The following is a 57071-nucleotide window of genomic DNA, read 5'->3' as shown; positions in this document are numbered from 1 at the left end:
ACCGCAAGGGCGGCGTGCACGACATCGCCTTCACCAACGGCATCGGCCCGCGCCTGCACCACGTCGCCTTCTGGGTGCCGACGCCGCTCAACATCATCGACCTGCTCGACCTGATGGCGACGACGGGCTATCTGCCGAACATCGAACGCGGCCCTGGCCGGCACGGCATCTCCAACGCCTTCTTTCTCTATGTCAGAGACCCGGACAACCACCGCATCGAGATCTACTGTTCGGACTACCAGACGGTCGATCCGGACCTTGAGCCGATCAAATGGGACCTCAAGGACCCGCAGCGCCAGACGCTGTGGGGCGCGCCGGCGCCGAAAAGCTGGTTCGAGGAGGGTAGTGTATTTGCCGGAGCTGCGGTGCGCCAGCCGGATTTGGCGGCTTCGCCGATCATTGCGCCTTAGTGGATTTTGGAGATGTCTGCGTTCCTTGGCGCCCCCCTCTGTCCTGCCGGACCCGGCCCTTCGCTGCCGCTTCGGGCGTTCGTCGTCCGGAAAGCCAAGCAATTGGCTTCCCGTCCGCTACGCGGATCACTCCTCACCCCCCTCAAGGGGGGAGATTGGCTGGCCTCGCGGCCCGGGCCCTTCTCGCAACGCTGGAAATTGGCGAAGGCAGAGACGATATCCAATCTCCCCCCAAGAGGGGGAGATGTCCGGCAGGACAGAGGGGGGCGCCGTAGAGCTCCAACCTTGCCCGCAATCAACATCACCAAAGCCGGAGCCGCAGCATGAACCCCGCACGGCTCGCCACCTTCACCGTCGGCGGCAAGGCGCGCTATGGCGCGATCACGAGCAAGGGCGTCATCGACCTGTCGGCGCGCCACAGACAGTGGCCGACGCTGCGCGAAGTGATCGAGGCCGGCGCCTTGCGGCGGCTGGCGGAAGAGGCCGAGGCCTTCGCCCCGGACTTCCCACTCGACGCCATCGCCTACGAAATCCCGATCCCGTCGCCGGAAAAGATCATCTGCGTTGGCGTCAACTATCCGGACCGCAACGAGGAGTACAAGGACGGCCAGGCTGCGCCCTCCAACCCGTCGCTGTTCATCCGCTTTCCCCGTTCATTCGTCGGCCATGGCGCGCCGCTGGTGCGGCCGCCGGAATCACCCCAGCTCGACTATGAGGGCGAAATCGTCATCGTCATCGGCAAGGCAGGCCGGCGCATCGCGGAGGCCGACGCGCTCGGCCATATTGCGGCGCTGTCGCTGTGCAACGAGGGCACCATCCGCGACTGGGTGCGCCATGCCAAGTTCAACGTCACGCAAGGCAAGAATTTCGACCGCACGGGTTCGATCGGCCCCTGGCTGGTGCCGTTCACCGACGAGGCGCAGATTGCCGACATTGCGCTGACCACCCGCGTCAATGGCGAGCTGCGCCAGCAGGATCGCATCAGCCGGATGATCTTCCCGTTCCGCAAGATCATCAATTACATCTCGACCTTCACGACGCTGGTGCCGGGCGATATCATCGTCACCGGCACGCCGACGGGTGCCGGCGCCCGCTTCGATCCGCCGATCTGGCTGAAGCCCGGCGATGTGATCGAGGTGGAGGCCGATGGCATCGGCGTGCTCAGAAACGGTGTCGTCGACGAGGCAGCGCAATGACCCCGGAGCAAGTGGAAGACGCCGCGGCACGGCTGTTCGAGGCCGAGCGGTCGCGCCGCCAGATCCGTCTGCTCAGCCTCGATTTTCCCGATGCGACGATGGAGGACGCCTACCGCGTGCAAGCGGCGCTGGTGACGCGCAAGATCGATGCCGGGCTGAAGCCGAAGGGCTGGAAGATCGGGCTGACATCGAAGGCAATGCAGTACGCGCTTGCCATCGACACGCCGGATTCGGGCGTGCTGTTCGACGACATGTTCTTCCATGACGGCGCGACGGTGCCGGCCGGCCGCTTCATCCAGCCGCGCGTCGAGGCCGAGATCGCCTTCGTCATGAAGGCGCCGCTGAAAGGCCCCGGCGTGACCATCTCCGACGTGCTCCACGCAACCGACTACATCACGCCGGCGCTGGAAGTCCTTGATACGCGCATCGAGCGCGTCAATGCCGAGACGAAGAAGGCACGCACCTTCTTCGACACGATTTCCGACAATGCCGCCAATGCCGGCATTGTCATCGGCGGCCGGCCGCAACGTCCTGATGAGGCCGACATGCGCTGGATCGGCGCCATCGTCTCGCGCAACGCCGAGGTCGAGGAAACCGGGCTCGGCGCCGGCGTGCTCAACCATCCGGCGATGGGCATCGCCTGGCTGGCGGATCGGCTCGCCCGCTACGGCATGTCGATCGCGGCAGGTGAGGTGGTGCTGTCAGGATCGTTCGTGCGCCCGGTCGAGGCGCGTCCCGGCGACACCATCGTCGCCGATTTCGGCAGTTCGGGCACGGTCAGCATCCATTTCGCGAAGGGCTGATGACCCGCCAGTTCTTGTCGATCGGCCTATTCCCCACGCAGATAGGCAATCACCACATCGGCCGCGATGGCCGACATGCGCATGCCGACATCCCTGGTGATGTCGCCTTCGACGCGGCTCTGCACCCAGCCAAGAAAGGCGAAGGCGCGCAAGGCCGAAAACAGCGGCAGCGCGGCGATGTCGCGCGCCGTCAGCTCCCGCTCCTGCCGATAGCCGTCGAGCAGAGCGGCCTCGATCAGCGGATAGATCGCCTCCTCGCGGTTCTGGTACAGCGCGACGGCAAGGTCGTACATGTGCCAGCCATGGCCGCAATCGTCGAAGTCGATGATGCGGATCGCGCCGTCATGGACGAGCACATTCTCGCGCACCAGGTCGGCGTGGATGATGCCGAAATTGCGGGCGCTGCGTTCATGCTCCGACAGCGCCTCCACGGCCTTTTCCCGCGCCTGGAAAACCAGCTCGCGACGAGGGCCGTCGAGGAAGGGCGAGGTCTCGAAACGGCCCCAAATCGGGTTCGCACCGAAGAAGCCGTCGAAATCCCAGGCATGGCGGGCAAAGCCGGCGGGCGGCGTCCAGGCAGACGTGACATTGTGCATGTGGGCGATGGTTCGCCCCATCGCGGTAAAGACCTGTCTTGCCTGCTCGGGCGTAAAATCCAGCGGCACGCCTCGCGCGCCGACGGCGCGGCCTTCCAGCCAGCTCAAGCAATCGACTTGACGGGGTTGCACTGAGGCGTTGGCGCTGACAAGCACGAACAGATCGCCGGCCGGCGTGGCGACCGGCGAGGGTGTGGCGATGCCGGCCGATTGCAGAAAGCCCATCCATTGCAGTTCCGAGCGCAGGGCGGCGTCCGTGTGATAGCCAAGCCGATGAATGCGCATGGCGGCCGGCTGGCCTGTTGGCAAGATGACGCGAAACACCGCGTTCTCGCGGAATTTCAGCAGCTCCGGCTCACCCTCATCAATGCCCCAATGGGTGAGCGCGCGCCTGGCAAGCGCCGTGACATCGGCTGCCGTCTCGGGCTCGGACTGCGCGGAAACAGCGCTCACGCCTTCACTCCGCCGACTTCACCAAGCACTTCGTCAAGCAGCCCGATCAGGACGTCGGCATTGTCGCGTGAAAACGGCATTGGCGGGCGGATCTTCAGCACATTGCCGTGGATACCAGTCTTGCCCATCAGCACTCCGCGATGGCGCATGCGGTTGGCGGCCTGCTCGGCAATGTCGGGCGCCGGCTCGCGCGTCTCGCGGTCGTGAACCAGTTCGGCGCCGAAGAACAGGCCGGCGCCCCTGACCTCGCCGATGCATTCATGGCGCTCGGCCAGCGGGCGCAGCAGACCGAGCGCATAGGCGCCGACATCGCGTGCGTTGGCGACGAGATCGTCCTGCTCGATGACGTCGAGGACGGCATTGGCCACCGCGCAGGAAACCGGATTGCCGCCAAAGGTGTTGAAGTAACGGAAAGCGTTGCGGAAGGTCGCCAATGTGTCCTTGGTGGTGACCACGGCGGCGACCGGATGGCCGTTGCCCATCGGCTTGCCCATGGTGACGATGTCGGGAACGAAGCCGGCGCGCTGGTGGCCCCAGAAATGGCTGCCGGTTCGGCCGAAACCGGGCTGCACCTCGTCGGCGATGACCAGTCCTCCGGCGTCGCGCACCGCGCGCATGGCACCGTCGAAGAAGCCGCTGGGTAGCGTCGGAAAGCCTTCATTGGCGAGCAGCGGGCAGAGGATGATGCCGGACAGGCCGATGCCGTTCTCTTCCAGCGACGCGATGGCTTCGCGCACCGCGTCGCCAAAGGCTTTGCTGTTGGCCATCGCATCCGGCTGGCGATAGCTGTCGGGCGCCGGCACCAGCCTGACGTTGCGGGCGCGGCCTCCGACCGGCGGCATGCGGGTGCTGAGCTGCGAAACCGCCGTGGTGTTGCCATGGTAGGTGGCGTCGGTGGCGATGATGCCCATGCGGCCGGTCGCGGCCTGCGCCATGCGCAGCGCGATGTCGTTGGCCTCGCTGCCGGTGCAGGTCAGGATGGCGGTCGACAGGCTGGCATCGAAGGTCGCGGTCAGCCGCTCGACATAGTCGAGGATGGCGGTGTGCAGGTAGCGCGTGTGTGTGTTGAGCAGGCTTGCCTGCCGGCAAAGGGCCTCGACCACATGCGGGTGGCAGTGGCCGACATGCGCGACATTGTTGTAGGCGTCCAGATATTTGCGGCCGTCGGCTTCGTAGAGCCAGACGCCTTCACCGCGCACCAGGTGCACGGGCTCATCATAGAACAATTGCGATTTCCCCCCGAGCAGGCGGGAACGCCGGCTAACCAGAGCTTCCTGCGATTGAGCCATTTGCATCTCGAAACTCCGTTCCATCCACTAAACCGTCAGACCTTCGACAGGCCGGCATCCAGCGCCTCACCGATCTTCGTCACGTCGGCGGCGGTGATGATGAGCGGCGGCGACAGGATGATGGCGTTGCCCGACACGCGCAGCATGACGCCGGCCTCATAGGCGGCCTCCGAAACCACGGCCATGGTCTTCTTGTCGGCCGGCTTTTTCGTCGTGCGGTCCGAGACCAACTCCAGCGCCGCCATCAAGCCCTTGTACCTGACATCGCCGACGATCGCATGCCTGGCCTTCAGCTCCTCCAGCGCGGCCGCGAGTTCGACGCCCCGTGCCGCCGCGTTCTCGTTCAGGCGAAGCCGTTTGGTCTCGGCAAGCGCCGCCAGACCCGCGGCGCAGCCGACCGGGTGGCCGGAATAGGTATAGCCGTGGCCGATCGCACCAAAACTGGTCTTGTCGGCCTCGAAGACATCGGCGACTTTTCCGCCGATCAAGGTCGCGCCGAGCGGGAAATAACCTGACGTGATCGCCTTGGCGATGGTCATGAAGTCCGGCTTCACGCCGGACAGACGCGAACCCGACCATGCGCCGGTGCGGCCGAAGCCCGTCACCACCTCGTCGGCGATCAGCAGGATCTCGTGGCGGTCGCAGATTTCGCGCACCAGCGGCATGAAGCTCTCATGCGGAACGATGACGCCGCCGGCGCCGAGAACCGGCTCCATGATGAAAGCGGCGATGGTGTCGCCGCCCTGGAAGGCGATCTCGTCCTCCAGCGCCTTGGCGCAGAGCCTCGCCAACCGCGCGGGATCGGTCTCGTCGAATGGATTGCGGAAGGTCCAGGGTGCGGGAATGTGGAAGACGCCGGGCAGCAGCGGCTCGTAGTTGCGACGGAAATTGGCGTTGCCGTTAACCGACGCGCCGCCGAAATGCGTGCCGTGGTAGCCTTTCTTCAGCGCCAGGAACTTGGTGCGGTCGGCCTGGCCGCGGATCTTCCAATATTGCCTGGCCAGTCGCAGTGCCGTTTCGACCGAATCCGAGCCGCCCGAGGTGAAGAAGGTCCGCACCATGCCTTCAGGCTCGAACCATTCGCAGAGTTCGTAGGCGAGTTCGATCGACGGTCCAGTCGAGGTGCCGCGAAAACCGGAATAATAGGGCAGCGCGCCAAGCTGGTCGGCGATCGCCTTCTTGATCGGGGCGCAGCTGTAGCCGAGATTGACGTTCCACAGGCCGCCGACGGCATCGAGCACCGTGTTGCCGGCGATGTCGGTGACCATCACGCCCTCGCCCTTCATGATCACCTTTGGCGGGTTGGCCCGCATCTCGGCCGGATGCGCCATTGGGTGCCAGATCGGCTTGGCGTTGGTCTCGGTGAGGAAATTGATGTCGCGCATGAAAGGGCTCCGCAAAAATCTCAGGCAGCTGAAACGAGGTCGAAATGGCCGAGTGCTTCGGCATAGGATTGGGCCGGGTGAGCAACGTCGAAATGAACCGTGCGCATGCCGGCAGCACAGCCGCCATCGACATTGCGCTGCTGGTCGTCGACGAAGACGCAAGCACCGGCCGGCAGGCCGAGCGCTTCGGTGACCAAGGCATAGGCGCGCGGATCGGGCTTGAGGATGCCGGTGTAGGTGGCGTCGGTGATCACATCGAAGAAGCCGAGCAACGGCAGCCGCTGGCGGAAGTCGGCGCCGTAGAACAGGTCGAGTTCATTGGACAGTATGGCCAGTCGAAAGCCGGCCGCATGCACCGTGCGAATGGCGCTGTCGGCTTCGGGCCGCACCACCTTTTCCGGCTCCGCGCCACGCGCGCGCCGGACGAAGGTTTCCATCGCCTGCCAGTCCTCGCCGATGAGCTGACCGACCTCACTGGTGCGGGAGCGCCAGTAGTCGCGCTCGCTGATCTCGTCTGCTTGCATCGCGCGCCACAGCGGATCGCTGTCAGGATCGAACGGCCCGCGCCATTGCAGCGTTCCAGGCGCAAGGCCGAGCGCCTGTTCGGTCAAAGCATGCGTTTCGAACAGGGTCCGGGTGACGACGCCGCCGAAATCGAGGACAAGCGCCTGGGCGGGAACAGCACTCACGCTGCCACTCCCTTGGCCGGCTTGCCGCGCGGGACGATGCCTTCCTCGACCCAGCGGTCGAAGATCTCGAGCGCCTTGCCGACGAAGTCGTCGCTGTTGATGTGAGCGTCGATCTCGTGGAACTCGACCCCGGCGGGAATAGCCCTGCGCATTTCGTCAGTGAAGGCCGCGAGAGCCTCGGGGTCATAGAGCGGCTCGCCCTGCACGTCCCATTCCTGGATGCCTCCGGTTGGCAGGATGAAGGCGGAGCGGCCTTTCGCGGCACCGAGCTTGGCGGCGATGGTCTTGGCGACCTGGCGGCGATCGTCGGCATCGACGGTGACCGAAGCGATCAGCCTGTTGTGGGCATGAAACGGCCGCGTCGAGAATTTAGCCGGCAAATCCTGCCAGGTCGGCAGATCGACCATGTCGACCGCCCCGGGTGCGGCGATCTGCGGAATGCCGCGAGCGCCGGCATTCTCCAGCCGGTCGGCGCCGGAACTGACGACGGATCCCGCGAGATGATTGGTGATTTCCTGCAGGCTGAAGTCGAAGACCGCGCAGAAATGATCTTGGCCGGCGATCGATTCGAAGGCGCGGCCGCCCATTCCGGTGGTGTGGAAGACCGCAACGTCATAGCCGCGCCGTTCCAGGGCCGGCTTCAGCGTCTTCATGTAGCGCAGGCAGCTGCTGCCGAGCGAGGTCATGCCGATGGTCGGCCCCGGTGCCTGCGCCGACGCGCGAGACGCCAGTACGATTTTAGCCGCGCCGACGACCGCACCGCAGGCCTGCGACAGGACCAGCCTGCAGATGTTGTTGAGGCCGTACAGTCCGCCCGCCCAGAGGATCATCATCAGGTCGGGGGCGACGCGCTCGGGCGGGATGAGATGCGAATAGGCGATGGTCGAGACGACGAATTTCGGCACGCCGAGCGGCAGGCAAAGCGCCACGTCGAGCGCCAGATCGGTTCCCATGGAGCCGCCTATGGCAATGAACGCGTCGATCTCGCCACTTTGATGGAGCTTGCGCACCAGCTGCACGGCGCCGCCGGCCATCAGCGTCATGGCGGTGTTCTCATCACCGCTCGAAACGATCTCGGCGATCGTCACATCTACAGCCCGGGCCACGGCGTGCTTGTCGTGGTCCGGGCTGTAGGGCGGGTCGCCCAGCACGCTGACATCCATCATCACGGCGCTGCCGCCCGACGCCTCGATGCACTGTTTCATGAACAGCAGCTCTTCGGCCTTTGTGTCGCCGGTGCCGATGACCAGGATGCGGGGCGCTGTCTCCGAGGGCATCAGGCCTGCCTCCTCAAGATTTGCAGGTTTTCGCCGTTGAGGCGCATGGAAATCTCCCGTGCCGCCTCCCTCACGGCAAGTCCCCGTTCGGCGATCGCGGCTGCCGTCGTTCTGGCCTTTGGCGCCGCCACCGCGATGGTGCCGAGCGCAAAGCCATCCGCCCCGCGGATTGCCGCCGCGACGCTGATCACACCTTCCTCATAGCCCTGGTCGCAGATCGAATAGCCGCGCTCGCGCGCCTCGCTCATGGATCTTGAGATTGCGGCCGGCTCGATCAGCGTATGGGCCGTGAAAGCGTCGAGCGAACCCGTCAGGCATGCCTTGACGGTCTCGTCGCGGGCGAAGGCCAGATAGGCGATGCCTGACGCGGTCGAATGCAGGGGCAGCAACTGACCGATGTCGATGTTGACCCGGTTCGCCCATGCCGGATGCTCGACATGGACGGTGACCAGGCTGTCGACGCCGAATTCCGACAAATGCACGGTCTCGGCCGTCGATGCTGCCAGGTCCCGCACCAGCGGAACAGCCGTCTGCAGGAAGGGAAAGCGCGCTTCGCGGATGCGCGCCAGCCGCGACAGGCCGGCGCCGAGGCGATAGTGCCGCGTGCCGATATCCTGCTCGACAAAACCATGGCCGGCCAGCGCAACCAGCAGCCGCCTTGTCGTCGCCTTGTCGAAGCCCGAGCGGCGCGCCAGATCGGACAGGCCGAGCTCGGGCTCGTCGACGCTGAACAGCTCCAGAAGCGAGATCGCTTTTCCGACCGTACTCAAATTTGCCTCCCGGTTCGGGACAATCATTTAACGTGTGAATTAACTTGACAGGCATCGGCATTGTTTGCAAGTCTATATTCAAAATAACGGTTCGAATAATGAACCGACCACCAGAGTGCATGGGACAGGCCATTCGGCCGGCGAGCCTGAGGGTTTGCAAACAGGAGGGATCAATGACGGCAGTTGCAGAACAGGCGCCGGCCAACAGGCTGCGCAAGAACAGTCTTGGCGTCGGCGCCATCACCTTCATGGTGATTTCGGCGGCCGCCCCGCTCACGGCCGTCGCCGGCGGCACGCCGCTCGGCATGCTGATGGGCAATGGCGCCGGCTTTGCCGGCACCTATCTGATCGTGACGGTGCTGCTGCTTTTGTTCGCGGTTGGCTATGTCGCCATGTCACGCCATGTCGGCAATGCCGGCGCCTTCTATGCCTATGCCGCGCGCGGCCTCGGCAGCATGGCCGGCGGCGCCACGGCGCTGATCGCCATCCTGTCCTACAATGCCATGCAGATCGGGGTCATGGGCCTGCTCGGTGCCGCGACATCAGGCCTGTTCGCCGGCTGGGGCATCAATTTGCCCTGGTGGGTGTGGAGCTTCATCGCCATCGCGCTGGTCGCCGTGCTCGGCTATCGGCAGGTCGACCTCTCCGCCAAGATCCTGACGGTGCTGGTGCTGTGCGAATATCTTGTGGTGCTGGTCCTCGACATCGCCATCCTCAAGACCGGCGGCGACAGCGGCCTGTCGGCGGCGCCATTCAGCTGGAGCCAGATCGTCAGCGGCTCGCCGGCCATCGCAATCCTGTTCTGCTTTGCCGCCTTCATCGGTTTCGAGGCGACGACGATCTATGCCGAGGAAGCCCGCGATCCAAAGGTCACCATTCCGCGCGCCACCTATTTTTCGGTCGTGCTGATCGGTGTCTTCTACATGCTCACGGCATGGCTGATGGCGGTCGGCGCCGGTGTCGACAAGCTGCTGCCGACGCTGCAAGGGCTGCAGGATCCGACGACCTTCCTGTTCGGCCTGTCGGATCGTTACGCCGGCACGATGCTGTCGCAGGCGATGAGCATCCTGTTCGTGTCGAGCCTGTTTGCCGGCGTGCTGGCGTTCCACAATGCGGTTGCGCGCTATATCTATGTCTCGGGCCGCGAAAAACTGTTGCCGCAGACGGTCGGCGTGACGCATGCGGTGCACCAGAGCCCGCATGTCGCTTCCATCATCCAGAGCGTGCTCGCCGCGGTCGTCGTCGGCCTCTTCGCCGTGCTCGGCCTCGATCCGGTGCTGGCGCTGTTTTCGTGGCTGACCAATGTCGCGACGCTCGGCGTCATCGTCATGATGGCGGTGGCCTCGCTTGCCGTGGTGATGTTCTTCCGCGCCAATCCATCGACGCAGGAGAACGCGATGAAGACCACCATCCTGCCCGGGCTGACCTTCATCGCCTTCGTCATCATCATCTACCTGATCGTCATCAATTTCGGCAGCCTGTCCGGGGCCGGCGGTTTTCTCGGTGTGTTCCTGCCGGGGCTGGTGCTGATCGCCGCGATCGTCGGCCTGCTGCTGGCCAGCGCGCTGAAGAGCCGCGATCCCATAGCCTTCGAAACCCTCGGCCAGCCGTTGAAAGATTGAGAAAAGCAAAGGGGCGGCGTGCCACGCCGCCCCTTACACCAAGGGGAGTGGCGGATTTGAGCTTTGCCGAAAATATCACCGTCGAGGCATTGGAAGCCGATCCCTACCCGATCTATGCAGAGCTCAGGCGCAGCGCGCCTGTCGCTTTCGTGCCGGCGGTCAATCTGTGGTTCGTCACCCGCTGGAAGGATGTCGAGAGCGTCGCCAAGTCGCCCGACATCTTCTCCGCCGTCGTCGGCTCGTCGCCGGTCGAGCGCTCCTTCGGCAAGCCCACCATCCTGACCACCGATGGCGAGACGCACAAGCAACTGCGCCAAGGCGTCGACCCGAAATACCGGCCGCGCACAGTCGCCGCCTATGCCAGCGACCTCGTGCGGTCGATCGCCGAACCTTTTCTCGATCGGATCGCCAACCAGGGTTCCGCCGAGCTGATGGCCGACTATTTCGAGCCGGTGTCGACGCTCAGCCTGGCGCGCTCGCTCGGCCTTGCCGACATCGACATGCCGACGCTGCGCCGCTGGTTCTATGGCCTTGCCCAGGGCGCCATCAATTTCGAGAACGACCCGAAGCGGCAGGAGATCGCCGACGCGATCAGCGCCGAGGTCGGCGACGCCATCCTGCCGACGCTGGAAAGGCTTGTCCACGCACCGGATGATTCCGCGCTGTCGCATATGCTGCATGACGGCATGCCGGAGGGCACGACGCGGCCAATCGACTTCCTGATGCCGAGCATCAAGGTCATCCTGCTTGGCGGCATGCAGGAGCCCGGACATGGCGCCGGCTCGATCGTCGCCGGCCTGCTGGCCCACCCCGAACAATTGCGGCAGGTGCTCGCCGATCCCGAGACCTTTGTGCCGAAGGCTGTCGATGAAGGTTTGCGCTGGGTGGCGCCGATCGGCACGCAGACGCGGCAGACGACGCGGGCGGTCGAGCTTGGCGGCGTGACGATCCCCGCCGGCGCCGCGGTAGCCGCCCTCGTCTCTTCGGCAAGCCGCGACGAGAGCCGCTTTGCCGATCCCGACCGCTTCGACATCAACCGCGACGAAGGCAACCATGCCGCTTTCGGCTTCGGCCATCATTTCTGCTCGGGCCGGTTCTTCGCACGCGAGCAGATGTGCCTTGCGGTAAGGCTGTTGCTCCAACGCTTCCCCGATCTCAGCCTTGTGCAGGGCAGGGAACCGGTGTTTCGCGGCTGGGAATTCCGCGCGCCCACCACATTGCATGTGTCCCTTGGAGTCCGTCATCCATGATCAGTCAGGTTGCCATCGACACGCTGCGCAAGACGGAGATCGGCGCGCGGGGCCTGTTCATCGATGGCGCACAGACCGAGGCTACAAGCGGCGAAACCCTGCCGGTGACGTCGCCGGTTGATGGCCGCCCGTTTGCCAGTATCGCCGATGGCAATGCCGCCGACATCGACCGCGCGGTCAAGTCGGCGCGCAAGGCGTTCGAGAAGGGCTCGTGGTCGCGATCAGCGCCGGCCTTTCGCAAGAAGGTGCTGACGAAATTCGCCGAGCTGGTCGAAAAGCATGCCGACGAGCTCGCCGTGCTCGGCGTGCGCGACAATGGCACCGAGATCGGCATGGCCTACAAGGCCGAACCGCTCTCGGCGGCAGGCACCATCCGCTACTACGCCGAGGCCATCGACAAGGTCTATGGCGAGATCGCGCCGACGGCCGACAATGTTCTGGGACTGATCCACAAGGAGCCGCTCGGCGTCGTCGGCGTCATCGTGCCGTGGAATTTTCCGCTGATGATCGGCGCCTGGAAGATTGCGCCGGCGCTTGCCGCCGGCAATTGCGTGGTGGTCAAGCCCCCGGAAATCGCTTCGCTCACGCTGCTGCGGCTGGCCGAACTGGCAAGCGAGGCCGGACTTCCCGCCGGTGTGCTCAATGTCGTCACCGGCCGTGGTTCGGTTACCGGCGAGGCGCTCGGCCTGCATATGGATGTCGACGCCATCGCCTTCACCGGTTCCGGCCCGGTCGGCCGGCGGCTGCTCGAATATTCCGCTCGCTCCAACCTGAAACGCGTCTTCCTCGAACTCGGCGGCAAGTCGCCCAACATCGTCTTTGCCGATGCTCCCGACCTAAAACAGGCGGCGGGCGTCTCGGCCAACGGCATTTTTCGCAATTCCGGCCAGGTCTGCGTCGCCGGCTCGCGCCTGCTCGTCCAGGCGTCGGTCTATGACCGTTTCATGGACGAGCTTCTCTTGGCAACGACCCGGCTGAAAGTCGGCGACCCGCTCGATCTCTCCAGCGACATCGGCGCGGTGTCGAGCGCCGAACAGCTGGACAAGAACCTCGGTTTCGTCGCCAGGGCCACGGAAGAAGGTGCCCGTCTCGTCACCGGCGGCGAACGGATCCTGACCGAGACCGGCGGCAGCTACATGGCGCCGACGATCTTCGAGAACGTCACGCAAGACATGCAGCTTGCGCGTGAGGAGGTGTTCGGGCCCGTACTCGGCGTCATGCGCTTCGAAACCGAGGAGGAGGCGGTCCGGCTTGCCAATTCGACCGTCTACGGGCTTGCCTCCGCGGTGTGGACCGCCAACCTCTCCACCGCGCATCGCATGGTGCGCGCCATCAATGCCGGCGTCGTCCACGTCAACACCTATGGCGGCGCCGACATCACCGTGCCGCTCGGCGGCGTCAAGCAGTCGGGCTTCGGCCGCGACAAGTCGCTGCACGCGCTGGAGAAATATCTGGAACTCAAGACCGCGTGGATCGCGCTTTGAGACCAACCGTGGCGCTGGCCTGCCTCCGAATCTGACCTTCCCACGGAGATGCCCAGGATCGCCTTAGATCCGGCGGCGGTCGGCCGAGCGCCGTCTTGTTCTCTCTTCGTTGGAATTTTTGAGAGAATATTCCTGGCTTTGGCGAGAACGGCGAAACGCGTTCTTTGATTAAATCAATAGAATTCCTGACGATGTGATCAAGGCTAGGCAGTCCGCTTGGCCGCATGACTTCACAACTGCAGAGATCAATCATGTCCGACTTCAAAAACACTTTGCCATCTTCCTCAGGGTCAACCATCAACCGGCGCAGCGGCCTGGCTCTGCTGTTCGCATCGGCCGTCGCGGTCGGCAGCCTGATGGCACCGCATGCATCGTTCGCCGAGGACAAGAAGGCGATCAAGGTCGGCATCATCAGCGGCGAGGACGAGGATGTCTGGCGCGTCGTCGTTGCCCAGGCGGCCGAAAAGGGCCTCGCCATCGAGACCGTGGTGTTCAACGACTACACCCAGCCCAACGAGGCGCTGGAGCGCGGCGAAATCGACGCCAACGCCTTCCAGCACCAGCCCTATCTCGACAACCAGATCAAGACTCAAGGCTATCACATCGTGCGTGTCGGCTATACCGGCGTCTGGCCGATCGGCCTCTATTCGAAGAAGTACAAAGCAGTCGCCGACCTGCCCGAGGGCGCGGTCGTCGGCGTGCCGAACGACCCATCCAACGAAGGCCGGGCGCTGCGCGTGCTGCAGAACGAGGGCGTGATCAAGCTGAAAGACGGCACCGGCATTCTGGCCACCACCGCCGACATCGCCGAGAATGCGAAGAAGGTGGTGATCAAGGAACTCGACGCCGGCATCGTCGGCCGCTCGGTCGAGGATCTCGACGCGGCCGTGGTCAACACCGACTGGGCGCTGAAAAGCGGCCTGACGCCGGAAAACCGCATCGCGCAGGAGCCCATCGCCGACAATCCCTACCGCAATTTCATCGCGGTGAAGGCCGGCAACGAGAACGAGGCCTGGGTGAAGACGCTGGTCGCCTCCTATCAGAACGAGGCGGTGAAGGCCGAGTTCGACAAGGTCTACAAGGGCACCGGCCTCAGCGCCTATTGACCCGATCGTCGACCGGAAACCCGGTTCGAGAGCAATAGCGGTCCGCGCTCAGGCGCGGGCCGCGATTGCGTTTTCGGAGAACAGGAACATTCATGAACCAGCATATCACGGCATCCGGAGAAACCGCCGATCCGACGCATGCCCGGCCCGACGCGTCTCAGGACGTCGTGCGCCTCGTCGACCTGAAGCGCCGCTTCGGTGTGACAGCGGCGCTCGACGGCATCTCGCTGACCGTGCGCAAGGGCGAGATCCTCGGTATCATCGGTCGCAGCGGCGCCGGCAAATCGACGTTGATCCGCTGCCTGAACGGGTTGGAACGGCCTGACTCCGGCGAGGTGTTCATCGAGGGCCGCGAGATCAGCCGGCTAGGCGAGCGCGACCTGCAGCCGTTGCGGCGACGCATCGGCATGATCTTCCAGCATTTCAACCTGCTGTCGGCCAAGACCGTCGAGGACAATGTGGCGCTACCGCTCAAGATCGAGGGGCGCCCGAAAGCCGAGAGGCTGAAGCGCGCCGCCGAACTGCTCGATCTCGTCGGCCTGTCGGAGAAAGCAAAAGCCTATCCGGCGTCGCTGTCGGGTGGCCAGAAGCAGCGCGTCGGCATCGCCAGGGCGCTGGCAGCACGGCCGGCGCTGCTTTTGTCGGATGAAGCCACTTCGGCGCTCGATCCGGAGACGACGCGCTCGATCCTTGCGCTGCTCAGGGATATCAACCGGCAGCTCGGCCTGACCATCCTGCTGATCACCCATGAGATGGAGGTGATCCGCTCGATCGCCGACCGCGTGACGGTGATCGATGCCGGGCGCATCGTCGAGCAAGGCCCGGTCTGGTCGGTATTCGCCGACCCGCGCTCGGACATCACCAGGAGCCTGCTCGGCGCCATCCGGCCGCAGCTGCCAGCCGAACTGGCGGCCCGGCTGCTGCCGGCGGCCGGCGCGGAGACGATCCTGCGCGTGGATGTGGCCGGCGAAGCGGCAAGCGGGCCATTGCTGTCCGACCTTGCCACGGCTGTTCCAGGCACCTTCCGCCTCGTCCATGGCGGCATCGACCATATCCAGCAGCAGCCGGTCGGCACGCTGTTCCTTTCGGTTCCCGGCAGCGATGCAAATCATCTCGCTGACATCATCACATTCCTGAAGGCCCGCCAGGCGCGGGTGGAGGTGCTTGGCCATGTCGCCGATCCTGTTTGAACTTCTGCTGCGTTCGATCTGGGAGACGGTGCTGATGACGGCCGCCTCCGGCCTCATCTCGCTGGTCTTCGGCCTGCCGCTCGGCCTGGCCTTGATCGCCACCGAACGCGGCGGGATTGCCGAAAGCCTGTGGGTGAACCGGTCGCTTGGCGCCGTCATCAACGGCTTCCGTTCGGTGCCCTTCATCATTCTTCTGGTCGCGCTCATCCCGGTGACGCGGCTGATCGTCGGCACCTCGATCGGCACATGGGCGGCCATCGTGCCGCTGTCGATCGCCGCCACGCCCTACTATGCGCGCATCGCCGAAGTGTCGCTGCGCGAAGTCGATCGCGGGCTGATCGAGGCGGCGCGCGCCATGGGCGGCAACCGCTGGACGATCATCCGCGAGGTGCTGGTGCCGGAAGCCCTGCCCGGCATTGTCGCCGGCTTCACGGTGACCCTGGTGACGCTGATCGGTGCCTCGGCCATGGCCGGCGCCATCGGTGCCGGCGGCCTCGGCGACCTCGCCATCCGCTACGGCTATCAACGATTTGAGACGTCCATCATGATCGCCGTGGTCATCGTGCTGATCATCCTGGTCTGCGGCATCCAGTGGGCGGGGGACCGGCTGGTGGCGAGGCTGGATCGGCGGGGGTGAAAGACTGGCTGGTGGCACGGCCGCGTACGGGATAGGCGGAGGCATCCCCGCCACCAAACCGTCTGACACCCGGCTTCACCCGCCAAAGCTGCCAAGCCGCGTCGGCTGCGTGTAGTTGCGGTCGACATAGAGCAGGGCCGAACCGCCGCTGCCGTGCCGGACATCGATGACGCGGCCGATCATGACATTGTGCGTGCCGACGATATGCACAGTCTCGATCTCGCAATCGAAATTGACGATCGCATCCGACAGCGCCGGCGTACCGGAGGTCAGCGTCTGCCAGCGTGCGGCGGAGTAGCGCGCTTCCATGTCCCTGGTCGCGCCGGCGAACTTTCCCGCCAGATGCATTTGGTCATGCGTCAGCACGTTGACGCAGAAGCGCTGGTTGGACAGGAACATGGCGGCCTGCGTCGAGCGCCCGTTCATGCACACCAGCAGCGTCGGCGGCTCGTCGGAGACGCTGCACATGGCGGTGGCGGTGAAGCCGCCGCGCCCTGCCGGGCCATCGGTGGTGACGATGTTGACCGGCGCGCAGACCCTCGCCATGGCGTCGCGGAAATCGGTTTTCGAAATCTGCGTGGCCATCTGGTTTCACTCGGCCGTTGAGACAAGCGGATTGAACCAGGTATCGCCCGTCCAGCCATTCTCGTCATAGTCGGCCATGCAGGTGTCGACGAGCTCTTCCATCGCCTTCAGCCGCCCGCCGCGTTCAGCTCCTTTCAGCACCTGCAGCCGCACCTCTTCCGGCGCGCCGGCATAGTTGAGCTCGTAGAGCGCGTGACGGCCGCCGAACTCGGTGCCGGTCGCGTCCCACAAAAGCTTCATGATCTTGATGCGCTCGATGTGGCCCATGTCGTTGGAGCCGCGCACATATTGCGCCAGATACTTGTCGATCTCGGGGTTGTTGAAGTCGCGCACCGACGACGGCAGGTAGATCAGCCCGGACGCGATCACCCGGCGCACGGTGTCGATGACGCGCGGATAGGCTTCCGACATGAAGGTGCGGTAGGCGAGCGCGGCTTCCAGATTGGGCAGCACCGCACCATTCGCCCACGGGATCGGGTTGTAGGCCATGGCGTTGGAAAAGCTCCAGAACATGTGCCGCAGTGCAATGACCTCGCCCAGTGCCGCCTGGTTGCCGCGGAAAGCATCGCCGCCCGTGGCGCGCAGCGCCTTGGCCAGCAGGCCGGCGAGGAAATCGAGCTTGACGGCGAAACGCGTGCAGCCCTGGAAGCAGTAGCCATGCATGAAGCCGGACGCCGGGTGGAAGGACAGGATCTTCTGCGCATCGCGCAGCACCAGCACGTCCTCCCAGGGGATGAAGACATTGTCGAGCACCAGGATCGCGTCGTTCTCGTCGAAGCGTGACGACAGCGGATAGTCGAACGGCGCCGCCACCGTGTTGGCCGTCTGCTCGTAGGAGACGCGGCAGAACATCTTTATCCCCGGCGCATTCATCGGCACGATGAACATCACCGACAGCGACGGATCCTCGGTGACCGTCGCCGATCCCTGCGCCAGGAAGTTATAGTGCGTCAGCGCCGAGGACGTCGCCACCACCTTGGCGCCGGAGACGTAGATGCCGGCATCCGTCTCCTTGGTGATGTGGACGAAGACGTCCTTCACCTGTTCGGCCGGCTTGTGGCGGTCAATCGGCGGGTTGACGATGGCATGGTTCATGAACAGCACGGCTTCCTGGGCACGCCTGTGCCAGGACAGGGCATTGTCCCTGAACGGCCCGTACCAGTCTGCGTTGGCGCCGAGCGTATTCATCAGCGCCGCCTTGTAGTCGGGCGTGCGCCCCATCCAGCCATAGGACATGCGTGACCACTCGGCGATCGCCGTCTGCTGGGCGGCGAGTTCGCCAGAGGATTTGGCGACGCGGAAATATTTGTGGGTGTAGCCGCCCGAGCCGGTGTCGGTCGGCGAAGTCAGCGTGTCCCGTCGCAGGGGATCATGCAGCGCATCGTAGAGGCGCGCCAGCGACCGCGCCGAATTGCGCATCGACGGGTGCGTGGTGACATCGGCAATGCGTTCGCCATTGATATAGACCTCGCGGCCGTCGCGCAGGCTCTCCAGATACTCGGCCCCGGTGAACGGCCGTGCCTTGTCGACGCGGAAGTCTTCTGATCGCATGATGGTCCTCCTCTTGAGTCGCAACACTAGCGCCTTGGGCATGCATTGGTTATGGACGGAACGGCAAAACCGATTGGACTTTTTCAGGCGCCATGAGCCAGAATTCCATCCCCGACTTCTTCGTCTATGGCGAGCCTGTGCGGCCGCTCGATGTCGGTTTCCTGCATGTCGAGACGGTGCTTGCGCGCAGCAATATCCATCTTGGTCAGGTTGCGGCGCACAAGCATCCGCAGATGGGCCAGATCACCTACTGGACCAGCGGCTCCGGCACCTACCGTATCGAAGACCGGTCCTGGGACTTTTCGGCGCCTGCCGTCAGCTTCGTGCCGAGCGCTGTCGTGCATGGCTTCTCGATCGGACCCGGCACCGATGCCATCGTCGTCTCGGTCGCCGACGGCGCGCTCGCGGCCATCGCCGCTCACAGCCTGCTGCCGCTGGACAGGCCGGTCTTTGCCGACGGTCTGCCACGACACGCAGCGTGGGCGAGACTGGCGGCGGTGCTGGAGATGATCGCCGCCGAATATGCCGAGGCGCAAGCCGGCAATGACAGGGTCCTGCCGGCGCTGATCGCCGTCGCACTCTCCCAAATTGCGCGCCTCAGCCCCGGCGTGACCGCCTCCGCCGCCTCTTCCGATGCTTCGCTGGCGCGGGGCCTGCGTCGGCTCGCCGACACGCATTTCCGCGACAACTGGCCGGTCGATCGCTACGTCGAGGCGCTGGCCACCACGCCGCATCTTCTCGACAAGGCTGCCCATGCGGTTCTGGGCGCCGGCGTCAAGCGGGTCGTCAGCGAAAGGCGGCTGCTGGAGGCCAAGCGCCTGCTGCTGTTCACCGTACGCACGGTGGAGGACATCGCCTACGAGATCGGCTTCGACGACCCGGCGTATTTTTCACGGTTCTTTCGCGCGCGAGTCGGCGAAGCGCCCGCCGCCTGGCGCCGGAAGCACTTGCAGGGCCATTGATCCTGCGTGAAATGCAGACCCCGTGACGCGCAATCCTCGATGTTGCAGCCACAGCCACTTTTTCGTGAAGCTGAACGGGTTGATCCCTTCGCCTGCCTGCCTAGGTAGAAAGGAGCGGCGGGTGCCACGCAAATCTGACATCGGACCAATCTGACGGTCGGCATGATATTTTCCTGCATTCAAAAGCTTGCCCTTCCTATTCTCTTCGTTGGCATCCAGTCTTCCTGCGTCGTTCCCGACGATACGTCGCGCGTGGCCAAGGTTGACCCCACCGCGGCGGCGGCTCGCAAGGAGATGGTCGGCCTCAGCGAAGCCGACGTCCGCATGTGCGCGGGGTTTCCGACCGCCACCGCGGACGCCGGCCGATCGGGCCAGATCTGGTCCTATAAGCGCGTCGTTCAGCGCGGCAATCTCAGCATCGTCGTCCCAACCATGGCATTGGGCGCGATCCCGGCGGTCGGTGGCTCCGTCAATGTCGCTCCCGGCGGTTATTGCGATACGCAAATTCGCATGGTCGACGGTCGCGTCGCCGAAGTTGCCTACGCCGGCGACAACAATATGCCGAACAGGCGCGACGCGCTTTGTGTCAGCACGGTGGACGCCTGCGTGACCTATGCGCGTCAACACGGTCAGAGGCCAGTGGCAGCGAAACGGCGATGACGGTCACGCAAATATCGTTGAGGGCTTGACTGACCCGCCGGACAGAATACGCTAGCGCAAAATACCGGCTCTGATCGCCGGGCGGCAAGAATGCCTCGTATGCCTCGCCCTCCCGGCGCTGGCTGCGAGGCATTGTCATTTTGGGGATCTGTTTGAAACGGCGTATCGAGATCGGCATCCTATATTCCCGCTCGGGGAGCTATCAGCTCGTCTCCGATGCGTGCCGCATCGGCGCCATGCGCGCCATCGCCGACATCAACGCCGATCGCAGCTCAGGTATCGAACTGGTGCCGGTCGAGCGCGATCCGCAAAGCAATGCCGACCGCTACGCAACGCTGTGCGAGGATATTTTCAGGACCAGCAGCGCGCGCCATGTCGTCGGGTGCGTCACCTCGTGGAGCCGCAAGGAAACCATTCCGGTGCTCGAGAAGGCGGGCGGCATGCTGTGGTACGCCTGCCCCTATGAGGGCTTCGAGGCCAACGAGCACGTCGTCTACATGCACGCCTGCCCCAACCAGCATCTGGTGCCGTTGATGGCGCATGTCGTGCCGCGTTTCGGCGCCAACGGTTTCCTGCTTGGCTCGAACTATATCTGGGGCTGGGAGATGAACCGCGTCGCCCGCGACCTGATCGCCGATGCCGGCGGCAAGGTTCTGGGCGAACGCTATCTGCGCATCGGCGAGACCGACGTGTCGCGTCTGATCGCGGAAATCCGCGCCACGCGGCCGAACTTCATCCTCAACAACCTGATCGGCACCTCGTCCTACGCCTTCCTCGCGGCCTATCGCGACCTAGGTCACGAGGATGCCGCCTTCAGTCCCGAGACTTGTCCCGTCATCTCCTGCAACCTCACCGAAGGTGAGCTGCCGGCGATCGGTGAATCCGGCAAGGGACATCTATCGGTCGGGCCGTACTTCGCGCCGCGGCCGGCCGCCTTCGCCTCGTCTTTCGAGGCCTCCGCCTATGCCTCCGTGCAGGTGATGGCCGACGTGCTCTCCAGCAATCCCGAAGCCGGTCCGGCGGAATTTTCCAGAGCCTTCGCAGAACGCCGCTTCTCCACCCGGCTCGGGCCGATCGCCATCGACGCGCACTCGCAGCACGCCACATTGCCGGTGATCATCGGGCGGATCGCGGACGGCTTCTTCGAGGTCGTCAGCCGCGAAGACGAAGTCGCGCCGGATCCCTATCTGTCGCGCTACGACCCGGCAAAAACATTCGGCCGCCCACGCCTGAGGGTGGTGTCGTGACGAGAGCCCCACGCATCCCCAATCTCGGCGGCGCCAAGGCGTTTATCCTGCATCGCCCGCATCCGACGGTGCAGGCGATCACCAGGCAATTGTCGGCCATCGGCCTGATCACGCTGGACTGCTGGCCGGAACTGCCGCCCGAGGCGCTGGCGGCCGATTTCGTGTTCTTCGACGCCGATCTCGGTTTCGACGAGCAGTTCCCCTGGAAGCCGGGCGAGGCGCCGATGCCGCTGGTGGCGCTGATCGGCTCCGAGGCGCCGGGCCGCATCGAATGGGCGCTGTCGCACAAGGCCGATGCCCAGCTCCTGAAGCCGGTCGGCAATGCCGGCGTCTACAGCGCGCTGCTGATCGCGCGCCAGAGTTTCGAGGCGCGAAAACACCTGGCCAGTGAGATTGCCTCGCTTCGCCAGCGCGTCGCCGAGCGCCAGACCATCGTGCGCGCGGTCACCGCACTGGCGAAAGGCACCGATGACGGCCGCGCCTATGCGCAGCTTCGCTCGCTGGCTATGAGCTGGCAGATCAGCGTCGAGGATGCCGCGCGGCGGATCGTGGCAATGACAAGTGAAGAAGCAACAGGGGAAGAAGGCGGCGATGACCAGTCCCATCGCGCCTGATCTCACCGCGCCAGGGCGCATGCCGGTCAAACCACGCGCCGGCGTCTGGCGCCGGCTGGTCAGGCGCCGTCTCGCACTGCTTGGGCTGATGATCGTCGCCATTGTCGTTGCCGGCGCCGTGCTGGCGCCATGGCTGACTGGCTATGATCCCAACGAGCAGATGTTCGACGGCCTGACCATCGAGGGCTCGCCCTTGCCGCCGGATGCAAAATTCTGGCTGGGCACCGACCTGCTCGGCCGTGACCTGTTGACCCGCATCCTCTACGGCGCCCGCACCTCGCTGATCATCGGCATCGTCGCCAATGGCGTGGCGCTGTTCATCGGCACGCTGGTCGGTGTTGTCGCCGGCTATTTCCGTGGCTGGATCGGCAGCGCGCTGATGCGCTTCACGGATTTGATGATGGCGTTTCCGGCACTGCTGCTCGCCATTTGCCTGGCGGCGGTGTTCGAGCCCAGCCTGTGGATCGTCGCCATGGTCATCGCGCTGGTCAACTGGGTGCAGACCGCCCGCGTCATCTACACCGAAACCTCTTCGCTGGCCGAGCGCGAATTCATCGACGCCGAACGCACCATAGGGGCGAGTGCACCGCGCATCCTGTTTCGCCATATCCTGCCGCATCTGCTGCCGACCATCATCGTCTGGGGCACGCTCGGCATCTCGACCACGGTGCTGCTCGAGGCGACACTCTCCTTCCTCGGCATCGGCGTGCAGCCGCCGACGGCGTCGTGGGGCAACATCATCTTCGAGAACCAGACCTATTTCCAGGCCGCACCCTGGCTGGTGTTCTTCCCCGGTGCCGCGATCCTGGCGCTGGCGCTGGCCTTCAACCTGATCGGCGACGCACTGCGCGACATCCTCGATCCGACGCAGAGGGGCCGGGCATGATCGCCTATCTCGGCCGCCGCCTGATCCAGTCGCTGCTGATCCTGCTCGGCGTCTCGCTGATCACTTTCGCGCTGCTCTATCTCCTGCCCGCCGATCCGGTGCGCCAGATCGCCGGTCGCAGCGCCACGCCGCAGACGGTCGAGAACATCCGCCAGCAGCTCGGCCTCGACCAGCCCTTCATCGTCCAGTACTGGCGCTATCTCACGAAGCTCATCAGCGGCGATCTCGGCCGCTCCTACATCCAGCGCTCCGAAGTCACCGAGCTGATCGTCTCACGGCTGCCGGCCAGCTTGTTGCTGATGGTCGGCGCCATCCTGTGCGAGCTGCTGCTCGGCCTGAGCATGGGCCTGATCGCTGCCGTCAAGCGCGGTACCGCCACCGACCAGACGCTGATGGTCGCCTCCTTCGTCGGCGTTTCGGCGCCGCAATTCGTCGTCGGCCTGCTGCTGCTCTACGTCTTTGCCGTGCGGCTCAGCTGGTTCCCGATCGGCGGCTATGGCACCTGGCGTCATCTCGTGCTGCCGTCGCTGACCATGGGCATACTCGGCGCCGGCTGGTACGCCCGCATGATGCGCTCGTCGATGATCGATGTTCTGCGCCAGGATTATGTCCGCACCGCCCGCGCCAAGGGCCTGGCGCGGCGAGCCATCCTGTTCCGCCATGCACTGCCCAACGCCATCCTGCCGGTCATCGCCATGATCGGCATCGACATCGGCATCTTCATGGGTGGCATTGTCGTCGTCGAAAGCGTGTTCGGCTGGCCTGGCATTGGCCAGCTGGCGTGGCAGGCCATCCAGCGCGTGGACATCCCGATCATCATGGGCGTCACCCTGATCTCGGCCTTCGCCATCGTGCTCGGTAATCTGCTGGCCGACGTCATCGCGCCCTTCATCGACCCCCGCATCAAGCTCAGATGAAAATGAAAACCAGATAGAGAAAGGGAACATAAAAATGAAAAAGTTTCTCGCATCCACGGTAGCGGTATCGGCGCTGGCGCTGATGCTCGGCATGACAAGTGTTCGCGCCGAAGACGCCGTCGACCCGAACGCCAAGCAGGGCGGCGCCATCACCATCACCTACAAGGACGATGTCGCCACGCTCGATCCGGCGATCGGTTATGACTGGCAGAACTGGTCGATGATCAAGAGCCTGTTCGACGGGCTGATGGACTACGAGCCGGGCACCACCAATTTGAAACCCGACCTCGCCGAAAGCTACGAGATCTCGCCCGACGGCAAGACCTTCACCTTCAAGCTGCGCCATGGCGTGAAATTTCACAATGGCCGCGAAATGACCGCCGACGACGTGAAATATTCGCTCGACCGCGTCACCAATCCAAAGACCCAGAGCCCCGGCGCCGGCTTTTTCGGCTCGATCAAGGGCTATGACGATGTCGCCGCCGGCAAGGCCGAGAGCCTCTCCGGCGTCACCGTCGTCGACCCCTACACGGTCAAGTTCGAACTGACCCGCCCCGACGCAACCTTCCTGCATGTCATGGCCATCAACTTCTCGCATGTCGTGCCGAAGGAAGAGGTCGAGAAATACGGCGCCGATTTCGGCAAGCATCCGGTCGGCACCGGCGCCTTCAAGCTCGCCGAGTGGACACTCGGCCAGCGCATCGTCTTCGAGCGCAATGCGGACTATTGGCACAAGGGCCTGCCGCATCTGGACAAGATCACCTTCGAGATCGGCCAGGAGCCGATCGTTGCGCTGCTGCGCCTGCAGAAGGGCGAGATCGACGTGCCCGGCGACGGCATTCCGCCGGCAAAATTCCAGGAGGTGATGGCTGATCCCGAGCAGAAGGCGCGCGTCGTCGAAGGCGGCCAGCTGCACACCGGCTATGTCACCATGAACACCACCATGGCGCCGTTCGATAATGTGAAGGTGCGCCAGGCGGTCAACATGGCGATCAACAAGGCGCGCGTGATCCAGATCATCAACGGCCGCGCCGTGCCGGCCAATCAGCCGCTGCCGCCGTCGATGCCGGGCTACGACAAGGAATACAAGGGCTATCCCTATGACGTCGCCAAGGCCAAGGCCCTGCTTGCCGAGGCCGGCCATCCCGATGGTTTCGAGACGCAATTGTTCGCCATGAACACCGATCCCAACCCGCGCATCGCCCAGGCGATCCAGCAGGACCTGGCGGCCATCGGCATCAAGGCCAGCATCCAGTCGCTCGCCCAGGCAAACGTCATTGCCGCCGGCGGCGACAAGGCCGGCGCACCGATGATCTGGTCCGGCGGCATGGCCTGGATCGCCGATTTCCCCGATCCGTCGAACTTCTACGGCCCGATCCTCGGCTGCGCCGGTGCGGTGCCGGGCGGCTGGAACTGGTCGTGGTATTGCAACAAGGATCTCGACGCCAAGGCGGCCGAGGCCGACTCGGTGGTCGATCCCGCCAAGGCTGGCGAACGCGACAAGATGTGGAGCGCCATCTACGACAAGGTGATGGAGGACGCGCCTTGGGCGCCGGTCTTCAACGAGCAGCGCTTCACCATGAAATCGGCGCGCATGGGCGGCGCCGACAACCTCTATGTCGACCCGGTCCATATCCCGATCAACTACGACAATGTGTACGTAAAAGATGTGCAATAACTGCGACTACACCATCCACGGGCGCCAACATCATTTCGGCTGGGACAATTCGTTTGCCCCGGCCGAGCGGGTGGCGCCCGGCTCGACCATCGAGTTCCAGTGCCTCGATTCCTCCGGTGGCCAGTTGCAGGCCGACAGCACGGTCGCCGACGTCGCCAAGCTCGACTTCGCCACCGTCAATCCGGTGACCGGGCCGATCTTCGTCGAGGGCGCCGAGCCGGGTGACGCACTGAAGGTGACGATCGAGATGTTCAAACCGTCCGGCTTCGGCTGGACGGCCAACATTCCGGGCTTCGGGCTGCTCGCCGACGACTTCAAGGAGCCGGCGCTGAACATCTGGAAGTACGACGCTGCCTCGCTCGAGCCGGCGCTGTTCGGCAAAAATGCGAGGGTGCCGCTGAAACCCTTCGCCGGCACCATCGGCAACGCCCTGGCGGAAAAGGGTCACCACTCGGTGGTCCCGCCAAGACGCGTCGGCGGCAATCTCGACATCCGCGATCTCGCCGCCGGCACCACGCTGTACCTGCCGGTGGAAGTGGCGGGCGCGCTGTTTTCGGTCGGCGACACCCATGCCGCGCAAGGTGATGGCGAGGTCTGCGGCACGGCGATCGAAAGCCCGATGAACGTCGTGCTCAAGCTCGATCTGGTCAAGGACGCCAGGCTGAAGACGCCGCGCTTCACCACGCCAGGCCCGGTGACGCGCCATCTCGACGCCAAGGGCTATGAGGTGACGACGGGAGTTGGGCCGGACCTGATGACGGGTGCAAAGGAGGCGGTTGCCCAGATGGTCGACCTGCTTTCCACCCGCTACAGAATAGACCCCGTCGAGGCCTACATGCTGGCCTCGGTCTGCGGCGATCTCCGCATCAGCGAGATCGTCGACATGCCGAACTGGGTGGTGTCGTTCTACTTCCCGCGCTGCGTGTTTGAATGAGGTTGGGCCGGCGCTGCACCCCCCTCTGTCCTGCCGGACATCTCCCCCGCAAGGGGGGAGATCGGATGTCACGACGGGCTTCGCCACTTTTCAACGGTGACGAATGGACGCCGCGGCAAAGCCGCCAATCTCCCCCCTTGCGGGGGAGATGTCCGGCAGGACAGAGGGGGGTGTGCCGGAGTAAATCCCCCTCCGGGTCACACGCGCAATGATCGCCGCCAGCAAACCCATACTCGACATCGCCAACCTCTGCGTCAGCGTGCGCGGTGAGGACGGCGAGCGCGAGGTCGTCTCCGACCTGTCGCTGACTTTGGCGCGTGGCGAGACGCTCTGCATTGCCGGTGAATCCGGCTCCGGCAAATCGATGACCGCACTGGCGATCATGCAGCTTCTGCCGCAGCCTGCCGCCCGGATTTCATCCGGCAAAGTCCATCTGGGCGATACAGATCTGACGACTCTGGACGAGCGCCGGATGCGGCGCATCCGCGGCGACCGCATCGCCATGATCTTCCAGGAGCCGATGACCTCGCTCAACCCGGTGCTGTCGATCGGCCGGCAGCTCACCGAATCCATCGAGGCACACACCAGCCTGTCGCAGGGCGAAGTCCGCCAGCGCGCCATCGAGGCTCTGAAAGCGGTGCGCATTTCGGAAGCCGAAAGCCGGCTGAAGCAGTTTCCGCACGAACTGTCCGGCGGCATGCGCCAGCGGGTGATGATCGCCATGGCGCTGGCGCTCGAGCCGGACGTGCTGATCGCCGACGAGCCGACGACGGCACTTGACGTCACCGTGCAAGGCGAGGTGCTGGAGCTGCTGCGCGACCTGCAGCGCCAGCACGGCACCAGCGTCATCCTGATCACCCACGACATGGGCGTGGTCGCAGAGATGGCCGACCGCGTCATCATCATGCGGCATGGCCGCATGGTCGAAGAGGGGAAAACCGCCGACATTTTTTCCAGGCCACAAGCCGACTACACGCGCGAACTGCTTGCCGCCGTACCGCGCATCGGCAGCGGCGTCGGCCGACAGACATCCAGGGAGGCCGAGGCGACGACGGCATCGGCCAATGTCGCCGAGGTCAAGGACCTGCATGTCCGCTTCGACCTGCATGGCGGTTTCTTCGGTCGGGTCAACCGGCGCGTTCACGCCGTCGAAGGCGTTAGCTTTTCGATCGCGGCCAACGAGACGCTGGCGCTGGTCGGCGAATCCGGTTGCGGCAAGTCGACCACCGCCAAGGCGCTGGCCGGACTGGTGCCCTACAGCGGAGGCGTCGTCATCGGCGGCCGCAATTTGTCTGGCCTTGGCCGCGACGAGCGTAAGGCGGTGCGCCGCGACGTGCAGATGATTTTTCAGGATCCCTACGCCTCGCTCGACCCGCGCATGCGCGTCGGCGAACTCGTCGCCGAGCCGCTGCTGATCCATGGCATCGCCTCGAAGCAAGAGCGCAGCGACCGTGTGGCCGCGCTGTTCGAGCGCGTCGGCCTGTCGGCCGATCAGATGGAACTCTATCCGCATGAATTCTCCGGCGGCCAGCGCCAGCGCGTCTGTATTGCGCGTGCCCTTGCGCTGCGGCCGAAGCTGATCATCGCCGACGAAAGCGTCTCGGCGCTCGACGTCTCGGTGCAGGCGCGCGTGCTCGATCTGTTGAAGGAATTGCAGCGCGAATTCGGCGTCGCCTATCTCTTCATCTCGCATGACATGGCTGTGGTCGAGAACATCTCCGACCGCGTCGCCGTCATGTATCTCGGCCAGATCGTCGAGATGGGCACGCGCGACCAGGTCTTTTCCAACCCGCGTCATCCCTACACCAGGCGGCTGATCGAAGCCGTGCCCGTGCCCGATCCGGCTAAGCGGCGAAGCCGCTTCGCCCGCCTCGACCAGGAGATCCCGAGCGCCACCCGCAGGATCGGCGAGGCGCCGTTGAAACTGGCGCTGAGGGATGTCGGCAACGGCCACCTCGTCGCCGCCGAGGGCTGAGGCAAGTACCGCCGCGGGTCGCGGTTCACGTGTTTGTGTTTCTATCTCGGGCTCAACGCCGGCATTCTGTCCCCAAAGCGCATCGCTTCGAACACGAAATCCGGGACGGCCTCTTGCCCTCTGTCCCTATCTTCCTCATGTTCAATACCATTGCGATGATCGATCGTAGGAGGGTCGGTCGGATTCATCGCTATGGGAGGAAGTCAACCATGAAGGTAAGCCTTTTCGTTTCCGCGGCACTTCTCGCCGCATCCGCGATCCCCGCCTCGGCCGCCGACATTTCCGACGGCAAGGTCAAGATCGGCATCCTCAACGACCAGTCGGGCGTCTATGCCGATTTCGGCGGCAAGTGGTCGGTCGAGGCGGCCAAGATGGCGGTCGAGGATTTCGGCGGCAAGGTGCAGGGAGCGCCGATAGAAATCATCAGCGCCGACCACCAGAACAAACCGGATATCGCCTCCAACATCGCGCGGCAGTGGTACGACACCGAGCAGGTCGATGCCATCATGGAACTGACGACCTCTTCGGTGGCGCTCGCCGTCCAGGGGATTTCCAAGGAAAAGAAGAAGATCGACATCGTCACCGGCGCGGCGACCACGGAGCTGACCGGCAAACAATGCTCGCCTTACGGCTTTCACTGGGCCTATGACACACATTCGCAGGCGGTGGGAACCGGCGGCTCTCTCGTGCAGCAGGGCGGCGACAGCTGGTTCTTCGTCACCGTCGACTATGCATTCGGCTATTCGCTGAAGGATCAGACCACCAAGTTCGTCGAGAGCCATGGCGGCAAGGTGCTGGGCGAGGTGCGTTATCCCCTGGGATCGACCGATTATTCGTCCTTCCTGCTGCAGGCGCAATCGTCGGGCGCCAAGGTCATCGGCCTGGCCAATGCCGGCCTCGATACCTCCAACTCGATCAAGCAAGCGGCCGAATTCGGCATCGTGCAGGGCGGTCAGCGTCTTGCCGCACTCCTGTTCACGCTGGCCGAGGTGCATGGGCTTGGCCTTCAAGCGGCGCAGGGCGTTGTGCTGACCGAAGGCTATTATTGGGATCGCGACGACAAGAGCCGCGAATTCGGGCAGCGCTTTTTCAAGCGCACCAACCGCATGCCGAACATGATCCAGGCCTCGACCTATTCGGCGGTGACGCAGTACCTGAAAGCGATCGACAAGGCCGGCACGGACGAGACCGAAGCGGTCGCCAAGCAACTGCATTCGATGCCCGTGGACGACGCCGCGATAACCAACGGCAAAGTGCAGGCGGACGGCAACATGGTCCATGACATGTACCTCTATCAGGTCAAGTCGCCAGCCGAGAGCACCCAGGAGTGGGACTACTACAAATATCTCGCCACCATTCCTGGCAACGAGGCCTTCCTTAGCGAAAAGGAAAGCGGCTGTCCGACGGCCGGCCAGTGATCGGCGCGGCCGATGGCGCCGACTGACCTGAGCGCGAACGAGCCGCCTGTGGTGCTTTCCGCCCGCGGGTTGCGGCGCGACTTTGCCGGCTTCATCGCCGTCAAAAACGTCGATCTCGATGTCCGCCATGGCAACATCCATGCCCTGATCGGACCCAACGGCGCCGGCAAGACGACCGTCTTCAACCTGCTCACCAAGTTCCTGGCGCCGACCAGCGGCAGGATCGAGCTGCTCGGCCACGACATCACCCGCACCTCGCCGGCCAGGGTCGCGCGGATGGGCCTGGTGCGCTCGTTCCAGATATCGGCGATTTTTCCGCACCTCAGCGTGCTCGACAATGTGCGCGTCGCGCTGCAGCGGCCGGGCGGGCTCAGCGTTCAGTTCTGGCGCTCGCTGGCGGCGCTCGACCGGCTGACGCCGCGCGCCGAGGAATTGCTGCGCTCGGTCGGTCTCGACGACGCCAGGAACAGGCTCGCCGGCGACCTTTCCTATGGCAGGAAACGCGTGCTCGAGATCGCTACGACCCTGGCGCTCGATCCGAAAGTGCTGCTGCTGGACGAGCCGATGGCCGGCATGGGGCATGAGGACGTGGCCACGGTTTCCAGCCTCATCCGTTCGGTGGCCAGGGATCGCGCCGTGCTGATGGTCGAGCACAATCTGACCGTCGTGGCCGACCTTTGCGACTGGATAACGGTCATGCAGCGCGGCGAGGTGCTGGCCGCCGGCGACTACGCCACCGTCAGCCGCGACGAGCGCGTCAAGATCGCCTATATGGGCACCGCCGATGACTAGTGCCGCACCTCTGCTTGCAGTCAGCGGCCTCAACGCCTGGTATGGCGAGGGCCATGCGTTGCACGGCGTCGATCTGGAGGTGTTTGCCGGCGAGACGGTCACGCTGCTCGGCCGCAACGGCGTCGGCAAGACGACGACGCTGCGCGCCATCATGGGGCTGATCCGCAAGCGAACCGGCCGGATCGCTTTCGACGGCCAGGATCTGATGCGGCTGCCGCTGCACCGGACCGCGCATCAAGGCATCGGCTTCGTGCCGGAGGAGCGCGGTATCTTCGCGACGCTGACCGTCGACGAGAACCTGGTTCTGCCGCCGGTCGTCGCGCAGGGCGGCATGAGCGTCGAGGAGATTTTCGACCTGTTCCCCAATCTGAAGGAGCGGCGCAACAGTCCAGGCACGAGGCTGTCGGGCGGCGAACAGCAGATGCTGGCGATCGCGCGCATGTTGAGAACCGGTGTGAAAATGCTGCTTCTCGACGAGCCGACGGAGGGTTTGGCCCCCGTCATCGTGCAGCGCATTGGCGCGTTGCTGGCGACGTTGAAAAAGCGCGGCATGACGATCCTACTGGTGGAGCAGAACTTCCGCTTCGCCAGCCGTGTCGCCGATCGTTTCTATCTGATGGAGCACGGCAAGGTGGTGGCGGGGTTTCCGGTCGGCGAGCTGCCGGACCGCATGACGCAGCTCCACGAAGTCCTGGGTGTATGATGGCGCCATGACGATGATCTTCGGCATCCCCGTTCAGGCTTTCCTCGGCCAGTTGCTGGTCGGCCTGATCAACGGCTCGTTCTACGCCATGCTGAGCCTGGGCCTGGCTGTCATATTCGGCCTGCTGCGGGTCATCAATTTCGCCCATGGCGCCCAATATATGCTCGGCGCCTTCGTCGGTTATCTGCTTCTCACCTATCTCGGCATCGGCTACTGGCCCGCCTTGATCCTTGCGCCGCTGATCGTCGGTGCCTTCGGCATCGTGGTCGAGCGCCTTGCGCTGTCGAGACTGTACGATCTCGATCCGCTCTACGGCCTGCTCTTCACCTTCGGCCTCGCGCTCGTGCTCGAAGGCATCTTCCGCTACTATTACGGCGTCTCGGGAAACCCCTACGCCGTGCCGCCGCTGCTTTCGGGAGGCACCAATCTCGGCTTCATGTTCCTGCCCAACTATCGCGGCTGGGTCGTCGTCGCCTCGCTGATCGTCTGCTTCGGAACCTGGGCGCTGATCGAGAAGACCAGGCTCGGTTCCTACCTGCGCGCCGCGACGGAGAATCCCCGCCTCGTCCAGGCTTTCGGCGTCAACGTGCCCTTGCTGCTGACCCTGACCTACGGCCTCGGCTCCGCGCTGGCCGGGCTTGCCGGGATTCTGGCAGCGCCGATCTATCAGGTGAGCCCGCTTATGGGGTCGGATCTCATCATCGTCGTCTTCGCCGTCGTCGTGGTCGGCGGCATGGGATCGATCCTTGGCGCCATCGTCACCGGCTACATGCTTGGCCTTGCCGAAGGCCTGACCAAGGTCTTCTACCCCGAGGCCTCCAACCTCGTGGTCTTCGTCATCATGGCGATTGTGCTTCTGGTCCGGCCGGCCGGCCTGTTCGGAAGGGACGCCTGACATGTCGGAACTGACGCTTCGCGAGACATCGGCCAAAACCTCGGCACGGCTTGAATGGACGCTGGTCGGGCTCGGCATCCTGGCGCTGCTGGTGGCGCCTTTCCTGGTCTATCCGATCTTCCTGATGAAGATGCTGTGCTTCGCGCTGTTTGCCTGCGGGTTCAATCTTCTGCTTGGTTACACCGGGCTGCTGTCATTCGGCCACGCAACCTTCTTTGGCGGCGCCGCCTACTTCACCGCGCATGCCGTCAAGGTCTGGGGCTGGCCGCCGGAAGCCGGCATTCTGCTCGGCATGGCGGGTGCGGCCTTGCTCGGCCTCGTCATGGGCTTCTTCGCCATTCGCCGGCAAGGCATCTATTTCGCCATGATCACGCTGGCACTGTCGCAGATGTTCTTCTTCTTCTGCGTGCAAGCGCCGTTCACGCAAGGCGAGGACGGCATTCAGGGCATACCGCGCGGCATGCTGCTAGGCGTCCTCGACCTGAACGTCTCGCTGAACATGTATTATTTCGTGCTGGCGGTGTTCCTGATCGGCGTCTTCGCCATCTGGCGCATCGTCAATTCGCCATTCGGCATGATCCTGCGCTCGATCCGGGAAAACGAGAATCGCGCCATTTCGCTGGGCTATTCCGTCGCCAACTACAAGCTCGGCGCCTTCGTCATGTCGGCGGCGCTGGCCGGGCTGGCCGGCTCGCTCAAGGCGATCGTCTTCCAGTTCGCCACGCTCACCGACGTCACCTGGCAGATGTCGGGCGAGGTGATCCTGATGACGCTTCTCGGCGGCATCGGTACGATGGTCGGGCCGATCATCGGCGCCAGCCTTGTCATCGGCCTGGAAAACACGCTTGCCACTTCCGGCTTTCCGGTGACCATCGCCACCGGCCTGATCTTCATGGTGTGCGTGCTGATCTTCCGGCGCGGCATCGTCGGCGAATTTTACGCGCGGATTTTCGGGCGGGCGGGAAAGGACTGATCAGCTGCAGGTTGGTGGGACGCGGTTTGCGCGTGGTGACATGCGTCACCACAATGAGCACCTGTCCGGATTCTTCAGAAAACTATAGACCTCGATCAATCGAGGCGACTGCTTGCGACCTGGGGCAATCGCGACCCCATCGGAACGGGTGAGCACTGCTGTGGACAAATCGTGATGCGTGCATTCTTTCGATTGGTTGCGGTTATGACCGTGGTGTCCGGCGTGACCGGCTGCACCAGCATTTCCTACTACGCGCAATCCATGAAGGGTCATCTGCAGATCATGACCGCACGCCAGGATGTCGGAAAACTGATCGAGGATCCTTCGACGCCGAAGGCGTTGCGCGCCCGAATGGCATCGGCGAGCGCTATACGACAGTTCGCAACGGATGAACTGGCGCTGCCCGACAACAACAGCTACCGCAGCTATGTCGACATTGGTCGGGACTCGGTGACATGGGCTGTCTTCGCCGCGCCGGCATTTTCGCTGACGCCGCGAACATGGTGTTTTCCTGTTTTCGGCTGTGTTCCCTACCGGGGGTATTTCTCCAGGAAGTCCGCGACTGAAACCGCTGTCGAACTTCAAGAACAGGGCATGGACGTCTATGTGACGGGCATCACTGCATATTCCACGCTCGGCTGGTCAAGTGACCCGCTGCTAAGCACGATGTTCGGCGAGGATAAAACCTATCTTGCAGGGCTGATTTTCCATGAACTCGCCCACCAGCGCGTCTACGTGCACGACGATTCCGCATTCAACGAGGCGTTCGCTGTCGCCGTCGAAACAACCGGCGTGAGAAAATGGTTGCGCATGACTGGCGATACCGCCGCATTGCGCCGTTACGAAGCCGCCCGGAGACGCAAGGCTGAATTTCTTGCGCTGGTGTCGCGGACCCGGGACGAGTTGGCGCAAGTCTATTCCAACGCCGGCACCTCGGAGCAAAAACTGGCCGCAAAGACGGCCGCTATTGAACGGCTGCGGATGCGCTACCGGCACATGCGCGACAGACGCTGGGGCCGATACCGGGGATACGATGCCTGGTTCGCCTCCCCGATCAACAACGCGAAGCTCGCCGCGACGTCCGTTTATAGCGATCGGGTGACCGCGTTTCTGCGCCTGTTCGACTTGTGCTCGGGCGACTATGTCAGGTTCTATGCATCGGTCCGGCGGATTGGCGCACTGGACGAAGCTCACCGCGTCGAAGCACTTGCCGCGGCAGATCGCTGTTATTGAGTCAGCCCGTGAGGCGTCCACGAAACAACGTGCAGCCGTCCGTCAGGCGCGACCTGGAGATATCCCGGAATCCGGCCTCGGTCATCCACGCGCGATACTGACCCTCAGTGTACGATTCGCCGTGGCGATAGAGGTTCAGGAAGGTGAGATTGAGAAAGACACCCTCTGGCGGGCCGAGGCGGTCGTCATCGACGACACCCCACCCGGCAATTGCGATCTCGCCGCCATGTGTAAGGCAACGCGCCGCGTTCAGGATCGAACTGCGCGCCTGGTCCGGCGGAAGCACCTGGACGACGGCCTTCAGGATCGCCAGATCGTGCCGACCGACCGATGGCGCGACGGTTATGTCCCCCTCTTCGACAACCACGTCGTCGGCACCGTATTCCGACAGGATGGCTGGCGCGACCGCTGAGACCGTCGGCAGTTCCATCAGCGTCGCCGCAATGTGCGGCCACCGCTCGCGAAGCCCGACCAGTATGGTCCCGGCACCCCCGCCGATGTCGATCACCGAACCGACCGCCGAGAGGTCCATCTCCTGGGCCAGATGTCGGCCGAAAATCACCCCACCCGGTGCGAGCATGCGGCTGAAGGCCGCCGCGGCCTCAGGTCCCGCTTCGGAAAAGTCGTGCAGCGCAGCCGGCCGGTTCTGCCGCAGCGACTCGGCGGTTAGTAGGTCGGCTCCCCAGAGCTCGCGCAGGAGCGCATGATCGCCGCCGCGATAGCTTGGCTTGGACGCATCGAGGAAGGCCGACGCTTCGGCTCCGTTGCGAAATTCACCATCCTTGACTTCAAGGAGGCCGATGCTGGCGAGCGCGTAGAGGAGCCGCGACAGACGATCGGGTTCGACTTTGAGCGTGGCCCCGAGGCTGTCAGCAGTCAGCGCGCTTTCACCGAGCCGGGTGAAGATGCCAAGGTCCAATCCGGCGCGAAGCGCCAAGGCGGGGGGCACCGCTGCGATCAGCTTGTCGATCCGGTCAGAATCCACCATGTCACATCCCCTCCGCGATCCAGGATCGGCCTTGAAACAACTCCCATGGACTAGAACTTACAGTCCCGACGTCCGGATGGCGACGGACCGGCCGAGAACTCCCAGTGGTGCGGTTGGGAGCGCGCGCGGCTCTAGTCTGAGAACTTCACGCTCACGCCGCGCTGCCGAAAATAAGCCTGCATCAACTTGCGGCCCGAGCGGTTGTTCTGCGCCAGTTTGGTCGGATCGAACACCGCCTGTTTTATCCCCTCCCGCGTCAGCGCCGCCTTAAGCGTCGCGATATGTGCGTCGATGTCGGCATTGTCCGCCCGGAGCGAGGCATAGATGCTCTCGGTCGCCTCGGCCACGGTCAGTTCGCTCATTGGTGTCGTCCTTTGGTTGGTTGGGCGGCGCTTAGCACAGATTCGCGGTCCGCCGATACCGAGACCGTCAGTACACAGCGCCCGCCGCGAAAGCGAACCGTTCCTTATGAGGCTTCGTAAAGTTCCAGCGGCAATCCATCCGGATCTCTGAAAAAAGTAAACCGTTGGTCTGTGTATGGGTCGATCCGGATTGGCTCAAAGGCAACGCCTGCGGCTTCCAGGCGGATAATTACGGGCTCAAGATTAGCCACAGCAAATGCCAGATGTCTCAGGCCTGTAGCCTCTGGGTGGGATGGCCGCATCGCCGGTGCAGGGAAGGAGAACAATTCCAGTTGGGCCGACCCGATCCGCAGATCCGCCTTCCATGACTGCCGCTCCTCCCGATAGACCTCCCGGATCAGATCGAGGCCGAGGAGTTCGACGTAGAACCGTCGCGACCGGTCATAGTCGGTGCAGATGAGCGCGACGTGGTGAATGGCGTTCAGCATGCTGCTAACTCCAGTCAAGGGGATATGAGGCCAAGGTGCTTCAAGGCCTGGATCGTCGCGCGCCACGGCTCCGATTTGCCTTGTCCTTCCCACCTCACCCATAACACCCGCGTTCCACCGCCAGCCGCCGCACCAGCGCCAGCACGGCATCGATGGTCGGGGTCGGCTTGTCCGTTAGCCGGCCAAGTTCCTGCACCGCGCTCACCAGCGCGTCGATCTCCATCGGCCGGCCGCGCTCCAGGTCCTGCAGCATCGAGGTCTTGTGTTCGCCGACATCGCCGGCGCCCTTGATGCGCCGGTCGACCGCTATGGGAAAGCGCACGCCGAGGCTTTCGCCGATCGCCTGCGCTTCCAGCATCATGGTGCGAGCGAGCGTGCGGGTGCCTTCGTCGGCGACAATTGCGGCAAGCGTGCTGCCGGTCAGCGCCGAGATCGGGTTGAAGGACAGATTGCCCCACAGCTTTACCCATATCTCGCCGCGGATGTCGTCGCGCACCGGCACCTGCAGGCCGGCCTTGACCATTTCCTCGGCCAGAAGCGTAACCCGTTCGCTGCGCTCGCCGGAGGGTTCGCCGAGCGAGAAGCGTCTGCCCTCGACATGGCGGATGAGGCCCGGCGCATCGACCTCGACGGCCGGATAGACGACCGAGCCGATGACGTGGTCCGGTCCGATCCGCTGCCAGATCTTGCCGCCGGGATCGACCGCGTTCAGCCTGGTGCCTTCGCGCGGCCCGCCAACGCCGTGGAAGTACCACCACGGCACGCCGTTCTGCATGGTGACGACGGCGGTGTCTTGCCCGAGTAGCGGTGCGATCTGGTCAAGGGCCGAGGTGAGGGAATGGGCTTTTAGCGCCAGAACCACATAATCCTGGACGCCAAGTTCCTCGGCTTTCGCGGCGGCCCGGACGGGGACGGACGTCTCCTGGCCGTCCTCGATCAGGCGCAGGCCATTTGCCTTGATCGCTTCCAGATGCGCCCCGCGCGCGACGATCGAAAGATCGGTCCGCCCAGTCATGGCAAGCTTGGCAGCGAGATAGCCGCCGATCGCACCGGCGCCGAAGATGGTGATCTTCATCGTCAAAGCCCCAGTTTGGCAGCGAGGCCGATGCGCTGCAATTTGCCGGTCGCGCCCTTGGGGATCTCGTCCAGGATCAGGATCTTGCGCGGCACCTTGAAGTCGGCAAGCCGCGTCGCGGCATAGGTGCGAATGTCGCCCTCGGTGGCACTGATGCCTTCGCGCAGCACAACCGCCGCGGCCACCTCCTCGCCAAGCTTGTCATGCGGCATGGCGAAGGTGACGACCTGCGCCACCGCCGGATGGTCCATCAGCACATCGTCGACCTCGAGCGGCGAGATTTTTTCGCCGCCGCGGTTGATGATCTCCTTGAGCCGTCCGGTGACCCTGAGATAGCCGTCTTCGTCCAGCACGCCCTGGTCGCCGGTGTGGAACCAGCCATGCGCGAAGGCGGTGGCGTTGGCATCCGGGTTCTTCTCGTAGCCAACAGTCACATTGGGCCCGCGAATGACGATCTCGCCGGTCTCGCCGGCCTTGAGCAGTCGCCCGTCGGGCGCCATGACAGCCACGTCCGGACCGGCGGAGGCCCCGACGCTGCCCGGCTTGCGCTGGCCCGGCGGCAGCCGGTTCGACGCCATCTGGTGCGCGGCCTCGGTCATTCCGTAGGATTCGATCACCGGACAGCCGAAGGTCGCTTCCAGTTCAGCCATCACTTGCGCCGGCAGCGACGCCGAGGACGAACGGATGAAGCGCAGGCGCGTTGCCGCCAGCACCTCGGCATTGCGTGCCGCGCGAGGCAGGATCGCCTGATGCATGGTCGGCACCGCCGTGTACCAACTCGGTCGTGCCTCGCCCAGCCACTGGAAGAAGCGCAGCGCGTTGAAGCCCGGCGTGCAATAGATGCTGCCACCGGCAGCCAGTGACGACAGCACGGCCGCGATCAGGCCGTGAATGTGGAACAGCGGCATGATGTTGAGGCAGCGGTCATCGGCCGTCAGGCCAAGCGTGCCGCCGATATGGGCAGCCGAGGCTGCGATGTTGGCATGGCTGAGCGGCACCAGTTTTGGCCGCGACGTCGTGCCGGAGGTGTGCAGCAAAAGCGCGATGTCGCCGTCTTGCGCCATGTCGGGTGATGCCGGGGGCCCGATCGCCGCGCCCTCGATCGCAAAACTGCCGGCGGGTGTGGCGGGCTGCACGACAAGCCGCAGCACGCCGATGCCGAGGCGTTCGGCCACCGTCACCGCAGGGCCGGTCTCGCCCTCGGCGACAAGGATCGCCTTGGCGCCGATGTCGGTGAGGTAGAAATCGAGCTCGTCGGCCCGGTAGGCTGGATTGAGCGGTGCCGTCGAGGCGGCGGCCGCCACGGCGATAAAGGCGGTGGCCATCTCGGGCCCGTTCGGCAGCACGATCGCCACCCTGTCGCCCCGGCCGATGCCGCGCGCATGCAGCTGTTTTGCCGTGTCGGCGATCAGGCTGCGCAATCCGCCATGGCTGAGCGTCGCCCTGTCGGGCGCCAGGATGGCAGGTGCATCGTCCGCCCCCGCTGCGAGACGGCGGGAGAGATCTGCGTGGGTTTCAGTTTGGGTCATGATCACCGGCTGGATTTCGAACGGCTATTGGCGGCAGCCCCGCTGACGGGCTTGCCTCGATATGGATACGCCATTGGACAACGGATTGCGTCAGTAGCCAAGCGCCAAACCATCCTTGCGCGGATCGGAAGCGCCGGTCAGCGTCCCCTTCTCCCAGTCGATCAGCACCACCTGCCCGCCGCCCAGCGGGTGATGCGGTTCGGCGATGCGGTGGCCGCGCCGGCGCAGGCCCTCGATCGCCTCGCTGGGAACGCCACGCTCGGCCTCCACGGTGTCGTCATTGTAAAACACCCTGGGCGCATCCAGCGCCTGCTGCGGGTCCATGCCGAAGTCGATCATGTTGGTCAGCAGATGGACATGGCCGAACGGCTGGTAGCCGCCGCCCATGACGCCGAACGGCATCACGACGCGGCCGTTCTTCGTCGCCATGCCCGGCATGATCGTGTGCATCGGCCGCTTGCCGGGCGCGATCGCGTTCGGATGTGCCGGGTCGAGGCGGAAGCTCGAACCGCGGTTCTGCAGCACGACACCGGTCTTCGGGCCGACGACGCCGCTGCCGAACGAATAATAGGTCGAGTTGATGAAGGAAACCGCGTTGCGGTCGCGGTCGACGATGGAGATGTAGACCGTGTCGCTGCCGGGCAGCTCCACGCGCGGCAGATGCGTCATGGCGCGGTCGCGGTCGATCTCGGCGCGCAGCCGGTCGGCATAGGCGCCGGACAGGAGCTGTTTGACCGGCACCGGGACATGATCCTGGTCGCCGAGATAGCGGTCGCGGTCGCGATAGGCCAGGCGCCCGGCCTCGATCTCCAGATGCAGGCGCTCGGCGCCATTGGGGTCAAGTCCGCCAAGCTTGAAGCCCGACAGCAAATTCAGCATCAAAAGCGCCGTCAGCCCCTGATTGTTGGGCGGCATCTGGTGGATCTCGTGGCCGCCATAAGAGGTGCTGACCGGCGTCACATAATCGCCTCGGGTCGAGGCGAAATCCTCGGCCGAATGAAGTCCGCCCAATTCGTTAAGCCGACTAACCATATCGTCGGCGACAGCGCCTTCATAGAAACCGGCTCGGCCGTGTTTGGCGATGATGCGCAACGTCGCCGCTAGTTCCGGCTGCCTGTGGATGTCACCCGCCTTCGGCGCCTTGCCGCCGGGCAGGAAGATGCGCGCGGCATGCTCGTCGGCCGACAGGTCGGTTTCCGGTTCGGCCCAGTCGAAGGCGACGCGGTCGTGCACGACATAGCCGTTCTCGGCATAGTGGATGGCCGGCGCCAGCACCTCGGCAAGGCCCTTGCGGCCATGGTCTTCGAGCAGGCGGCCCCAGGCGTCGACAGCGCCCGGCACGGTGACCGCATGCGGACCCTGCAGCGGGATGCGATCGAAGCCTTTTTCGCGGTACCAGTCGACCGTCGCTTTGGCTGGCGCCCGACCCGAACCATTGAAGGCCAGCACATTGCCCTGTCCCGCCGGGCTATAGAGCACGAAGCAATCGCCGCCGATGCCCGTCGATTGCGGCTCGACGACGCCCTGCACGGCGGCGGCGCAGACGGCGGCATCCATGGCATTGCCGCCGGAGCGCAGCATGTCGATGGCCGCAAGGGTTGCAAGCGGATGCGAGGTCGCGGCAACCGCCTCGGTGGCACGAACCGGCGAGCGGCCGGGAAACTGGAAATCACGCATTCTGTCTGGATATCCCCTGGTCACGTCTGCAAGTTGGTCACGTCTGCAAGTTGGTCACTTCTGCGAATTGGTCTGGTGAAATCAATGCCGCCGGCCGAAGATCTGCGCAACCGACAACAGCACGACCGAGAGAACGATCAGGCAGGTCGAGATGGCAGCGATCGTCGGGTCGATCTGGTCGCGCAGCGCGTTGAACATGCGGCGTGTCAATGTCGTGGTCTCGCCGCCCGATATGAACAGCGAAACCACCACTTCGTCGAAGGAGGTGATGAAGGCAAACAGCGCGCCCGAGACGATCGAGAAGCGGATCTGCGGCATCGTCACCTGCCAGAAGGCGGCGACGCGGCCGGCGCCAAGGCTGCGCGCCACGCGCTCCTGGTTCATGTCGTAGGAGCGCAAGCCCGACAGCACCGTCAGCACCACCAGCGGCAAGGCCTGCACCGTATGCGCGATGACCAGCCCGGTCAGCGTGTTGTTGAGCCCGATGCGCGCATAGAGGAAGAAGGTGCCGATGCCGATCAGGATCACCGGAACGATCAGCGACGCCGTCAGCAGCGCGTTGATGGTGCCGTTGAGGCGCAGCGTGCCCCTGTTGATGGCATAGGCTGCAGCGGTGCCGAGCGGTGTCGCGACGAGCACTGTCATAACAGCCACCTTGACCGAGACGATCGTAGCGTCGCGCCATTCCAGTGAGCCGAAATAGGTCTGGTACCAGCGCAGCGACCATTGCTGCGGCGGGAATTGCAGCAGCGTCGAATCCGAAAACGACATGATGACGATGATGATCGACGGCGCGATCAGGAACAGAAGCACGAGGCCGCCGAGGCAATAGAGCCACAGCCGTTGCCGATGCGAGATCGGCAGGCCGACATCCTCGCTCATCGCGAACTCCACACACCTGTGGCGCGCGCGCCGAGCAGCCACTGGAACAGGCCGAGAAGCGCCAGCGTGACCACCAGCAGCACCACGCCCAGTGCTGCACCCGCACCCCAGTTGGAATAGAGGCTGGTGGTCTGTTCCATGCGCATCGCCCACATGATGACCTTGCCGCCGCCCATGAGCGCAGGCGTGACGAAGAAGCCCAGGCACAGCACGAAGACGATGACCACGCCCGAGGCGAGGCCGGGCAGCGACAGCGGAAAGAAGATCTGCCGGAAGGTGGCGGCCGGGCCGGCGCCGAGATTCATGCCGGCGCGCAGGCAGTCGATGTCGATGGTCTTCATCGAGGCGTAGAGCGGCAGCACCAGGAACGGCAGCAGGATATGCGTCATGCCGATGACGACGCCGGAAAAATTGTTGGCGAGCGATAGCGGCTGGCTGATGACACCGAGATCGATCAGCCAGCTGTTGATCAGGCCCTTGCGCTGCAGGATCACCAGCCAGGCATAGGTGCGCACCAGAACCGATGTCCAGAACGGCAGGATGACGAAGATCAGGCAGATCGACGCCGCCCGGCGCGGCAGTTGCGACAGCATGTAGGCTAAGGGATAGCCGAGCAGCACGCAGGCGCCGGTGACGATGAAGGCGACCTTGAAGGTGGTGATAAAGGTCTTGATGTAGGAGGCCTGTTCGAAGAAGCGCGCATAATTGGCGGGACTGAAGGCGCCGGCTTCGTCGAACAGCGACAGCCAGAACAGCCAGCCGATGGGCACGATGATGATGGCGAAGACCAGCAACAGGCTCGGCGACAGCAGCGCCAGCAACCGCAACGACTCGCGCCGAGCGTCCATATGCAGCGCCTGCGTGTTCAGATCCGGGCCCGAGCGGCCGGCTTTCTCCTGCATGAGGGCGGTCTGCGCGCTCATCAGTCTGCCGCCACCAGGATCGTGTCCTGCGCATCGAGACCGAATGAGACTGGATGGCCGGGTGCGGGCATTTTCGCCAGCACATCGCTGCGGCAATAGTCGCGCAAAGTCAGCTGCCGGCCGTCGCGCAGCACGGCATAGCAGACGAAGCTGTCGCCCTGGTAGATGATGTCGCTGAGCGTCGCGTTGAGCACGTTGACGCCGCTTGCCGGTTCGGCATCGGTGAGCAGCCGCAGCTTTTCCGGCCGCACCACCATCAGGTACTGGCCTGCCGCCGGCGTCGCCGCCGCCGTATGGATTCTTCGCTCCTCGTACCAGACGGAGCCGTTGCGGCACTCGACCGGAATGAAATTCGATTCGCCGATGAAGCCGGCTACAAATTGCGTCCGCGGCGTGGCGTAGAGGGTTTCGGGCTTGTCGAGCTGTTCGATGCGCCCGGCGTTCATCACCGCGATGCGGTCCGACATGGTGATGGCTTCACGCTGGTCGTGCGTGACATAGACCGTGGTCATGCCAAGCCGCCGGTGCAGGCTGCGCAGCTCGATCTGCATGTGCTCGCGCAAGCCCTTGTCGAGCGCCGACAGGGGCTCGTCCATCAAAACGATGCGCGGTTCGAAGACGATGGCGCGCGCCAGCGCCACGCGCTGGCGCTGGCCGCCGGAGAGCTGGTCGACCCGGCGCTCGCCCAGCCCCTGCAATTTCACCAGATCGAGCGCCTTTTCGACACGCTCGGCCGTCTCGGCGGCGGCAACGCCGCGCTGCTTCAGCGGAAAGGCGATGTTGTGAAAGACGTTCATATGCGGAAACAGCGCGTAGTTCTGAAACACCATGCCGATGTTGCGCTTGTGCGGCGGCGTGGTGATGATCTCGTCGCCGCCGACCCTGATCGAGCCGGCATTGGCCCGCACGAAACCGGCCAGGATCATCAGAAGCGTCGTCTTGCCGGAACCGGAAGGCCCCAGCAGCGTCAGGAATTCACCAGCCTCGACGTCGAGGTTGAGGTCGCGCAGCACAGGCACGCTGCCAAATCGTTTCTCGATCCCGCGCATGCCGATCGGCAACGCGGATGGCGCAATGGACAAGATTTTTCTCTCCCAGGGGCTGAGGCGGCGAAAGCAGGGCGAGGCGTCGCCCTGCCGTGGTTTGGATTGCGGCCGCAGCCTATTGCTGGATCAGATTGTTGAATTTTTCCGTCGCCTCGACCAAATTGTCGCGCCAGAATTCTGCATCCTGCAACACCTGCTTCTTGACGTTCTCGGGCGCCGAATTAATGTCCTTGATCCTGTCCTGCGGGATCTTGCCGGTCTCGAAAGCCTTCTCGTTGACCGGGCCATTGTCGACATAGAGCGGCAGATTGGCCTGCAATTGCGGGCTGACGAACATCGCCAGCGCCTTCATCGCGGCTTCCTTGTTCTTGGAGCCCTTGGGGATGACCATGCAGTCGGCGGTCAGCACGCCCTGGTCGAAGGAGAAGCTGACCGGCGCGCCTTCCTTCTTTAAGGTGCCGGCACGGCCGTTCCAGATGCTCGCCATGTCGACTTCGCCGTCCTTCACCAACTGCATGGCCTGCGCGCCGGAGGTCCACCAGGCGTCGATATGGCCACGGATCTTGTCGACGGATTTCAACGCGCCGTCGATATCGACCGGATAGACCTTGTCGATCGGAATGCCTTCGGCCAGTGCCGCGACGCTCAGCGTTTCGGTCGCCTGGCTGCCGCTCAGCGCGCGCCGTCCCGGAAACTTTTCCACGTTCCAGAAGTCGGCCCAGGTCTGCGGGCCTTTGTCGCCGAACACATCGGTCCGGTAGATCAGCACGACGGATGTGTAGGAAATGCCGACCCAGTCGTCGTGGACAAGCTTCGGGTTGATGCCGCTCTTGTCGATGATGCCGTAGTCGAGCTTCTCGAACAGCCCTTCCTTCGAGCCGCGCGCACATTCGTCGGCGCCAAGTTCGGTGATGTCCCACTTCACCGCATTGCCGGTCACCTGCAGCCGGACGTCGTCGAGGCCGTTGGTGGTGTCTTCCTTGATGGTGATGCCGAGCGCGTCGGCGGTAGGCTTGAAAAACGCCTTGGTCTGCGCCTCCTGGTAGGTGCCGCCCCATGAGGCGACGGTGATGGTGTCGCCCGCTATGGCGGGGGCCGCGAGCGAAGCCATGAGGCCCGCAATCGCAACGATACTAACGCTTCTGGTCCTGTTCATTTTTTCGGCTCTCCAACCGGTGTTCCCATTGTTTTCGATTTGGCATGCTATTTTGTATACAATTTTGAGTGTAGCCTAGCGATCGATGTTGTCAACACCGCCGGCTCGATCGAATTCACGGGTTTCGAGCCGGACAAGGTGGCGAGGAACGGCGTCGCCGGGGGCGTGGCAAATTATGCCGACTGCGGCTACAGCTATGCGTGTTCCGGCTGAAAGGCCGGAGAAGTGGGAAGGGAAGCTTGGCCAAGAAAACCAAAAATACGTTGCGTGACTCGGTCTACTCCGCGCTCAAGGCGATGATCGTGACCGGCCAGATTCCGCCGGGCTCGCGCGTCACCGAAAACGACATCGCGGCGAAGCTGACTGTCAGCCGCACCCCGGTGCGCGAGGCCTTCAACCGTCTCGAGCGCGACGGGCTGGTCACCGGCCGGCCGCGCCAGGGCTATGTCGTCACCGAGTTCGACATCAACATGTTCCGCGAGGCATTCGAGATCCGCGAGCTGCTCGACGGCCACGCGACGGAACTGGCGGCAGCGGCGGCGACGGACCAGGACAAGGCACGGCTGCGCGCCATGCTGGCCGAATGCGAGCGGCTGGCCGCCATTCCGGAGCGCACCAACAGGGAAAAATTCCAGGAGCTTGAGGTCGGCATTGACCTGCACCGCGTCATCGCCGAAATCAGCGGCAATGTGATGCTGCACGGCATGCTGTGCGGCATCCTCGACAAGTGCCAGCACTATGTCTGGACCGAACTTTTGTGGCTGGACGAATGGAAGATCGCCCGCGACGAGCATGCCGAAATCGTCGATGCCATCTGCGCCGGCGACGCCGCCAGAGCCGGCACGCTGGCGCGCGCCCATGTGCGGGGCTCGCGCGACAATGTGCTGCGCCTGCTGCAGGCCAAGTCGGATTATCGGAACTTTCTGGCCAAGGCGTCTTGAGGGGTGAGGAACTTGGGCGAGGCCTGCCCGCCGACCGACCCTGACGACAAGCGCCTTTGAGCTTAGCCCTTGCGCTCCTGAAGGCGGTTGCCGCCGTCGACCACCAGCAGGGCGCCATTGACATAGCTGGCACCTTCCGAGGCCAGGAACACCACCGCTGCGGCCACCTCATCCGGCCGCCCGGCCCGCGCCGGCGGCGTGTGCAGGGCGGCTTGCCGCTCCATCTCGCTCGACGAACCCGTTTCGATCCAGCCGGGCGCCACGGCATTGACTGTTACGCCGCTTTTCGCCACTTCCAGCGCCAGCGTGCGCGTCAGGCCGACCATGCCGGCCTTGGCGGCGGAATAGGCTGATGTGCCTTCGAAGGATACCAGCGGTCCGGTGACGGACGCCACATTGACGATGCGCCCGTAGCCCGCTTCGACCATCGCCGGCAGAAAGGCCTTCGTGACGAGGAATGCGGTCTTCAGGCTGACGTCGATCCCCTGGTCCCAGTCGGCCTCGGTCATGGTGAGAAACGCCTTGTCGACCGATGGCGATGCCAGCGAGCCCATGCCGGCATTGTTGACCAGGATACCGACCGCCCCGACATCGGCCCGCAGCCGCGCGACATCGGCAGCGATGGTGAGATCGGCGACCACGGCTTTGGCATCGATGCCTTCGCGGCAAAGCTCGGCGGCGCGATCGAGCACGCGCGTACTGGCTCCCGTGAGGAAGACCGCATGGCCGGCACGGCCGAGCTGCCGGGCAATGGCAAAGCCGATCCCGTCGGCCGCACCGGCCCCGGTGATAAGTGCGCGCTTGGTGTTGGTAGAGGAGATGGTCAAATCAGGCTCCGCTGGTTTCCGCTCCCGGTCTTACCACGCGCTTTGGGCAACAGCCCGCGAGGATTTGGCTTTGCAACATTCCACGCCGCTTTGAGTTCTCTGAAAATCCGAAAGTCGAACCGAACGAAGCGTGCAGCTTGGCGATCGCGTGGGCGTGGAGGAAAGGACGTGCCGGAGATCCAGAAAATATCCTTGTCCTCTGGCGGCGAGGTGGCCGTCCGGACGGCCGGCGATGTTTCCAAGCCCGCGCTAGTCCTGTTGCACGGCTTCCCCAATTCCTCTCGGATGTTCAGCGACGTGACCGCCAGGCTCTCCGGCACCGTCTATGTCGTTGCGCCTGACCTTCCGGGCTTCGGCGCATCCGATCTCCCATCCGAGCCATCGTTCGACATGCTGGCCAACGCGATTGAAGAGCTGCTTGCGAGTCTCAACGTGGGCCGCAGGTTACTCTATTTGCATGATTTCGGCGCTCCGGTGGCTTTTCAGCTCGCCATGCGCGCTCCGGAACTTGTCGAAGGCCTCATCATTCAGAATGCCAATGCCCACCGCTCCGGCTTTGGTCCGCAGTGGGCAGCCACATTGGACTTCTGGGCTGCGCCGAATGCCGGCAACGAGGAGGCCGCCACCGCCCATTTGACCCTTGAGGGAACCCGCGACCAGTACGTCGCCGGCCTGCCACCCGAGATCGCGGCGCGGATCGATGCAGAGCGTTGGATTGAGGACTGGCGGGTCATGTGTCTACCGGGACGGCTTGATCTGCAGAAGGCGCTGCTGGCCGACTACGGCCGATATGTCGACCGGTTTGGGGAGGTGGCTGACTATCTGGCGAAGCATCAACCTCGAGCCATGCTTCTTTGGGGTCGCCACGATGTCTTTTTCGACATTGCGGAGGTTCAGTCCTGGCTCATCGACCTTCCTCGGATGGAGGCTCACATCTTCGACGCGGGCCATCCCTTCTGGAGACGCAGGGGTCCAGGGCTGCAGAGCTGATACGGGAGTTCGTCGATGCGGGCTCGCCCTGAGCCGTATACTTGCGTAGGTCCGGGCAAGTCGCGGAAGCAATGCGACGACGTAAACCGCTGTTGATGTGAGCCTTCACATGGCCCAGGAAATTTCGGGCCGAAGCCGCACGCCTCGCGGCCTTGGGCGAGACAAGACCCATTATCTGAACTTAAAAGCGCGCGCGGCCCACATCAGCCGCATCGCCTGTTCGGCCGCGTTCGCCAGCAGCATGTCGGCGTCACGGATCGCGTCTTCGAGGGAACATGGCCGGCGAAGAATGCTAAAGAACGCATCGATGCCAATTTCGTGGGTCGCCTCGGCGCCCAGTCCGACCGTGCCGGCCAAGGCAATCACAGGCAGATTGTAACGTTTCGCGCGCCGTGCAATCTCCGCCGGCACCTTGCCAAAGCCAGTCTGTCCGTCCAGACCGCCCTCGGCCGTCATGACCATGTCGGCATCTGCCAGTCGGCGATCAAGATCAATATACCGCCGGATAAGATCAAAGCGTGGCTGCAGCCGCGCTCCAACAAAGGCGTGAAGCCCGGCGCCAAGTCCACCGGAAGCTCCTCCGCCGACAAGCGGCGCTACGTCGATGCCGAGGTCGCGGCGGACGATATGAGCGAGATTTTCCATGCCCTGATCGAGCAACGCCACCTGGTCAGGCGTTGCACCCTTTTGCGGACCAAATACCCGAGCGACGCCTCTCTCGCCGAGCAGCATATTGTAGGGGTTCACGGCGACGTCGATACGAACATTCGAAAGGCGGCGGTCACGATCGGAAAGATCGACGCGAGCGAGTGACGAAAGCGCCGAGCCGCTCCCCGAAATAGAGTGGCCGTCCCCATCGAGCAAGCGCACGCCTAGAGCTTGGGCCATCCCCATTCCCGCATCGTTGACGCCCGAGTCACCGCAGCCGATCAGAATCCTTTCGGCGCCAAGATCGAGTGCCACATGAATCAACTCCCCCACCCCATAACTTGTAGTACGGGTCGGGTCGCGCATGTCCGTGGGAACGAGCCGCAGCCCGGCAGCCGCCGCAATCTCCAGAACAGCCGTCCGCTTCTTTCCTCGGCCGAGAAAACCGACGGTCGCCTCCACAGGTTGCCCGACTGGCCCCGTGACGGTGACGGAATGCAACTCACCATGGGACAGCTCAACAAGCGTACGCGTAAAATCCTCGCCTCCATCCACCATCGGAAGGCTAAACACTTTTGCTGTCGGAACCGCATTGCGGACGCCGCGCGCCAATGCATCGATAACATCACGAACGCCGAGGCTCTCCTTAAAACCAGACGGTGCGACCAGCACTCGAAGCCGTTTTCTCTTCTTCGGCTCTTTCTTTTTCGACATGCTATGACCCTCCGGAAACTTGCAGACCGAGCGTGATGAGCAGACCTTGGATCATTGGCCACGCGCCCACCGCGAACACGACGATCAAAAGGAATTGCACCGGCAGCAGGACGGCGCTCAGGAGGGCCAAGTCCCTCGGGCCGTAGCCTTCGTCGTCGAGTCCCCCGAAAAGCGCGACCGGCTTCGCGCAGATCATGAGCGTTTGGCAAAAGCCGGTCGCTGAGACGAGCACAAGCATCGCAAGGAGGGGGTCGAGCCGCGCTGTCGACGCAATCATCAGAACCGGAGGCAGCAGCACCGATACGCGCGCCGTGCGACTGTGAATAAGGAGATGGCTGAAAAGGCCCAGCAAAGCGAGCAACGAGAGGAGGGCCAGCGGCCCCAAGCCGACGACCCGCAGTGGGTTCACCGTCGTCTCGATCAACCATTGATGAAGACCCGACGCCACCAGGCCGTCTGCCAGGCAGATGGTCGCCGCAAGGAACAGGAGCAGCTTCCACTCGGTACTCCTAATGGCATCGTCAAACCTCACCGCGCCGAGCCCCGGAAGCGATGCGGCGAGAGCGCCGCTGAGTGCGATGACGGTGGCATTGAGCCCGTGCAAAGATTCGGTCAGCCACGCGATGACAACGCCCGCGGCGATCCAGAGTATCGGCTGCCGTGCCAACCCGACCCCATCATTGCTTACCGTCGGCAGCAAAAGCGCTGCCCGCCGTTCTGCGGGTGACAGGAAAAGCCGGAGAAGACACTCAACTGAAACAAAGGTGCTCACGGCCGCAAACGGCAGACCGAGGGCGATCCATTCCAGGTAGCTCACCTTCACCCCTGAGAGGCGGTCGACCATTTCGATCGCCAGGAGATGGGCACCGGCCCCCACGGGCGACGCAAAGGCCGAGAGGAGAATAGCAGTGGGAAACAACAGCGCGAATGCCCTTCGCAACCGAGCATTTCCACAGCGCCCCGCAACCGCTTGATAAGCCGGGATCATTAAGGCTGCCCGACCCGACGTTGACGGAATAATGAAGGCTGTGGCGACCATGACCGCCGCCAAAGCATACGCGACCGCGCGAACCGACCGCATGCGCCCTGTCACGAGGCCGAGGATGCGATCCGCGATCCCACTTGCCTTGACGGCGGCCGCAAGGATGAAAGAGGCGAGCAACAGCCAGATCAACTCATCCCCAAGCGCGTGAAACAGCGCCCCGGGATCACGATTGACGAGCAGCGCCATTGCCAGTCCGGCGACGATAGCAACGAAGGTGTCGTCGAACGGCGTCAAGGTCCAGCCTATGATCGCGACAAGCAGGATCTCGAGCGCTCGCCGAGCGTCCGATGGGAGAGCGGGGAGGCCGAATTCGATACTGACAACGACGAGACATGCACCGATTCCGATCAGCGCGGCGCGCCACACCGGCCAGACCGCCGTCATCTTTTTCCCGACAAGGGAGCCGATCTCAGCCTGGAACTCTACTTGTACCAACCGAACCTCTTCGAGCTTGTCGCCGCTCCGGCGATCGGACAGGCGCACGGTCGTCGCACGTCCCAGCGTTCGAATTTAGGGGCTTCTGGTTAGACGGGCGGGAGAGCTCCGGTTAGAATTTGGTGCGAGACGCTAGTCGATCGCCAGCAGGGATCACCCGCATGACTGTTCGAGGTCGCATCCTCCTTTTTCAAATTCTCATCCTCGCCCTCGTCGGGCTGATTTCCGGATTGGCACTCGCCACACTGCACCTGACGGAAGAATTCGTCCGCCGCGTAGACAGCGTCCACGGACGGTTTGAGGCTCTTGCGGAACTCAATGGCCAGGCCAACAACTACACCGAGCAAGTGGCCGAGGTCCTGCTGCTCGGGCCTGAGCAGATGCCGGATTTCGAGGCGGCACGAAGAGAATTGTATTTTGGATTCCATAAGTTGGAAGGCGCAACGCGCGAGGAACTTGGTGCGCTCGGCTTTTGGAGCGACAGAAGCCAGGAGGAGGGCGAACTCGAGTTCGTCGGCCGCATCAAGGCGCTGTTTGAAGCTATCGATCGAGCTGCCCAACGGCTGTTCAGCCAGCGATCAAGAGGCGAGCCGGCAGGCATCGTGGAAAGCTTCCGAAATGATGTAGAGCATCGACTGGAGAGCGATTTCGAAGGAATGATCGAGGCTGCCTTGCACGAGGAGCGCAGCGAAGTTGGAGCGGAACTCGAACGGGTTCGTGGTGCGCAATGGCATCTGCTGCTCATGACCGGCGGCTCCTCCACCTTGCTCATGCTGGGCAGCCTGGGCTTCGGCCTCGTTCTGCGGCGGTCGATCGCCGCACCTGTGCGTGAGCTAAATGAAAGTGCCAAAGCCATCGCCGCGGGTAAGCTTCACCATCGCATCCCCGCAGCCGGGCGCGACGAGTTCGCTTCCTTGTCGCGAAGTTTCAACAGCATGGCCGAGGCACTTGAGATCGAACGTGCCGCTCTGATTTCGGTCCAGGGTCGGCTGGAGGCTGAAGTTCAGCTGCGCACGCGCGAGCTTCGTGAAGCGAATAAACAACTCAGGGCTCTCAACAGCCGGCGAATCCAATTTTTTGCGGAGGCAAGCCATGAGCTACGCACGCCGCTGACGATTCTCCGTGGAGAGGCGGATGTTGCCCTTCGCGGCCAACCGCGTGTTCGACCTTACGGGGAGGCCTTGAACCGAATCCGCAACTACGCCGAGGATATGGCTCGCAACCTGGAGGACCTTCTCGCCGTCGCCCGCTCTGAAGCGGAAGATATGAGCTTCTCGTCGCAAATCATCGATGTCGGCGAGGTTGTGAAGGCGGCCGTTCAGGAAGCGTCCGTACTCGCTACCCCCAAGCAAATATCCGTTGATCTCTCACTTAACGCAGACCATAGCCTCATTCGAGGGGACGCCCAGCGCCTCAAGCAGGCGCTGCTGATCGGCTTCGACAACGCCATAAAGTATTCAAAACCACACCAGACGATCTCGGTTGAGATGACCGGGCGCGACGGCGCGCTTGAGATTGTCGTCCGCGATAGCGGTTCAGGCATCGGTGCCAGTGATCTTCCGTTCGTGTTTGACCGCTATTATCGCGGACATGCTGGCGAGAGATCTGTTGCCGATGGGCTCGGTGTTGGCCTTGCGATCGCCAAGAAGATCATAGACAGGCATGACGGCACGATCGGCCTTGAACGGATTGAGCCTTCGGGAACCCTCCTCAGAATTAAACTCCCGCTGGTACAACACACCGATGATTCGAATCCTGATCGTTGAAGACGACCGGCGTGTTTCCGATTTCCTCCGCCGAGGGCTGGAGGCAGAAGGCTTTCACGTGAGTGTCGCGGAGGACGGTCGAGAGGGATTGGCCGCCATTCGCACGGATCCGTTCGATCTGGTGATCCTGGACCGCCTGCTCCCCTACCTGGATGGTCTTGAACTGTGCCGGATCGTTCGATCAGAGCAGTGGCCGGTTCTCATCCTGATGCTGACGGCCAAAGAGACAATCCAGGATCGCGTGGATGGGCTCAAGGGGGGTGCCGACGATTACCTGACCAAACCGTTTGCCTTTGATGAACTGGTGGCCAGGATTGATGCCCTGCGCCGACGCCGTCCGGGAACAGGGGAGGAGCAGTCGCTTCGAATCGGCGGCCTCAACCTCGACACGAGCGCTCGCCGTCTAACGGATGGCGACCGGGAAATCCGCCTCACCCGACGTGAATTCGACCTTCTGCACTTCCTGATGCTTAATGCGGGAAAAGTGGTTAGCCGCCAGCGCATCCTCAACAATGTCTGGTCATACAGCTCCGAACCCGGGACTAAGATCGTGGAGGTGTACATTCGCTATCTCCGGGCCAAGCTGGGACCAAGTGCGTCAGCCGGCATTCAGACTGTCCGCGGGGTCGGCTACATGCTGGTTGAGCGGAAGGCATAGAAGCGGAGCCAAATTCCTGGCGACCAACTTGTCTGCTGGCTGCGACATGTTTCAAAGGAATCGTTCATCCAAATCGGCTGAATTTCGGAATTAAGCCAGTGCCGCAGCCGGCTGAGGCAAAATGCCAAAGATTTCAATTGGATGGAATGGCGCGCCCGAAGAGATTCGAACTCCTGACCCCCAGATTCGTAGTCTGGTGCTCTATCCAGCTGAGCTACGGGCGCGCAACAGGCCATGCTTTCCATGACCCCGCAATCCGATCGTAAACGACCGGTCGCGACGAGACGTGTTCCCTAGCGACTGAATTTCCGAAAAGCAAGTCGATCCGGCAAAAGTTTTGTCACAAGTGCCTTTGTTGGCGATGACGGCCCGGATCCCGGCGCTTGAAATGGCTCCGGAGTTGAGCCCGAACTCAATCCTTGAAGGGAAGAGCGCCGATCCCTGAGAAAAGGAGCGCCGGACCCGGAGGCACGAGCATCGGAGCAAAACGCGCCCGAAACATCATGCCGGGCGGCGCAGGCCGTTGCGGGCCTGGTCGAGCCGGACCGGCTGGTCGGGAATGGTGACCGCGAATGTGGTGCGTCCGCCGATGCTCTCGACCAGCTCCACCGTGCCGCCATGGGCGCGGATCAATTCATGCGCGATCGCCAGGCCAAGGCCGGTGCCGCCGCTGCGGGCCGAGCCGCGGAACGCCGCGAACAGGTTTTCCCGCGCCTTCGGCGGCAGGCCGGGGCCGGTGTCGCTGACGGCAATGCGGCTGACGCTGCCCAGGCGCACGGCCGACACCGCCAGGCGGCGCACCAGGGCGTTTTCGCTGTCGGCCGCCATCGCCTGCACGGAATTCCGGCACAGATTGGTCAGCACCCTGAACAACTGGTCGGAATCGGCATCGACCTCGAAGGTCGGCTCGACCGAATTGACGAACTCGATGCCTTGCTCGATGTCGAGCAAGCCTTGCACGTCCTCGACCAGCTGCCGGAGCCGGAGCCGGCGCCGCGCGGGCGGCGGCTCCTGCGTGCGGCCGTAGTGAAGCACGCCTTCGGAATAAGACACGGCGCGGTCGAGTGCGCGCAGCAGTTTCGGCGCGAAGGCCTGCACGGTCGGATCCTTGACCTGGCGCAGGCGGTCCGACATCAGCTGCGCCGAGGCCAGGATGTTGCGCATGTCATGGTTGATCTTGGAGACCGCGAGGCCGAGGTCGGCAAGATGCTTCTGCTCGGAGAGCATTTTTTGCAGCCGCTCCTGCATCTGCGACAGCTCGCGCTCGGCAACGCCGATCTCGTCGGCGCGGGCAGCCGGATGGATGATCCGTCCGGGATCGTCGGGCGCTTCGGAGAAGGACAGCATCGAGCGCGTCATGGTCCGGATCGGCCCGATCATGATCAGGTCGATGGCGGCGTAGACCAGCATGGCGGTGAACAGCGAGATCAGCAGCGAGACGAAGGCGACGTTGCGCGAATAGCGCAGCATCGCATTGCGCAGGCTGTTGTCCGGCATGATCAGCTCGAACTCCTTGTCGGACTCGCCGACCGGGCCGAAGACGCGCAGCATCCGGTCGCCGCCGAAAAACAGCGTGTCGAGCGCGCCGGTCATGCCCTTGATCATGCCGATCGAAGCGATATCGATGTGTTCGTCGACCTTCGGCGGCATTTCGGCCACCACCAGCAGCCGCGAGACGCCGCCGTCGCGCACCGCGATCGCCTTGGCGCCGATCGCCATCAGCACGTCGTTCTGGGCCGTGCGCGACAGCGAGGTGGATTCGCCTTGCACCAGCACGATCGACACCGCCGCCGCCGTGCTCAGCCGCTCCTTCAGCCAGTTCAGCCGGTAGCTGGCGATCCAGGGCAGGAAGATCAGCACTTCGGCCAACAGCACGAAGACGATGGTCAGCAGCAGCAGCTTGGTCGACAGGCCGCGCGACAGCGGAACCGTGCGCACGGTGGCTGGCGCCTCGGTGGACCCCGCCGTGCCGATCCCTTCCTGTGCCTGTATGGTTTCGCTCATGCGGCTAATGTCTTCACGATCACTTGATCAACGCAGATTAGGCGATTACGGCTTTCTTGCCAATTTCATCCTTGGTCGCAAACATAAACCGGCCTGAACGGAGCCGGATTGCGCCCGACGACTCCGGATTGACTTCCAAAAGCCTTCTTTCTATAAGCCCGCACACGCTCGGGCCATTCGTCCCGGCGCGGTTTCGATCGCGCCAAAGCCGGCCCGGCAAAGCTCCTGTTACACAGTGACAGAATCAAGAAGGGCCGCACCCCGCGGTATTAAAACAAATGAAGCGTACCTACCAACCGTCTAAACTCGTCCGCAAACGTCGGCACGGCTTCCGTGCCCGCATGGCCACCAAGGGTGGTCGCGGCGTCGTCGCAGCTCGCCGCAACCGCGGTCGCAAGCGGCTCAGCGCCTGAACGGAAGACGAGATCGTTGCCCGCATCCGGCAAGCCAGTGGGACCAAATCCCAAGCGGCTTCTGAAGCGCGCGGAATTCCTGGCCGTCCGTCGTGGTGAAAAGCGACGCGGGCGGCTTTTTCTCGTTGAGGTTCTCGACCGCGGCGACGGCCTGTCGCCGCGCGTCGGCTACACCGTCACCAAGAAGGTCGGCAATGCGGTTGTCCGCAACCGTGTCCGGCGGCGGCTGCGAGAAGCCGTCCGCACGCATGCTGCAAGTGACATGGCGCCTGGCAATGACTATGTCATCGTCGGGCGCGAAGACGTGCTTACCACTCCGTTCGGCCAGTTGAAGGCCGAACTCTCCCGCCGACTGCGCGGAACACGATAGGCCAAGGGCTTTCGATGGAAAACAACCGGAACTTCTTCATCACCATCGCGCTGTCGGTGCTGATCCTGGCGGTATGGCAATATTTTTACGTGTTGCCGCGCAGCGAAGCGCAGCGCGAGGCAGCCCGCGTCGAACAGCAGCGCGTCGAGGAGCAGAAGAAGGCCGCCGGCACAAATCCCGGTACCGACACCGGAACGCCCGTCGCCCCTGGCGCCATTCCCAACGCACCGGGAACAGACGCCGTCACGCCGGCCGGCCGCGAACAGGCACTCGCCACGACCACCCGCGCCAGGATCGACACGCCGAGCCTCGAGGGTTCAATCAACCTGACCGGCGCCCGTCTCGACGACCTCAAGCTCAAGCACTACACTGAGACGGTCGACAAGAACTCGCCCGAGATCAGCCTGCTCAACCCGGCGGCACTGCCCAATGGCTACTATGCCGAGATCGGCTTCGTCGGCAACGACAAGACCGGCGCGGTGCCTGGTCCCGAGACTGTGTGGGCCGTCGACGGCAATGCGACGCTGACGCCGACGACCCCGGTCACGCTGACCTATTCGAACGACAAGGGCCTGACCTTCAAGCGCACCTTTTCCGTCGACACCAACTACATGTTCACGGTGTCCGATACGGTGCAGAATGCGGGCACGGCCGCTGTCTCGCTGTCCAATTACGGCCGCGTCACCCGCTTCGACAAGCCGCTCGTTGCCAGCACCTATGTGCTGCATGAGGGCCTGATCGGCTTCACCGGCACCGAAGGCCTGCAGGAGCACAAATACGCGTCCATCGAGAAGGACAAGCAGTTCACGCCGGGCAAGTCGACCGACGGGTGGCTCGGCATCACCGACAAATACTGGGCGGTGACGCTGGTGCCGACGGAGAAGCAGCCGTTCCAGCCGCGCTACGCCTATTTCGAGGACGGCCGCCATCGCTACCAGTCCGACTTCCTCACCGACCCGATCACCGTCGATGCCGGCCAGTCGGCGACGGTGGAGAGCGAAATCTTCGCCGGCGCCAAGGAAGTCGGCAAGATCAACGCCTATGCGGAAGACCGTCATATCAAGCGGTTCGATCTCCTGATCGACTGGGGCTGGTTCCACTTCATCACCAAGCCGATGTTCTGGCTGATCGACACGCTCTACAAATTCTTCGGCAATTTCGGCCTGGCCATCCTCGCCACCACCGTCATCGTCAAGGCCATCTTCTATCCGCTCGCCAACAAGTCCTACGCGTCGATGGCGAACATGAAGAAGGTGCAGCCGAAAATGCTCGAGATCCGCGAGAAATACGCGGACGACAAGATGAAGCAGCAGCAGGCGATGATGGAGCTGTACAAGACCGAGAAGATCAACCCGCTTGCCGGCTGCTGGCCGGTGGCGCTGCAGATCCCGGTCTTCTTCTCGCTCTACAAGGTGCTCTACATCACCATCGAGATGCGGCACGCGCCGTTCTTCGGCTGGATCCAGGATCTGGCGGCGCCCGATCCGACGTCGCTTTTCAACCTCTTCGGCCTGATCCCGGTCACCCTGCCGCACATGCTGATGATCGGCGTCTGGCCGCTGATCATGGGCGTCACCATGTTCCTGCAGATGCGCATGAACCCGACGCCGCCGGATCCGACGCAGGCGGCGATCTTCACCTGGATGCCTGTCATCTTCACCTTCATGATGGCGGGTTTCCCGGCCGGCCTCGTCATCTACTGGGCCTGGAACAACACGCTGTCGATCCTCCAGCAGGGCATCATCATGAAGCGCCAGGGTGCCAAGATCGAGCTGTGGGACAATCTGGTCGCGCTGTTCCGAAAGAAACCATCGCCGGCCGAATAGAAGGCGCAGCGCTTTCTCCAGCCTTCAAAGCCCCGCTCGCGCGGTAATGCAGTTCACTTAGGCACCTTCAGTGTTCTGACAGGATATTTGGCTGGTAGCTTTTTGACGACACGGGGGCATGATCGCCC

General features: G+C 63.8%; 53 protein-coding genes and 1 tRNA gene (1 of these 54 running past the window's edge). 31 read left to right on the top strand and 23 right to left on the bottom strand.

The window, feature by feature from the left end:
• The 3 genes from hpaD to hpaH form a co-directional block, all read left to right on the top strand.
• Window positions 1-410, top strand: the end of a protein-coding gene (gene hpaD, locus NKJ37_RS16130) for a 3,4-dihydroxyphenylacetate 2,3-dioxygenase (RefSeq protein WP_352774320.1). 571 nt of this gene lie to the left of the window's left edge; the window shows 410 of its 981 coding nt (coding positions 572-981); its start codon lies off the left edge, out of view; it ends in the stop codon at window positions 408-410.
• A gap of 323 nt (window positions 411-733) precedes the next feature.
• Window positions 734-1606, top strand: a complete 873-nt coding sequence (locus NKJ37_RS16125; protein ID WP_352774318.1) for a fumarylacetoacetate hydrolase family protein — start codon at window positions 734-736, stop codon at window positions 1604-1606.
• Window positions 1603-2409, top strand: coding sequence for a 2-oxo-hept-4-ene-1,7-dioate hydratase (hpaH, locus tag NKJ37_RS16120; protein ID WP_352774316.1), 807 nt, complete (start codon window positions 1603-1605; stop codon window positions 2407-2409). Before NKJ37_RS16125 ends, hpaH begins: the two co-directional genes overlap by 4 nt.
• A 26-nt stretch (window positions 2410-2435) precedes the next feature.
• Here hpaH and NKJ37_RS16115 read toward each other — a convergent pair whose 3' ends face one another.
• Genes NKJ37_RS16115 through NKJ37_RS16090 form a run of 6 tightly spaced genes read right to left on the bottom strand, consistent with a single transcriptional unit; the run spans window position 2436 to window position 8868 of the window.
• Window positions 2436-3458, bottom strand: a complete 1023-nt coding sequence (locus NKJ37_RS16115; RefSeq protein WP_352774314.1) for a phosphotransferase enzyme family protein — start codon at window positions 3456-3458, stop codon at window positions 2436-2438.
• Window positions 3455-4747, bottom strand: coding sequence for an aminotransferase class III-fold pyridoxal phosphate-dependent enzyme (locus NKJ37_RS16110; RefSeq protein ID WP_352673218.1), 1293 nt, complete (start codon window positions 4745-4747; stop codon window positions 3455-3457). Before NKJ37_RS16110 ends, NKJ37_RS16115 begins: the two co-directional genes overlap by 4 nt.
• 35 nt (window positions 4748-4782) lie before the next feature.
• Window positions 4783-6132, bottom strand: a complete 1350-nt coding sequence (locus NKJ37_RS16105; protein WP_352673113.1) for an aminotransferase class III-fold pyridoxal phosphate-dependent enzyme — start codon at window positions 6130-6132, stop codon at window positions 4783-4785.
• Between the two features lie 20 nt (window positions 6133-6152).
• Entirely contained in the window at window positions 6153-6821 is a 669-nt protein-coding gene (locus tag NKJ37_RS16100) for an HAD family hydrolase (RefSeq protein ID WP_352673111.1), read from the bottom strand.
• On the bottom strand, window positions 6818-8098 hold the full coding sequence (locus NKJ37_RS16095) for a Tm-1-like ATP-binding domain-containing protein (protein ID WP_352553237.1): 1281 nt from the start codon (window positions 8096-8098) through the stop codon (window positions 6818-6820). The genes NKJ37_RS16100 and NKJ37_RS16095 overlap by 4 nt, the downstream gene beginning before the upstream one ends.
• Window positions 8098-8868, bottom strand: coding sequence for an IclR family transcriptional regulator (locus NKJ37_RS16090; RefSeq protein ID WP_352440634.1), 771 nt, complete (start codon window positions 8866-8868; stop codon window positions 8098-8100). Before NKJ37_RS16090 ends, NKJ37_RS16095 begins: the two co-directional genes overlap by 1 nt.
• Before the next feature lie 173 nt (window positions 8869-9041).
• Here NKJ37_RS16090 and NKJ37_RS16085 point away from each other — a divergent pair, with 173 nt between their 5' ends.
• The 6 genes from NKJ37_RS16085 to NKJ37_RS16060 all read left to right on the top strand — a co-directional run bounded on the left by NKJ37_RS16085 (window position 9042) and on the right by NKJ37_RS16060 (window position 16157).
• Window positions 9042-10490, top strand: a complete 1449-nt coding sequence (locus tag NKJ37_RS16085) for an APC family permease (protein ID WP_352611511.1) — start codon at window positions 9042-9044, stop codon at window positions 10488-10490.
• A 56-nt stretch (window positions 10491-10546) separates the two neighbouring features.
• The gene (locus NKJ37_RS16080; protein WP_352611510.1) at window positions 10547-11740 is read left to right on the top strand and encodes a cytochrome P450; all 1194 of its coding nucleotides are present in this window, start codon (window positions 10547-10549) and stop codon (window positions 11738-11740) included.
• Window positions 11737-13224, top strand: coding sequence for an aldehyde dehydrogenase (locus NKJ37_RS16075; RefSeq protein WP_352611509.1), 1488 nt, complete (start codon window positions 11737-11739; stop codon window positions 13222-13224). The genes NKJ37_RS16080 and NKJ37_RS16075 overlap by 4 nt, the downstream gene beginning before the upstream one ends.
• Before the next feature lie 251 nt (window positions 13225-13475).
• On the top strand, window positions 13476-14330 hold the full coding sequence (locus NKJ37_RS16070) for a MetQ/NlpA family lipoprotein (RefSeq protein ID WP_352553230.1): 855 nt from the start codon (window positions 13476-13478) through the stop codon (window positions 14328-14330).
• Between the two features lie 92 nt (window positions 14331-14422).
• Window positions 14423-15520 carry a methionine ABC transporter ATP-binding protein gene (locus tag NKJ37_RS16065; protein ID WP_352673103.1) on the top strand — a complete coding sequence of 366 codons (1098 nt, stop codon included), beginning with the start codon at window positions 14423-14425 and terminating at the stop codon, window positions 15518-15520.
• On the top strand, window positions 15501-16157 hold the full coding sequence (locus tag NKJ37_RS16060; protein ID WP_023810829.1) for a methionine ABC transporter permease: 657 nt from the start codon (window positions 15501-15503) through the stop codon (window positions 16155-16157). The genes NKJ37_RS16065 and NKJ37_RS16060 overlap by 20 nt, the downstream gene beginning before the upstream one ends.
• Window positions 16158-16232: 75 nt before the next feature.
• Here NKJ37_RS16060 and NKJ37_RS16055 read toward each other — a convergent pair whose 3' ends face one another.
• Together NKJ37_RS16055 and NKJ37_RS16050 are read right to left on the bottom strand one after the other, a co-directional pair.
• On the bottom strand, window positions 16233-16742 hold the full coding sequence (locus NKJ37_RS16055; protein ID WP_352440629.1) for a flavin reductase: 510 nt from the start codon (window positions 16740-16742) through the stop codon (window positions 16233-16235).
• Window positions 16743-16748: 6 nt separating this feature from the next.
• The gene (locus NKJ37_RS16050) at window positions 16749-18293 is read right to left on the bottom strand and encodes a 4-hydroxyphenylacetate 3-hydroxylase N-terminal domain-containing protein (RefSeq protein WP_352440628.1); all 1545 of its coding nucleotides are present in this window, start codon (window positions 18291-18293) and stop codon (window positions 16749-16751) included.
• 92 nt (window positions 18294-18385) lie between these two features.
• On the opposite strand from NKJ37_RS16050, the gene NKJ37_RS16045 reads away from it, so the two are divergent.
• From NKJ37_RS16045 to NKJ37_RS15975, 15 genes are all read left to right on the top strand, one after another.
• On the top strand, window positions 18386-19255 hold the full coding sequence (locus tag NKJ37_RS16045) for a helix-turn-helix domain-containing protein (RefSeq protein ID WP_352440627.1): 870 nt from the start codon (window positions 18386-18388) through the stop codon (window positions 19253-19255).
• A gap of 252 nt (window positions 19256-19507) precedes the next feature.
• Entirely contained in the window at window positions 19508-19915 is a 408-nt protein-coding gene (locus NKJ37_RS16040; protein WP_245273201.1) for a hypothetical protein, read from the top strand.
• 152 nt (window positions 19916-20067) lie between these two features.
• Entirely contained in the window at window positions 20068-21162 is a 1095-nt protein-coding gene (locus NKJ37_RS16035) for a transporter substrate-binding protein (protein ID WP_023810824.1), read from the top strand.
• On the top strand, window positions 21159-21776 hold the full coding sequence (locus NKJ37_RS16030) for an ANTAR domain-containing response regulator (RefSeq protein WP_023810823.1): 618 nt from the start codon (window positions 21159-21161) through the stop codon (window positions 21774-21776). Before NKJ37_RS16035 ends, NKJ37_RS16030 begins: the two co-directional genes overlap by 4 nt.
• Before the next feature lie 19 nt (window positions 21777-21795).
• The gene (locus NKJ37_RS16025; RefSeq protein WP_196815320.1) at window positions 21796-22662 is read left to right on the top strand and encodes an ABC transporter permease; all 867 of its coding nucleotides are present in this window, start codon (window positions 21796-21798) and stop codon (window positions 22660-22662) included.
• On the top strand, window positions 22659-23579 hold the full coding sequence (locus NKJ37_RS16020; RefSeq protein WP_023810821.1) for an ABC transporter permease: 921 nt from the start codon (window positions 22659-22661) through the stop codon (window positions 23577-23579). Before NKJ37_RS16025 ends, NKJ37_RS16020 begins: the two co-directional genes overlap by 4 nt.
• A gap of 82 nt (window positions 23580-23661) precedes the next feature.
• The gene (locus tag NKJ37_RS16015; RefSeq protein ID WP_502895179.1) at window positions 23662-25257 is read left to right on the top strand and encodes an ABC transporter substrate-binding protein; all 1596 of its coding nucleotides are present in this window, start codon (window positions 23662-23664) and stop codon (window positions 25255-25257) included.
• On the top strand, window positions 25247-26191 hold the full coding sequence (locus tag NKJ37_RS16010) for an acetamidase/formamidase family protein (RefSeq protein ID WP_023810819.1): 945 nt from the start codon (window positions 25247-25249) through the stop codon (window positions 26189-26191). The genes NKJ37_RS16015 and NKJ37_RS16010 overlap by 11 nt, the downstream gene beginning before the upstream one ends.
• Before the next feature lie 208 nt (window positions 26192-26399).
• Window positions 26400-28166, top strand: a complete 1767-nt coding sequence (locus tag NKJ37_RS16005) for an ABC transporter ATP-binding protein (protein ID WP_023810818.1) — start codon at window positions 26400-26402, stop codon at window positions 28164-28166.
• Between the two features lie 209 nt (window positions 28167-28375).
• Entirely contained in the window at window positions 28376-29584 is a 1209-nt protein-coding gene (locus tag NKJ37_RS16000) for an ABC transporter substrate-binding protein (protein ID WP_128304150.1), read from the top strand.
• Window positions 29585-29596: 12 nt separating this feature from the next.
• A complete protein-coding gene (locus NKJ37_RS15995) occupies window positions 29597-30376 on the top strand; it encodes an ABC transporter ATP-binding protein (protein ID WP_023810815.1) in 780 nt (259 codons plus the stop codon).
• The gene (locus tag NKJ37_RS15990) at window positions 30369-31079 is read left to right on the top strand and encodes an ABC transporter ATP-binding protein (RefSeq protein WP_023810814.1); all 711 of its coding nucleotides are present in this window, start codon (window positions 30369-30371) and stop codon (window positions 31077-31079) included. Before NKJ37_RS15995 ends, NKJ37_RS15990 begins: the two co-directional genes overlap by 8 nt.
• 7 nt (window positions 31080-31086) lie before the next feature.
• Complete coding sequence (locus NKJ37_RS15985; RefSeq protein WP_023810813.1) at window positions 31087-31974, top strand: branched-chain amino acid ABC transporter permease; 888 nt, start codon at window positions 31087-31089, stop codon at window positions 31972-31974.
• Between the two features lies 1 nt (window position 31975).
• Window positions 31976-32947, top strand: coding sequence for a branched-chain amino acid ABC transporter permease (locus tag NKJ37_RS15980; protein ID WP_023810812.1), 972 nt, complete (start codon window positions 31976-31978; stop codon window positions 32945-32947).
• A gap of 174 nt (window positions 32948-33121) precedes the next feature.
• Complete coding sequence (locus NKJ37_RS15975) at window positions 33122-34180, top strand: aminopeptidase (protein WP_128304151.1); 1059 nt, start codon at window positions 33122-33124, stop codon at window positions 34178-34180.
• A gap of 1 nt (window position 34181) precedes the next feature.
• Here NKJ37_RS15975 and NKJ37_RS15970 read toward each other — a convergent pair whose 3' ends face one another.
• From NKJ37_RS15970 to NKJ37_RS15925, 10 genes are all read right to left on the bottom strand, one after another.
• Window positions 34182-35168: a methyltransferase gene (locus NKJ37_RS15970; protein WP_128304152.1), complete on the bottom strand. Its 987-nt coding sequence runs from the start codon at window positions 35166-35168 to the stop codon at window positions 34182-34184.
• 131 nt (window positions 35169-35299) lie between these two features.
• The gene (locus NKJ37_RS15965; protein WP_023810809.1) at window positions 35300-35530 is read right to left on the bottom strand and encodes a hypothetical protein; all 231 of its coding nucleotides are present in this window, start codon (window positions 35528-35530) and stop codon (window positions 35300-35302) included.
• 104 nt (window positions 35531-35634) lie between these two features.
• Window positions 35635-36018 (bottom strand): SMU1112c/YaeR family gloxylase I-like metalloprotein, encoded by a 384-nt coding sequence (gene gloA2 / locus NKJ37_RS15960; RefSeq protein WP_352440625.1) that lies wholly within the window; start codon window positions 36016-36018, stop codon window positions 35635-35637.
• A gap of 94 nt (window positions 36019-36112) precedes the next feature.
• Window positions 36113-37093 carry a 2-dehydropantoate 2-reductase gene (locus NKJ37_RS15955; protein WP_352440624.1) on the bottom strand — a complete coding sequence of 327 codons (981 nt, stop codon included), beginning with the start codon at window positions 37091-37093 and terminating at the stop codon, window positions 36113-36115.
• Window positions 37094-37095: 2 nt separating this feature from the next.
• The gene (locus NKJ37_RS15950; protein WP_352440623.1) at window positions 37096-38622 is read right to left on the bottom strand and encodes an acyl--CoA ligase; all 1527 of its coding nucleotides are present in this window, start codon (window positions 38620-38622) and stop codon (window positions 37096-37098) included.
• 90 nt (window positions 38623-38712) lie between these two features.
• Window positions 38713-40299, bottom strand: a complete 1587-nt coding sequence (ggt, locus tag NKJ37_RS15945) for a gamma-glutamyltransferase (protein ID WP_352440622.1) — start codon at window positions 40297-40299, stop codon at window positions 38713-38715.
• A gap of 81 nt (window positions 40300-40380) precedes the next feature.
• On the bottom strand, window positions 40381-41181 hold the full coding sequence (locus NKJ37_RS15940; protein WP_352774309.1) for an ABC transporter permease: 801 nt from the start codon (window positions 41179-41181) through the stop codon (window positions 40381-40383).
• Complete coding sequence (locus tag NKJ37_RS15935) at window positions 41178-42104, bottom strand: ABC transporter permease (protein WP_352440621.1); 927 nt, start codon at window positions 42102-42104, stop codon at window positions 41178-41180. The genes NKJ37_RS15940 and NKJ37_RS15935 overlap by 4 nt, the downstream gene beginning before the upstream one ends.
• Window positions 42104-43186, bottom strand: coding sequence for an ABC transporter ATP-binding protein (locus tag NKJ37_RS15930; protein ID WP_352440620.1), 1083 nt, complete (start codon window positions 43184-43186; stop codon window positions 42104-42106). The genes NKJ37_RS15935 and NKJ37_RS15930 overlap by 1 nt, the downstream gene beginning before the upstream one ends.
• Before the next feature lie 79 nt (window positions 43187-43265).
• Window positions 43266-44306: an ABC transporter substrate-binding protein gene (locus NKJ37_RS15925; RefSeq protein ID WP_352774307.1), complete on the bottom strand. Its 1041-nt coding sequence runs from the start codon at window positions 44304-44306 to the stop codon at window positions 43266-43268.
• A gap of 239 nt (window positions 44307-44545) precedes the next feature.
• Between NKJ37_RS15925 and NKJ37_RS15920 the strand changes: the two genes are divergently transcribed.
• Window positions 44546-45247 carry a GntR family transcriptional regulator gene (locus NKJ37_RS15920; RefSeq protein WP_352440618.1) on the top strand — a complete coding sequence of 234 codons (702 nt, stop codon included), beginning with the start codon at window positions 44546-44548 and terminating at the stop codon, window positions 45245-45247.
• A 62-nt stretch (window positions 45248-45309) separates the two neighbouring features.
• On the opposite strand, the gene NKJ37_RS15915 is transcribed toward NKJ37_RS15920, so the two are convergent.
• Window positions 45310-46074: an SDR family NAD(P)-dependent oxidoreductase gene (locus tag NKJ37_RS15915; RefSeq protein ID WP_352774305.1), complete on the bottom strand. Its 765-nt coding sequence runs from the start codon at window positions 46072-46074 to the stop codon at window positions 45310-45312.
• 168 nt (window positions 46075-46242) lie between these two features.
• Between NKJ37_RS15915 and NKJ37_RS15910 the strand changes: the two genes are divergently transcribed.
• Entirely contained in the window at window positions 46243-47064 is an 822-nt protein-coding gene (locus NKJ37_RS15910; RefSeq protein WP_352774303.1) for an alpha/beta fold hydrolase, read from the top strand.
• Window positions 47065-47235: 171 nt separating this feature from the next.
• Here the strand turns inward: NKJ37_RS15910 and NKJ37_RS15905 are convergent, their stop codons facing one another.
• Both NKJ37_RS15905 and NKJ37_RS15900 read right to left on the bottom strand, forming a co-directional pair.
• On the bottom strand, window positions 47236-48426 hold the full coding sequence (locus NKJ37_RS15905) for a glycerate kinase family protein (RefSeq protein ID WP_352440615.1): 1191 nt from the start codon (window positions 48424-48426) through the stop codon (window positions 47236-47238).
• Window position 48427: 1 nt separating this feature from the next.
• The gene (locus NKJ37_RS15900) at window positions 48428-49954 is read right to left on the bottom strand and encodes an SLC13 family permease (protein WP_352628986.1); all 1527 of its coding nucleotides are present in this window, start codon (window positions 49952-49954) and stop codon (window positions 48428-48430) included.
• 113 nt (window positions 49955-50067) lie between these two features.
• On the opposite strand from NKJ37_RS15900, the gene NKJ37_RS15895 reads away from it, so the two are divergent.
• Window positions 50068-51672 (top strand): sensor histidine kinase, encoded by a 1605-nt coding sequence (locus NKJ37_RS15895; protein ID WP_352611490.1) that lies wholly within the window; start codon window positions 50068-50070, stop codon window positions 51670-51672.
• Window positions 51650-52330, top strand: a complete 681-nt coding sequence (locus NKJ37_RS15890) for a response regulator transcription factor (protein ID WP_352440593.1) — start codon at window positions 51650-51652, stop codon at window positions 52328-52330. The genes NKJ37_RS15895 and NKJ37_RS15890 overlap by 23 nt, the downstream gene beginning before the upstream one ends.
• A gap of 147 nt (window positions 52331-52477) precedes the next feature.
• Here the strand turns inward: NKJ37_RS15890 and NKJ37_RS15885 are convergent.
• Window positions 52478-52554 (bottom strand) — tRNA-Arg (locus NKJ37_RS15885).
• A 277-nt stretch (window positions 52555-52831) separates the two neighbouring features.
• Window positions 52832-54334, bottom strand: a complete 1503-nt coding sequence (locus NKJ37_RS15880) for an ATP-binding protein (protein ID WP_352440594.1) — start codon at window positions 54332-54334, stop codon at window positions 52832-52834.
• A 278-nt stretch (window positions 54335-54612) separates the two neighbouring features.
• Between NKJ37_RS15880 and rpmH the strand changes: the two genes are divergently transcribed.
• The 3 genes from rpmH to yidC are packed head-to-tail and all read left to right on the top strand — an operon-like array spanning window position 54613 to window position 56943.
• A complete protein-coding gene (gene rpmH / locus NKJ37_RS15875) occupies window positions 54613-54747 on the top strand; it encodes a 50S ribosomal protein L34 (RefSeq protein WP_008833937.1) in 135 nt (44 codons plus the stop codon).
• A 16-nt stretch (window positions 54748-54763) separates the two neighbouring features.
• Window positions 54764-55117 carry a ribonuclease P protein component gene (gene rnpA / locus NKJ37_RS15870; protein WP_013528505.1) on the top strand — a complete coding sequence of 118 codons (354 nt, stop codon included), beginning with the start codon at window positions 54764-54766 and terminating at the stop codon, window positions 55115-55117.
• 14 nt (window positions 55118-55131) lie between these two features.
• Window positions 55132-56943, top strand: a complete 1812-nt coding sequence (yidC, locus tag NKJ37_RS15865; protein WP_352440595.1) for a membrane protein insertase YidC — start codon at window positions 55132-55134, stop codon at window positions 56941-56943.
• The last annotated feature ends 128 nt before the right edge of the window (window positions 56944-57071 follow it).

Source organism: Mesorhizobium sp. M0140, from assembly GCF_040322475.1.
Classification (GTDB): Bacteria; Pseudomonadota; Alphaproteobacteria; order Rhizobiales; family Rhizobiaceae; genus Mesorhizobium.
This window is presented reverse-complemented; position numbering and strand designations above follow the sequence as displayed.

Bases quoted from the DNA above. Each gene is read 5' to 3' on its own strand.
- rpmH (WP_008833937.1), top strand. From the start codon at position 54,613: ATGAAGCGTACCTACCAACCGTCTAAACTCGTCCGCAAACGTCGGCAC.
- NKJ37_RS16045 (WP_352440627.1), top strand. From the start codon at position 18,386: ATGAGCCAGAATTCCATCCCCGACTTCTTCGTCTATGGCGAGCCTGTG.
- NKJ37_RS15985 (WP_023810813.1), top strand. From the start codon at position 31,087: ATGACGATGATCTTCGGCATCCCCGTTCAGGCTTTCCTCGGCCAGTTG.
- NKJ37_RS15965 (WP_023810809.1), bottom strand. From the start codon at position 35,530: ATGAGCGAACTGACCGTGGCCGAGGCGACCGAGAGCATCTATGCCTCG.
- NKJ37_RS16060 (WP_023810829.1), top strand. From the start codon at position 15,501: ATGTCGCCGATCCTGTTTGAACTTCTGCTGCGTTCGATCTGGGAGACG.
- NKJ37_RS16085 (WP_352611511.1), top strand. From the start codon at position 9,042: ATGACGGCAGTTGCAGAACAGGCGCCGGCCAACAGGCTGCGCAAGAAC.
- NKJ37_RS16020 (WP_023810821.1), top strand. From the start codon at position 22,659: ATGATCGCCTATCTCGGCCGCCGCCTGATCCAGTCGCTGCTGATCCTG.
- NKJ37_RS16075 (WP_352611509.1), top strand. From the start codon at position 11,737: ATGATCAGTCAGGTTGCCATCGACACGCTGCGCAAGACGGAGATCGGC.
- NKJ37_RS15890 (WP_352440593.1), top strand. From the start codon at position 51,650: ATGATTCGAATCCTGATCGTTGAAGACGACCGGCGTGTTTCCGATTTC.
- NKJ37_RS16015 (WP_502895179.1), top strand. From the start codon at position 23,662: ATGCTCGGCATGACAAGTGTTCGCGCCGAAGACGCCGTCGACCCGAAC.
- NKJ37_RS15925 (WP_352774307.1), bottom strand. From the start codon at position 44,306: ATGAACAGGACCAGAAGCGTTAGTATCGTTGCGATTGCGGGCCTCATG.
- NKJ37_RS15975 (WP_128304151.1), top strand. From the start codon at position 33,122: ATGCGTGCATTCTTTCGATTGGTTGCGGTTATGACCGTGGTGTCCGGC.
- hpaH (WP_352774316.1), top strand. From the start codon at position 1,603: ATGACCCCGGAGCAAGTGGAAGACGCCGCGGCACGGCTGTTCGAGGCC.
- NKJ37_RS16055 (WP_352440629.1), bottom strand. From the start codon at position 16,742: ATGGCCACGCAGATTTCGAAAACCGATTTCCGCGACGCCATGGCGAGG.
- NKJ37_RS15955 (WP_352440624.1), bottom strand. From the start codon at position 37,093: ATGAAGATCACCATCTTCGGCGCCGGTGCGATCGGCGGCTATCTCGCT.
- NKJ37_RS15980 (WP_023810812.1), top strand. From the start codon at position 31,976: ATGTCGGAACTGACGCTTCGCGAGACATCGGCCAAAACCTCGGCACGG.
- NKJ37_RS15990 (WP_023810814.1), top strand. From the start codon at position 30,369: ATGACTAGTGCCGCACCTCTGCTTGCAGTCAGCGGCCTCAACGCCTGG.
- NKJ37_RS16065 (WP_352673103.1), top strand. From the start codon at position 14,423: ATGAACCAGCATATCACGGCATCCGGAGAAACCGCCGATCCGACGCAT.
- NKJ37_RS16070 (WP_352553230.1), top strand. From the start codon at position 13,476: ATGTCCGACTTCAAAAACACTTTGCCATCTTCCTCAGGGTCAACCATC.
- NKJ37_RS16025 (WP_196815320.1), top strand. From the start codon at position 21,796: ATGCCGGTCAAACCACGCGCCGGCGTCTGGCGCCGGCTGGTCAGGCGC.
- NKJ37_RS16105 (WP_352673113.1), bottom strand. From the start codon at position 6,132: ATGCGCGACATCAATTTCCTCACCGAGACCAACGCCAAGCCGATCTGG.
- NKJ37_RS15995 (WP_023810815.1), top strand. From the start codon at position 29,597: ATGGCGCCGACTGACCTGAGCGCGAACGAGCCGCCTGTGGTGCTTTCC.
- NKJ37_RS15940 (WP_352774309.1), bottom strand. From the start codon at position 41,181: ATGAGCGAGGATGTCGGCCTGCCGATCTCGCATCGGCAACGGCTGTGG.
- NKJ37_RS16095 (WP_352553237.1), bottom strand. From the start codon at position 8,098: ATGCCCTCGGAGACAGCGCCCCGCATCCTGGTCATCGGCACCGGCGAC.
- NKJ37_RS16050 (WP_352440628.1), bottom strand. From the start codon at position 18,293: ATGCGATCAGAAGACTTCCGCGTCGACAAGGCACGGCCGTTCACCGGG.
- NKJ37_RS16010 (WP_023810819.1), top strand. From the start codon at position 25,247: ATGTGCAATAACTGCGACTACACCATCCACGGGCGCCAACATCATTTC.
- NKJ37_RS15950 (WP_352440623.1), bottom strand. From the start codon at position 38,622: ATGACCCAAACTGAAACCCACGCAGATCTCTCCCGCCGTCTCGCAGCG.
- NKJ37_RS15935 (WP_352440621.1), bottom strand. From the start codon at position 42,104: ATGAGCGCGCAGACCGCCCTCATGCAGGAGAAAGCCGGCCGCTCGGGC.
- gloA2 (WP_352440625.1), bottom strand. From the start codon at position 36,018: ATGCTGAACGCCATTCACCACGTCGCGCTCATCTGCACCGACTATGAC.
- NKJ37_RS16125 (WP_352774318.1), top strand. From the start codon at position 734: ATGAACCCCGCACGGCTCGCCACCTTCACCGTCGGCGGCAAGGCGCGC.
- yidC (WP_352440595.1), top strand. From the start codon at position 55,132: ATGGAAAACAACCGGAACTTCTTCATCACCATCGCGCTGTCGGTGCTG.
- NKJ37_RS15880 (WP_352440594.1), bottom strand. From the start codon at position 54,334: ATGAGCGAAACCATACAGGCACAGGAAGGGATCGGCACGGCGGGGTCC.
- NKJ37_RS16110 (WP_352673218.1), bottom strand. From the start codon at position 4,747: ATGGCTCAATCGCAGGAAGCTCTGGTTAGCCGGCGTTCCCGCCTGCTC.
- NKJ37_RS16000 (WP_128304150.1), top strand. From the start codon at position 28,376: ATGAAGGTAAGCCTTTTCGTTTCCGCGGCACTTCTCGCCGCATCCGCG.
- NKJ37_RS15970 (WP_128304152.1), bottom strand. From the start codon at position 35,168: ATGGTGGATTCTGACCGGATCGACAAGCTGATCGCAGCGGTGCCCCCC.
- ggt (WP_352440622.1), bottom strand. From the start codon at position 40,299: ATGCGTGATTTCCAGTTTCCCGGCCGCTCGCCGGTTCGTGCCACCGAG.
- NKJ37_RS16005 (WP_023810818.1), top strand. From the start codon at position 26,400: ATGATCGCCGCCAGCAAACCCATACTCGACATCGCCAACCTCTGCGTC.
- NKJ37_RS15895 (WP_352611490.1), top strand. From the start codon at position 50,068: ATGACTGTTCGAGGTCGCATCCTCCTTTTTCAAATTCTCATCCTCGCC.
- NKJ37_RS15905 (WP_352440615.1), bottom strand. From the start codon at position 48,426: ATGTCGAAAAAGAAAGAGCCGAAGAAGAGAAAACGGCTTCGAGTGCTG.